The sequence below is a fragment of the Aurantibacter sp. genome (assembly GCF_039941195.1).
GTDB lineage: Bacteria > Bacteroidota > Bacteroidia > Flavobacteriales > Flavobacteriaceae > Aurantibacter_A.
The window spans coordinates 1-50,311 of record NZ_JBDVFA010000028.1; the positions used below are offsets into that span (position 1 = coordinate 1).

The window sequence follows — 50,311 nt, forward strand, 5'->3', positions numbered from 1 at the left end:
GGTCTTGTAACTCCTGGGATTACCTATACTATTAGAGCTACTGGTGCTAACGATTGTTTTGTAGATATCACACAAGTTATCCTTCAACCAGAAATCATTGACAATGTTAATGCTACTGTGGTGGAATTTGCTTGTACTAACGGTAATAACTCCAACAACGCTACCATTACTATAGATGAATCTGCCATTACTGGCGGTTCCAATAACTATACACGTTACGAGTTTATTAACACCACAACTGCAACAACAGTGCAAGATGGTTCAAACCCTGTTTATATTGAAACGAATTATGACGGTGGTAACTATACCATTAATGCATATGATGACATGGGTTGTTTAGGGAGTACTACTGCTGTGATATTACCTTATGTAGAAATTACAAATGCAACCATTACCACAACTGCAGATGTTACTTGTAACCCTGGAGACGATTCTGAAATTCAAGTAGATGTTACTATAACTCCAGCAACTGCAACGCCTAATTTAGAATATGAAGCTAATGGTACCGACAATGCTTATACAGCTACGAACGGTACTGGATTATTCACTGGACTTGGAATTGGTAGCTATATTATTCGTGTTACTAATTTAGATACTAATTGTTATATAGAAACGACCCACACTATAGCTGATCCAAATATTATGGATGTCGTTATCACCAAGTTAACTGATGAAGAATGTCTTAACAATGGTGTTGATGATGGAAGTTTTAGTGTTACCATAAACGATTATGCTGGTACTTATTCGTATCAAGTATTTGACCTAGATGACAATGCTATTGCTGGATTCTCTGGAACTGGTAATACTGGAACACCTTTAATTATTTCAAATTTAATAGGTGGTGGGTATTATGTTCAAATTACCCAAACTGCAGCTCCTTTCTGTGTACAAAATTCTAATGCCATTACTATCTTGGCCCCAGATGCTCCAATTACTGCTACTGTAAATCAAGAAACTAGTGTAAGCTGTTCAAATGATCAAGGTAGTTTGTTAGTAGATCCTGAAGGTGGTGAAGGTCCATATACTATTGTTTTAACTAATACTACTACATCGGATAGTTATACTGAAACAAATGTAGAAGCATTTATTTTTACTGCATTAGCAGCTGGAGATTACACAATTGAAATTTCAGATGATTTCTCATGTATTTATACTGATGTTATTACTTTAATACGACCTGACCCAATAGTTGCAACTATCGCTGCTACAGCCTTAGCATGTTATGATGATAACAATGCTAGTGTAACCGCTACAGTAGGAGCTAGAAATGTTACCCCTATTTACTCATATCAATTAAATACATATGATGATTTATCTGGAACAAATACGCCAATAACTTCTGTTGCTCAAGGAAGCAATATATTTCCAAATCTTGCTGCTGGCTTCTACAGCATAACAGTGACTGATGATGTGGGATGTACTGTGGAAACTACTATTGTAGAAATTGAAAATCCAGTAGAAGTAACAGCACAATTAATTCGTACAAGCCCATTAACTTGTACTACTGGGGTAGAATTTGAACTTTCTGCAACAGGTGGTAGTGGAACATATGAATACAGTGAAGATAATATTACATTCTTCCCAATGACTGGTAATTCTATCAACCTTCCACAAGCTGGTGTATTAGCTGCAGGCACTTATAGTTATTTCGTAAGAGATGCTATAAATACTTGTGAAGCCATACGTTCTAATGAAATTACTGAAGACGAAATTGACCCACTTGTGTTAACTATAGATACTACGTCGGCAAATATTAACTGTTTTGGTGAATCTACTGCAGTTATCTATGCTGATGCAGAAGGTGGATTAGGTAATTATTTATACGAACTTTATGAAAACAGTGTTGATGCAAGCAATCTAATTGAAGGTCCACAAGCTTTAGGTGAGTTTACTGGATTATCTGCTGGTACTTACTGGGTAAATGTAACTAGTGAAGACTGTACAACTGCTCCTCAAGAAGTTATTATTACAGAACCAACGGTACTAACTTATACTGAAGAAGTGCTTAATGTTTCTTGTTTTGGTGAAAATGATGCAAGTATAACCGTTACACTTTCAGGTGGATCAGGTGGTTATCAGTATTCGATTTCGCCAAATTTAAATCAGTTTGACGATGAAAATGTTTTCGATGAACTTGAACCTGGTGATTATACAATTATCGCCCAAGATCAAAATGGTTGTTTTATAGAATTAGAATACACCCTAACAGAGCCTGTAATTCTTGAAATGACTGGGACAACCTTACCCGAAATATGTGTTGGTAACGAAGACGGTTCTGCAAACGTAGTAATTACTGGAGGTACTGCTCCATATAGTACAAGCTTTGGTGATAATAACAACTTTATTCAAGATCAATTTGATTTTACTAATCTAGCGTCAGGTAGTTATATTGTTTATGTACGAGATGCTATGGGTTGTGAAACCAATATCGTAATAACTGTTGACCAAGGCGTTAATTTAAATGCTACAGTAGAACCTGTTTATGAATGTTCGGGTGATGTTCCAAACAATTATGTAAACGTAACCTTAGAAGATGAAACAGTTTTAGGTGATGTGCTTTATGCACTTGACTCTATGGATGCGAATGATATGCAGTTAAATCCAGATTTCAGGGACATATCTCCAGGTACTCATTATATAGCAATTTCACATGCCAATGGTTGTATCGTTACAGTTGATTTTGAAATTACTGCATTTGATCCTTTAACATTGACATTAGAACAAAATAATATCAATGAAATTACCGCAATAGCCGAAGGTGGTTTACCAAACTACACTTATATTTTTGATGGAAAGGATAACGGAGATGACAATACTTTCTACGTTAATAGAACTGATACTTACGTAGTTAGTGTAATTGATGAAAATGGATGTGAAGTTATTGCCAACGTATTTATAGAGTTTATAGACATTGAACTACCGAATTTCTTTACCCCAGATGGCGATGGTTTAAATGATAGATGGATGCCTCAAAATATTGAACAGTATCCTGAAATACTAATTAAAATTTATGATCGTTATGGTAGAGTGGTTGAAGACAATGTCATTGATCGCAACGGATGGGATGGTAAATACAACCAGTCTGAATTACCTTCAGGCGACTATTGGTACGTAATTCAACTCAACGGAGAAACAGACGACCGAGAATTTGTTGGACATTTCACCCTTTACAGATAACACAGACTTAACCTAATATTATGCGCACCAAATTACTAACCTTAATTACAGTCTTCTTAGCCGTTTGTGGACTAAGCGGACAAGAGTTAACATTACCGCAGCTATCGCAATATTTAGCTGATAACCCTTTTGTTATGTCACCATCATACGCTGGTATTGGTGATCACGTAAAAATTCGTATTAACGGACTTACACAATGGGTCGGCATAAAAGACGCACCTGATACACAATCATTAGCAGCAGATATGCGTGTTGGAGAAAAATCTGGTTTAGGCATGATACTATATAATGATAGTAATGGCGAAACAAAACAACAAGGAGCGCGTGTTTCATTTGCACATCATTTAACATTAGATCGTTATGATGATGAATTTTTATCCTTTGGCTTATCATATAATTATAATCAATTTCGAATAGATATTGAAAATTTTGATGCCTTAGACCCAAGTGTTACTGATGATAGAGCAACTACAAATCATAATTTTGATGTGGGAGCATTATATAGAAAAGATAAATTCTATTTTAGTTTAAATGCTTCAAATATTATTAATAAAAATCTAGCAAACTTCAACCCTGTATATGAGCCAAATACATTGAGAAACTATTATGCTTATACTGGTTATAGATATACAAAAAATAAAAATAGTCGTTTAGAAATAGAGCCTTCTTTATTCTTTCAATATTTTGAAAGTGATGGACGTTCGGTAACAGATTTAAATGTTAAATTTCGTTGGTACGACTTTGAAGACTACTATTATGCAGGTGTTACCTACCGTTTCTTAAATGATCAGATTGGAGATCCTTTATATGTGGCACCAATTATAGGTTTAAAAAAGAGTAACTTCTACTTTGGTTATTCGTACCAAATAATACTTAACGAAATACTTGGATATAGTACAGGTACACATGTTATTACTTTAGGTATTGACTTATTCCAAGGACTTAGTAATTGTAGGTGTACATACTAATAATTTTCTCATAAATAAATTACTAGTCTAATTTGCACTTATTATCTATTCTGATAAGATTCAATTAAATTTGCATTCATATAATTTATAATGGGCAAAGTAATAGTAAGCAACATTCGTGTATTTGCACATCATGGTTGTTTAAACGAAGAAAGTATAGTTGGAAGTGAATACACCGTTGATGTACATGTAGATACAGATTTAACCAAACCTTCAATTACAGATGATTTATCCGATACCGTAGACTACGTTCAAATAAATCATATAGTTAAAATTGAAATGCAAACTGCCTCAAAACTACTTGAACATGTGGCTAAAAGAATAGTTGATAGAATAATAAATGAAATTCAAATGGTTGATTTTGTTGAAGTATTCGTCTCTAAAATTAACCCTCCCATTGGTGGTGATGTTGAAAAAGTTACAATTTCATTAAGCGCAAAAAGAAGTTAAATCTTTTTTCAATTACTTAAATAAGGCGCTATATTTGCACCTGAATTTGGCATCGTGGCCGAGTGGCTAGGCACAGCTCTGCAAAAGCTTGTACAGCGGTTCGAATCCGCTCGATGCCTCAACAAAAAGACTTCATAGCAATATGAGGTCTTTTGTATTTTGTATAATTAATTAAAAACTGTAGTTCTTTTAAAGTACCGTGATGGGCAATATCTTTAATACAAAACCGAATATTATATAGCTATTTTGATATAAATATTTCATTATAAATCTCTTATAAGGATACATTTTATTTAACAATCCAAGGACAATAACATATTACTCTTCACGAATATGTTCTATTTTTTCAATACCCTTTTCAATATTAAACTGGTCTTTTGGAAGAAATCCTTTGGTAATTAAAACCAATCCACATATCATTAAAATAATAGCAATACTTTTCTTAATTACTATAATACGTTCTTTAGTAAGCTTTTTCTTTAACCTTTTCGCAAGAAGAATTTTTATTATATCGGTAAGCAAATAAGCCCCAAGCATTGTAGCAAAAAATATAAAAATTCGATTAGGGTCATTATCTAAACTAGGACCAACGATAATAATCACCCCTAACCAAAACACTAAGACGCCAATATTAATAAAGTTGAGTAAAAAACCTTTAACAAATAAACCAATATAATTATTGGTATTTTTCGTTTCTATATTTGTAGTATCTTTTTTAGTGGTCTTTTTTTTAAGTATAGTTGCACCATACACTAGTAAAATTACACCACCAAAAACATAAAGACCAGGTTGATTGCTAAGATTTTCAAGCAATTGAAAACTACTAAAATAGGCTACAAATAAAAAGAGAATATCAGCTAAAATCACGCCTAAGTCAAAGGCTAACGCTGCTCTAAAACCCTTAATTGCACTAGTTTCTAAAAGAACGAAGAACACAGGACCAATCATAAAACTTAGAAAAAAACCTAAGGGTATAGCAGCCTGAATATCATCCCACATGGTTACATTCTTGTTATTTTACCTCCAAAAATTGTTTTTTCTTCCATCTTAGCCGGATTTCCATGAACAAGTACTTCACCGCCAGCTTTAACTGTAGCTTTTACATAGTCTATAGCAAATATTTCTGCTCTCGAACCAGCATTAACATTTATGGTAGAAAATTTTGTCTTAAACTCTTTACCTTCATATACACCTCCAGTGTTAATAGCAATATCCTGTAAATCAGAAGATCCAAAAGTTTGAACCGTACCACCAGTAACAACCTTAACTAATAATTGTTCAACATTGGCTATAATTGAAATTTCACCACCTTCCTGCGCTTTTAATTCCAATAAATCTTGTTGAATATTATCTCCTGAAGTTAAGCGTGCATCTTCATTAACATCAATTGTGACCAATTCTTCAGTATAATAGATATCAATAAATGTTCTATAACCACTAAATATTTTGGTTAATTGCATGCGTACTTTTAGAACACCATCACTATTGGATATAGCAACCTTGTTTAGGTTTTCACCAGTAACTACAGCTTTGTTAGTATCTGACTTAATTAAATTTACTGATAAACCATCGTAGGTTTTAATTTCAGTAAACGCTCCTATTTGATCAAAAGTCTTTTTCTCTTGACCCATGCCAATATTAGCTGACATCAAAAGGGTTAAAAAAAGTAAAATAGGCTTCATTTATTGATTTTGTAATTTTTATATGTTGGAAACATTACATTTTGCATATCACTATACAAAACATGTTCCAAAAATTACTCAGTTATATATTTACCAAGTAATGCAAAATCTAAATGGCGTTTGACCAAGTCCGTGTCTTTTACCATTACTACTACTTCATCACCTAATTGATAGGTATTTTTAGAACGCTCACCGACAAGTGCATATTGTCTTTCATCAAAGATATAATAATCCCCTTTGATATCACGAATTCTCACCATTCCTTCACATTTATTCTCTATAATTTCAACGTAAATACCCCATTCCGTTACTCCACTAATAACACCAACAAACTCTTTATCCTTGTTGTCTTGCATAAATTTAATCTGCATATACTTAGTAGAATCTCTTTCAGCACTTGTTGCTAAATATTCCATATCAGAAGAATGTTTACATCTTTTTTCATAGAGCTCTGCATTAGCACTTTTACCACCATCTAAATAATGTTGTAATAATCTATGCACCATTACATCCGGGTAGCGACGAATAGGTGAAGTAAAATGAGAATAATAATCAAATGCTAATCCATAATGTCCAATATTATCAGTAGTATAAATAGCTTTACTCATACTTCTTATTGCCAAAGTATCGACTAAATTTTGTTCTTTCTTACCTTTTACATCTTCAAGAAGTTTATTTAAGGAAGAACTTACAGATTTTCTATCTTTTAAATCAATCTTATGACCAAAACGAGAGACAATTCCATTTAATGCTATTAATTTATCTTCATTTGGAACGTCATGAATTCGATAAATAAAAGTCTTTTTAGGTTTTTGTTTACCAATAAACTCAGCAACCTTTCTATTGGCTAATAACATAAACTCTTCTATAAGTTTATTTGCATCTTTTGATTCTTTAAAATAAACACCTTCAGGTTCGTTGTTTTCATCTAAATTAAAACGAACTTCTACTTTATCAAAAGAAATAGCTCCATGTTGCATTCTTTTAGAACGCATTTGTTTTGCTAAACGATCTAAAGTTAAAGTTGCTTCAACAATTTCATTTGAAACAGTATACTCTTTTCCTCTAATTGATATTTCTTTAGGTATTTCATTTTTACCAGTTTCTATAATATGTTGTGCTTCTTCATATGCAAAGCGCTCATCAGAATTCGTTACCGTTCTTCCAAACCACTGATTTTTTAATTGGTTTTTATCATCCATTTCAAAAACAGCTGAGAATGTATATTTTTCTTCATTAGGTCTTAATGAACAGGCATTATTAGATAAAACTTCGGGAAGCATTGGTACCACGCGATCTACTAAATAAACTGAAGTTGCTCGTTCATAGGCTTCATCATCTAAAATAGTATCTTCTTTTAAATAATGTGAAACATCTGCAATATGAATACCAATTTCATAATTACCATTTTCTAAAACCTTAAATGACAATGCATCATCAAAATCTTTTGCATCTTTTGGATCTATGGTGAAAGTCAAGGTTTCACGCATATCACGTCTTTTTGCTATTTCTTCAGCAACTATACTTGTATCTATATTGTTAGCAAACTGTTCAACCTCTACAGGAAATTCATAGGGTAAACCATATTCCGCTAAAATTGCATGAATTTCCGTATTATGTTCCCCTGGTTTCCCTAAAACTTCTAAAACTTTAGCTATAGGAGAGTCAGCATCTTCTGGCCAATTTTCAATTTCAACAATAACTTTTTCACCATCTTGTGCTTTTCCAATATTATCCTTTGGAATAAAAAAATCGGTATACATTCTAGAATCTGTAGGACGCACAAACGCAAATGTTTTTTGCATTTCTAAAATACCTACAAACGTTGATTTCTTACGTTCTACTATTTTTGTGATTTCACCTTCTATTTTTTTACTGTTTCTATTATTAAAAATATGTACTTCAACGGTATCCTTATGAAAAGCTCTATTTACTCTATTGGCAGAAATAAAAACGTCGTCGTCTAATTCTTCAACTACTACATATGCATTTCCTCTACTAGTCATATCAACTATACCAGTATGTACGGTTTTAGAAGATGCAATTGCTTTATACTTACCTCGTTCGGTTTCTTCTATTCTTTTTTTCTCTTTTAACTGACCTAATCTTTTAATTAGTTGATTTCTATCTTGAGTATTACTTAAATCTAATTTTGAAGCTATTTGTTTATAATTAAAGCTTTTCGAAGGTTCTTTCTCAAGAACTGTGAATATGCCTTTAGTTATTTCGTTATTTCTATGTTTACTAGCTTTCTTTTTTTTCTTTGACATTAATGGTTTTGTTTGTACGAAAATAACAATTTAAAAATCCAAATTGCTTTTCGTATCGTGTTATCAACACTTATTATAAGTATTCTATTTTTTCTTTTAATAAATTTAAAAAAATGGTGATGATGATGTGGTGTTAATAGCTACAATAACTTTATGTTATTATAGTTGTTTTGCATTATTATTGAACTTTATCTACAATTTTTCAGAATGTACCTTCCTTCATTATCAAATTGTTATATTTCTTATTAACCTATATTAATAACTTATATTAACAACTTTTCTTGATAAGATAACTTGTTAATAATGTTAGTTTAATTGAAAATTTACTGAATAAATGATGGTTAAAAAAGTAGAACTAATTTTTTTGTCGATCGATAATTTTTGTAGACATTAAAATTTGGTAACCACAAAACTTAGAAGTTATTTTTTATGTGGATGTTTTCAACAATTTTAAAAGTACTTATTACAAACAAATTAACAACGCTTGTGGTGTAATTTCAATTTTTTGTTGTGAAAGTACCGAATTTTGTGGTGTAGCGCATCTATTTGTACCTTTGTTTAACAAAACAATATATATAATAATGAAAGTTGCAATAGGAAACGATCACGCCGGCACAGAATATAAATTAGCTATAATTGGTTTATTAAAATCAATGGATATAGAAGTAATTAATCATGGTACTGATGGAACTGATAGTGTTGATTATCCAGATTTTGTTCATCCAGTAGCTAATGATGTCGAAAATAATAAAGTTGATTTTGGAATTATTGTTTGTGGTAGTGGAAACGGTGCATCTATGACAGCTAATAAACATCAGAAAGTAAGATCTGCATTATGTTGGACAAAAGAAATTGTAAAATTAGCAAGAGAGCATAATGATGCTAATATATTAAGTTTGCCTGCTCGTTTTATTGCAATACCTCAGGCATTAGAAATGGTACAAACTTTTTTTAATACAAAATTTGAAGGTGGAAGACACGAACGAAGAATAGAGAAAATTGCTTGTAGTTAATTATACGCTTATTTATTAAAAAAAATCGCGAAACTTCGTTTCACATTTCTCTTTGTTTTATAATCGTAAATTTACTTCATTGAAAAGTATAAAACGATGGGGCATTCTCACCATAATCATTCCCATAATCATGCACATCCAGATTTAAAAGGACGAAGCTTATTTATAGCTATTCTTTTAAATATTTTGATAACCGCATCGCAAGTTATTGGTGGACTAATTTCTGGAAGTTTATCATTATTATCAGATGCATTACATAATTTTAGCGATGTACTTTCATTAATTGTTAGTTATGTTGCAACTATACTTTCCAAAAGGAAAGCTTCTTCTAATAAAACATTTGGTTTTAAAAGAGCAGAAATAATAGCTGCTTTTGTTAACTCTACTGCCTTAATAGTTGTGGCTATTATATTAATAATAGAGGCTATTGAACGCTTTTTAAGCCCACAAGAAGTAGAATCTAGTTTAGTTATTTGGCTTTCGTTATTAGGTATTGTTGCTAATGGATTTAGTGTTTTGTTGTTGAAAAAACACTCCAAAGGAAATATGAATATGAAATCTGCCTACTTACATCTTTTAACAGATATGATGGCTTCTGTTGCTGTTTTAATTGGTGGTATATTAATGAAATATTTTCAATGGTTTTGGGTAGACTCTTTATTAACATTAGCGATAGCATTTTATCTGATTTTTATGGGCTGGAATTTATTAAGAGATTCTACTAAAGTATTAATGCTATTTACACCAGACTCCATAATAGTTCAGAATATTGTAGATGAAATAATGAAAATTGATAAAGTAAAAAATGTGCATCATGTGCATATTTGGCAATTAAATGAAGACGAAGTTCATCTTGAAGCACACATCGATTTTAATGTTGATATAAAACTTTCTGAATTTGATGTTATTTTAGATGAAATAGAAGAGGAATTATTTCATCATCATGGAATAAATCACATAAATATTCAACCAGAATTTGGTAAATGTGATAGTAAACAAATTATAGTTCAAGATTAATGGAGATTTTAGTAAAAACTTTCGAAGAGCTTACAAAACAAGAATTATATGAAATTTTACAGCTTAGGTCTGAGGTTTTTGTTGTAGAACAAGATTGTGTTTATCAAGACTTAGATGGTAAAGACCAGAAAGCGTTACACGTTTTCGCAAAAAAAAACGGCCGCTTCGCGGCCTATTCTAGAATATTTAAACCAGGCGATTATTTTACTGAAGCTAGTATTGGTAGAGTTCTAGTTAAAAAATGTGATAGAAAATATGGTTATGGTCAAAAAATTATGAAAGCCTCAATTAAGGCTATTCAAAACAATTTTAATCAAAAAGACATTCATATTTCTGCTCAATTATATTTAAAAAAATTTTACGAATCGCTGGGTTTTAATCAAGTAGGTGAGGAGTATTTAGAGGATGGAATTCCACATATTGCAATGATTAAAAATTAAAAAAAGCCGCACTAGCGGCTTTTTTAGTTAATGTGCAAAATCATATTCTTATGGTGTTCCTACTTGTTAAGTTTAAATCTTTTAATAAATTATCTGTAAACTTGTAATGACCTCTAGTTGTTATAATTTGAAAACGATGTGATTTTAATCTACTTATAGTATCTAAAAACAACCATTTTGTTTTTAAAAGACTCGTTTTTTGTGATTTAAGGCTAATATCAAAAAAATATTTTCTACCATTTTTCTCAGCAACGATATCGGGTGTGATTTTCATTTTGGTGCCTTTTCTTAAATAGGACTTGGGAGTATCATAACCCTCAAGGTCTGCTTTAATGTTTTCAAACCCAGTAGCTTCTAGGTGATTGATAGAATTTTTAATAATTGTTTGATTTTCTTTCTTTTCTGTTTTAGTCATTTATATAAAATAAGAAAAGGCATTAGAAATCCAAACTTTAATTGTTGATTAACAGGTTTTTAAGATAGTGTGCTATTACTTGTTAAATTGTAAAGAAGCTTTTTATTTTACTCAATATTGTTTGTAAACCAATCAATAAGAGTTTGTTTTGAATTATTTGTACTAGGTAATTGATCCGGCCTATTGTAAAGTCCAAAATTATCGACATGGTAATCAAAATAGGTGAAATGGATGTTTTTTTCCTGAATTAGGGTAATCATATCTTAAACAAAATTCATTCCTCCTTTGTTATTTTCAAAACTAGGAGCACCTGTATCAACTTCACCAATATATATGGGTGAAGTTTCATGGGTATCCCAATTATCTAAGCGATCTAAGATAGATTCTAAAAAGGCCTTATTTCGAAAAAAAAATCGAGCCTTCGGCATTATAAAAATCTAGGCGCATTAAAACGTAGCCGTTTGAAATAATCTTTAATAACAGAGAGCCACAAAAATTAATGTGTAAATTTAAAAAGATTGTAGGATAGAAAATTACGGTTGAGACTTCCCTTTAATTATTGCGTCTACGGATGGTGATTTGTCATTTTTACACGAAGTGGAAAAAATTAATATTGGAATCATGCAAAAAATCAGTTTTATAAGGTGGGGAATTTCACCTAAATAATAAAATAAAACTATTTGAGTCTTTTAATGGAGCTATCAAGGTAACAAACTGTTTAGTCTATTTTATTTTCTTTAAAGAACTACAATTTTGGAAAAAAGTGATGAATGAATCGATTTGTCTATGAAATGTAGGTGAGCTGTAGTTCTTAAGTAAACAAGGAAATAAAACAGACTTATCGGTTTGTAAATGCATTAAACAAATCGCTTGGCAAGACCTTGAGAAATTAAAAAATTGAGTTTTAAAATTAAGTTAACTGGTTTTTCTGCTTTGTTTTTTTCCGAAAAATATAGATATCCTTCTTCACGAGGATGCAATTGCTTTAAATGTATTTTGGGAACTTTATTTTTCTGTTGATTTATGCGTTTTTCTAATATTTTTTCTGAAATATTACGTGTTTTTAAAAACTGAATTAGCTTAAGGCGATTTACAAATGTGATTTTACATGATGTAAATTTGTTCGGCTCATCACTATAAATTGCTGTAATTAAAGAGTAAAAATCAGTCTTTTTTTTCGAGTCAAATAACCAGCCTTTTTTTACTATTGAATTTTTAAAATAGCGCAATTCAAAGGCAAATGTTGGCAACTCTTCATTGGTATAATCTAATTGCGCTTTTTCATCAACAAAATACTTTTTGCCGCTAAACTTATTGGTTAATATTAAATCAACTCCTTTAAGTTGATTCTTTAGACCTCTAATTCTAGTAAAATTGTAGTTTCTCAAATGTTTATGATAATACTTATCTAACAACACAGCAAGACAGCGTTCTTTTTCAACATCTGACACAAAAGTGCTTTTTAGTGTCACGCTTTATAATTTTCCTAGCTTATTTTTAATACTTCATTAATAGGTTTAATAATTTTCGATCTAGTTTATGTCCGTACCAATCTTCATAATTAACATCAGATCTACCGGAATTAAGAATTCCAAATGTACCGTCGAATTCCCATAAAGCATATCCAATGTTATTGATTTTAAGAATACTCATCAAATCCTCAAACCACGCTAGAAAGACATCATGTGGAGTTTTATTATAACAACCACATTCTCCACAGTGTACACCAACTCCTTGCTTTATTAAGTCAATCCAAGGTTTGTACATATCTTCTAACATTGCAACACTTAAATATTGATCACCTACTTGACCTGGCCATTTTGGTATTGGCAGATTTTTAGAATCTTTAAAAACCCAAGGAGCTTTATAATGAGAAATAATACCTGGATTATAGCCTCTACAGCTTTGACCAATATTTAAATCGGTAATCTCTGGAATCACTTCGCTACCAATATTATTACCATCTGCAATTATTAAATGATTTGGATTTCTTATAGTTTCTGAAGCCGCAATAGCCATTTTTCGATATAATTCACCCGGAATAGCCGCTCGTTTAGAAAATTGGTCGTTCATATCTTCTCGAGTGCAGGGTTCATTAAGTAAATCAAAACTAATTTTACCCTCGGAAACATTTTTAAAACGTTTGGCCCAAAATTTCCAATGAAGACAGAAATCATCAAGTGCTTGTTGATCTTCCCATAAATTATAGGGTTCATTAAATCCGGCATTTACGCAAAAACCAGGCGCGCGATGCAAATTTAGGCTGACATGAAGTCCATGCTTATGTGCTAAATACACAACGTTTTCAATTCGATCTGTTGCTTTACGGTCTATCTTTCTTATTTTATTAGGCGTAATATCTCTACTTCTGTCAAATTTTAAATAATATGGATAAGCCATTGGTAAGCGGACAAAATCAAAACCCCAATCTGCCATCCATTTGAAATAGTCTTCATGAAAAGCACGACCTTTACTAGGGTCTGGAGAAAAGAAATTTAGAAAATTGAAGCCTCTCCATCGAGGTAAGGGATTCTTTAAAATGTTGGATTTTAAAACGGAAACTTTAGGAGAAACTAAAATGCCCCCAGCCGCAAGACTAGTTTTTTTTACAAATGACCGGCGGTTTATTTTTACAGAATCACTCATATTTATTCGATTAATTTAAAAGATTGAACGCTACCATTATTAACTCCACCGATATAATGTGTTTCTGTTTTTGTTGTAATTTTCGATAATTTTTTAACATCATAAGGTATATAAAACCCACTCTCTCGAGGAGCAACTGCCGTAAATTCATTTTTGCCATTTCCTGATAGTAGCAAGCCTACACCGGCATCATTTCTCGTGGTTTCAATTTCAGAAACGTACATATTTCCAGCGACAAGAATATCCTTAATCCCATCTTTATTAAAATCATCTATTAGAATATCGTTTATAGATGATATTTGTGCTTCATTAGGTAGTGGTTTCATTTTAAACTTCCCATTACCGAGGTTTTCTATAAAAACGCTTGCAAAAGTATTTGCTTGATAATGTAAAGCTGGATTTAAATTTTCAACACCATAAACTTCAGTTAAGTTCGCTGCGGCAAATTGTGTATACGACGGAAAAGTGCTTTTAATCTCAGGGATTTGTTGTGCTGAACAGGATCTTCCACGTAAAGGAAAGCGTTCACCGAAATTATAATAACTCAAAACAATGTCTTTGTTTCCGTTACCATCAAAATCTTTATAAAAAACTTCAAAAGGCTCATTTATATCTGTTTTGTATTTATAATTTAGGCCTAAATTTCCAGCTACTAAATCAATATCGCCGTCGTTGTCTATGTCATTTGAAGCAATACTATACCACCAGCCTTCTGAATTATCAATGCCCTCTTCTTTGTTTACTTTTTGAAAATTTTTACCATCGAATTTAATTATTGTTATTGGCATCCACTCGCCAACTAAAATTAAATCAATATTATTGTCATTATCTATGTCGGCCCATGTTGCATCTGTTACCATACCAATATTAAGTAGGTCTTTTGCGATGGTTTTGGTCACATCTTTAAAAGAACCGTTTTTGTTCTCTAGAATTCTGCTGTTTGTGGCTTCAGGATATTGCCAAGGGGTGTGTCTTCCGCCAATGAATAGATCTGTATCGCCATCATTATCGAAATCGAAAGGCCGAACACAGGAACCACTTTCATTTACTTCTGTTAATTTTTCTAATTTCGAAAACTTTCCTTTACCATCATTTAAATATAAACGGTCGTTATATTCTTTAGATTTCTCATTCCATTTATTCCCACCACTTACTACATATAAATCTTGATCACCATCGTCTTCAAAATCGAAAAAAGCAGCATCTATGTCTTCAAAAACCTTGTCTTTATTGAATACATCATTTATTTGTGCATTAAATATACCAGATGGTTTTTGAATTATAAGTTGGCCTGGATAACCAGAAGAACCACCGTAATAAAAATCCTCTAAACCATCATCATTTACATCTGCTACAGTAAGGGCAGGACCAAATTGAGACATTTTATGTGGTAGAAGTATCTGTTTCGAAAAATCATCAAATTCGTTCTCAGTATGAGACAATTTAATTAAGTTACTTTTTTCAAATATTGATTTTTTCTTTTCCTTGGCAATAGAGTTCTTTTTAGCCTCGGTGTAATCTAACGTTAGTTCTTGATTGGAAATTAGATTGGTCATTTCAGTGGTTCGTCCGTTTGGCCAAAAAACGGTTAGTTTGTCCACTGTATTTACATGGCCTAAGCCAAAATGCGCAACATTTTCACTAGTAGAATACATACCTCTAACATTTGTATGCTCGTACCATTGTGGAGAATCTTTAACCACAATTTTTACTTTTGTTCCAAACATTGGACGATGGCTAACTTTATCGGTCAATTTAACTCTTAAATAATTTGTGTTATTGATTTCATTGCTGTCGTTTCGGTAGATAAAAGCTTTTTCATTAACATTATTGATAACTAAATCAAGATCTCCATCATTATCTAAATCTGCATAAGCAGAACCATTAGAAAAAGTCGGTTGATTTAGTCCCCACTCATCGGCTATTTTGCTAAAACCTAGATTTCCGTTATTTTTAAAAGCATAATTTGGAAGCTTTTGCGAAGGCACAATTTTAAGGGCATCTTCAAGGTCTAAGATATCCCAAATGCTTATTTCTCCAGCATTTGGGTGGTCTTGAACATATTTATAGGAAACTTCTTCAATGTATTTAGAAAATTTAGAATCAGCATCGGTATTTCGAATATCTCGAAGTAAACCATTGGTTACATGAATGTCTTTTAAACCATCATTATCAAAATCTGCTATTAAATTTGACCAACTCCAATCCGTACTTGAAACACCACTTAATTGGGCGATATCGCTAAAAAAAATGGTGCCGTTTTTTTTGCTTTGATTTAGATGTAACGCATTATACATATATTGATAATGCCCTCCATTGTCTACCACATCCCAAAAATCTTTGGGATTCATACCGCTCATATTGGCTTTTAGACGAAAATTGTCTTCAGCCACCATGTCTAAAACCATCAAATCTTGCCACCCATCATTATTAATATCTGCAGCATCTACACCCATACTAAAAAAGGAAGTATGTCGCATAGAATTTTTCAAGATATCAGAAAAGGTGCCATCACCATTATTCAAATACAAAAAGTCTGGCGCTTCAAAATCGTTAGCGATAAAAATATCAGGCCACCCATCATTATTTAAATCAGTAACTGAAAGACTATTTGGGTAGCCTCCTTTTAATAAACCGGCCTGTATTGTTACATCTAAAAAAGTATCTCCATTGTTTTGATATAGACGTGGTGAAAATTCTGGACCAGGTTTAGTTCCGTATAAGTCGGAAAAATTTCCTGGATTTGGAGGCTGATTTAAAACAAATAGATCCAAGTCTCCGTCTTTGTCATAATCTAAAAATGACGCGTGCCGCGTACGTTGATTGTCGGAAAGGCCATATTTATCAGCACTTTCTTTAAAAATGGGAACACCATTTTTATCGACACCACTATTTATGTATAATTTGTTTTTCCTAAGTTCAGGATTATTGTCATATAACTCTCTACAAATATAAATATCAATTAAGCCATCATTATTTATGTCTGCCATGGCCACACCAGAAGACCATCCTCCATTATTTTTAATTCCTGAACTCCTAGTTACATCTTCAAACTTTAAATTTCCCTTATTTAAATATAATTTATCAGCAACTTGATTGCCGGTAAAAAAAATGTCTTGTAAACCATCATTATTCACATCGCCAACACCAACTCCGGCACCTCCATAAAAATTGGAATAAATTAGAATATTAGCTTTTTTAGTATCAACAATTGAATTTTGAAAATCGACATTTGTTTGGTTACTATCAAGTAATGTAAATAGGGTGTTTTGCTCTTGTGACAAAAGCGTATTTTCTTGAAGAAATACAATCAAAATAAAGCAAAGAAAATTTTTAAGAAGTTTATTCATTTAGCGTAAAAATCTTTCTAAATGTACAAACTTTCCATTTTTCACAAATAAATCTTAAATTTTTATTAATGTTTTTAAGTTAGCGAAAACCTTGTAGTTGTGCCTAGTTTATTGGCGTTTTAATCATTTTAGGGCTAGTATTGATCTTGCAAAAAATTATACTTTTTTTAAGAAATGTTTGCTCATATTCACAAAATATTTAACTTCATTTCTCAAAATCTTAATTTTTTAAGAAATCAACAACTCAATTATTAACTAAACACATTAAAATGAAAACACGAATACTGACAGTATTATGTGCGGTATTCTGTGCCAGCTTTGCTTGGTCTCAGAATACTGTAACTGGACAAATCATTGACTCGGACGGCTTGCCGTTGCCCGGGGTAAATGTCGTCGTTGCAGGAACGGGAACTGGAGCCGTTTCAGACTTCGATGGAAATTATAGTATAGAAACACCTGATGATGCTACTTTAGATTTTTCTTATATAGGTTACTTGGAGCAAAGTTTGCCTGTAAACGGAAATAGAACTATTAATGTTACAATGCAGGAAGACGTAAGTCAACTTGATGAAGTAGTTGTAACGGCACTTGGTATTAGAAGAGAAACCAAGGCTTTGCAATATTCCGTTTCTGAAGTAGGAGGGGATAAACTAACAGAAGCCCGTGAAAACAACTTGGGTAATTCACTTGTAGGGCGCGTTGCCGGGGTTAGTGTTACAAAACCTTCATCTGGTCCAGCAGGTTCTACACGAATTGTAATTCGTGGTAATAAATCTATTGGCGGACAAGGACAACCACTTTATGTTGTAGATGGTGTTCCAATGGATAACTCAGGATTTGGTCAAGCTGGTTTATGGGGTGGAGCAGATCAAGGAGATGGACTAACAAGTATTAACCCAGACGATATAGAATCAATAAGCATATTGAAAGGAGCAAATGCTTCTGCACTTTATGGATCTAGAGGTGGTAACGGAGTTGTGAATATCACAACCAAAAGAGGGACTAAGCGCAAAGGAATTGGAGTATCTTATTCTGCTAATGTTGTTTTTGATGCCTTATATGATCAAAGTGATCTACAAACCAAATATGGTTCGGGCGCATATGTAACAGGGGTTGCAACTAAACCATCTACAGCACAACAAGCTTTTCAATGGGGAAATATTGGTTGGGGACCTGAATTAGATGGTAGCCAAGTTATACAATTTGATGGTGTTGAAAGACCATATTCTTATACGGGTAATAACTTTAGAAAATTCTTTGAAACTGGCCATTCCTATACAAATAGTCTTTCTTTAAGCGGTGGTGGTGAGAACCAAACATTTCGTTTTTCAGTATCAGACTTAAGAAGCACTAGTGTTGTTCCTAACTCAGGTTTTGATAAAACAAATTTATCAATGACGACTAATGCTAAGTTTGGAGAAAAATTAACCTTGAGTGCGAAAGTGCTTTATTCGCATGAAGAAGCAAAGAATAGACCTTCACTTTCGGATTCACCAAATAACGCAATACAAGCAATTTGGAGAATACCAGCAAATGTTGATGTAAATTCGTACAGAGGTGACCCTGACAAATTAGGTGCTATACCTGCAGGAACAAGTGATGCTTTACTTGCTGTTTATGGTCAAGGAGGAGATTCAAAATTTCCAGGACAAGAATTACTTCCTGCCGCAAACAACTGGGGGCAAAACCCTTATTTCGCTACGTACCAATCAGAAAGAAGTGATGTTAGAGATCGTATAATTACTTCAGGATCTTTACGATATGATTTAACAGACTGGCTATATGCTTCTGGAAGAATTGGTATGGATTTTTATACACGAAGAAATACGCAGCTAACACCAGAGGGAATAGGTTACAATCTAGGCGGTAGTAGGCAAGAAGGATCTACTCAGGTTAGAGAAGTTAATATTGATTGGATGTTAGGTGTTGATAAAGAATTTGGAAAATTTAATGTGAATGCCTTTGTTGGTGCCAACCAAATGAGACGTAAGTATGAGCGTATTGATGCAAATGGTACTGGCTTTAATGTTCAGTTTTTTGACGCTATAAACAACTCTGCTCAAAAAAGCTTTGGATATGGTTTTAGTGAGCAAGGTATAAATTCTATGTATGGTTCAGCAGAATTTGGATATAATGGAATTCTATATCTAACAGCAACTGCTCGTAACGATTGGTTTTCTGTACTAAACCCTGAGTTTAATAGTATATTTTACCCGTCAGTTGGGGGAAGTTGGATATTCTCGGACACTTTTGGAACGAAGCCATCTTGGTTAAGTTTTGGTAAGTTCAGAGCTTCTTGGGCGCAATCAGGTATTGTAAACCTTAACCCATATGATACTAACTTAACATATTCTTTGGGAGGCGATGATCATTTAGGATATACACGTGCAGCCTTTTCTTCGGCAGGAGGAACCGCAGGAAATATTCCGAACCCAGCTTTACAACCAGCTTTGTCAACAGAAGTTGAAGCAGGTATCGATTTAAGATTCTTTAATAATCGTTTAGGCCTTGATTTTACGTATTACCAACAAACAACAACAGACGATATTCTTAATGCTACTATTTCAAACGCATCAGGTTTTGGATCGTCTAGTGTTAATGTTGGTGAGATGCAAAATGATGGTATAGAATTCTTGTTAACTGCAACACCTATTCAAGGAGAATTCACTTGGGATGTGGCTTTAAATTTTGCAAAAAACAATAATGAAGTTGTATCATTAATTGAAGGAAGCGAAGAATTGGTAGCTGAAGAGCCTAGAACAAGAAATGTTCGAATCAAACACATTGTTGGCCAGCCTTTTGGAGTCATTACAGGTAGAGTACAACAAACTACTCCTGATGGAATTCCAATTTTTAACGAAGACGGAACTCCACTAGCAAGTGCAGATTATGTGCCAATTGGTAATGGGGTACCTGATTTTACAGGAGGTGTAAATAATACTTTCAATTATAAAGGCTTTAACCTTGACTTTTTGGTTGATTTTAGATCGGGAGGTGAGATTTTCTCAGGTACAAATAACCGATTAACGCAACAAGGGTATCACCAACAATCTTTAATAGGTCGTGCAGGTGAGGCTCCTTTACACATTACGGGTGTTACAAATACCGGCACTGAAGATGCTCCAGTTTATACTCCGGTAGACAGGGATTTAACTCCGGAAGAAGCTCAAATATATTGGAATAGAGTTGGCGGTGAAAGTACTGCGATTTCTGATATGTTTATTTACGACGCTTCTTTTATCAAGTTAAGACAGTTGACTTTAGGCTATAGTTTTCCTAGAAAATTCTTGGAAAAAACATTTATACAAAACCTAAGTGTTTCTCTTGTTGGTAGAAACCTATGGGTAATCGACAAGCATATTGATAATGTTGACCCAGAATCTGCATATTCTACGAATGCAGGAGCACAAGGTTTAGAATATTTTGCAATGCCTCCAACACGCAGTTATGGATTTAACTTTAAAGTAGGATTTTAAAAATGTTAAAAAAAAGAAAGATGAAATATAAAAGAATAATATGGCTTCTTGTCGGTGCAATTTTGACATTCTCCGCTTGCGACACAGAAGAATTACACGATCTAAATATTAACCCACAAGCGGTTAACGAGATAAATATGAATTTCCTGTTTTCAAATGCTGAATTGAGTTTGGCCGATGGGAATGCTGCTAGTAACCGGTATTTAAATTGGCGTACGAATGTAGGCTATGCAGGTTATTGGATGCAACATTTAGCAACCTTAGGAAATAGCTTAAATCAAGCTGGTGATAAGTACTTTGTGAATGTTGAGGCAGATGATGCCCCTTGGGACTATGGATACAGTGATCAGTTGAAAAATTTGGCTGAGGTAATCAAACAAACTGGTCCAGGTGGTTTTGAAGAAGGTAGACGTCCAAACACAAGGCAAGCTGCCAGAATTGTAAGAGCTTTTGTTTATTTAAGATTGACAGACTTTTACGGGAATATTCCATATACAGAAGGCGGCCAAGGTATCGAAGGGATTTTCTTTCCTACTTATGACACTCAAGAATCTATTTATACCGCTCTTTTTCAAGAATTATTAGAGGCAGGTGCAGCAATAAGTACTGCCAATGCTGATGATGGATTTGCAGCTGCAGATATGATTTACCAGGGCGATATTACAAAATGGAAAAAGTGGGCTAATTCTATAACTTTACGAATGGCAATGCGTATTTCTAAAGTAAACCCAGGGTTAGCAGCAGAAAAAGTAAACTTAGCTTTATCTGGCGTAGGTGTATTTTCTAGTAATGATGATATTCCATGGATTCCACATGCTGATGGACCAAGCCAATGGGTTAACCAAAATGGATTATCTAGAGCCTTTATAGGTGGTGATGGCGGACAGTCTAGAGTTATGAGTAAAACACTAATTGATGTTTTAAAAGGTGACGATCCTGGAAGTGTTGCGGATGACGACCCTCGTTTGATGATATACTCTGATGGTGCAAATGGCAGTGTTGACCCATTATTGCAAGAAGGCATGCCCAATGGTTTAGATGCCGGTACGCTTGATGTATATACCGGAACGGTAGGGACTGATCCAAATGCTATTTATTCTAGATTAAATAACTTGTTCTTTAAAACGGATAGTCCATATAAGTTGATGAACTATGCAGAAGTGGAATTTTTACAAGCTGATGCTAAAGAAAGAAACATCGGTAATGTAGGTGGAACCGCTGAAGAGCATTATAATGCTGGAGTTAAAGCTGCAATGCAAATGTTTGAACCTTATGATGCTAGCTTTGTAGTTTCAGATGCAGCAGTAACGAGTTACTTAGCACTATACCCTTATGCTGGTGGAACTGCTGGTTTAGAAATGATTGGGCAACAGGTATGGATTAGTGAATTGTTAAACTGGTGGGATGCTTGGAATTATTGGAGACAATCAGGGTATCCTGTACTTACTCCTGTTAATTACCCAGGGAATATTACTGGCGGTCAAATTCCAACAAGATTGGTATACCCTTCGAAAGAAGTTGCTACCAATAATGAAAACCTTCAATCTGGTGGTACTTCACCAAATACGCATGTAGGTAAAGTTTGGTGGGATGTAGACTAAACAAATTAAATATGATTAATAGAAGGCGGACATTTATAAAATGTCCGCTTTTTTAACAACTATTTTTTGTTAATTGGATGGATACCATTTCCTAGTGTCCCCATATAACTTCCCCAAAGGGGTGATTTTTGAATAGGAACATTAGTGCTTATTCGCTTTATCTGCATTCCTAAAAAGCTTAATAAATCGCCGTTAGAACTATAATTTTGTACATGTACAATGTCTAAGTATCCATCTTTATTTATATCGCTAAGCAATGGCGTAGAAAAAATATTTTTAAAACTAAAAGCGCCATCAATTTTGTTTGCCGTTTTTGATTTAAAATCAATTGCTACAAGTTTATTCTCAATAGTCAGTTTATTATTGTTATCATACCCTCTTTCACAATCAAATTCATTAATGCTAATAATGGCTTCATCAATGTCATCATTATTTAAATCGTAAACTACTGGAGATGAAAACCCTGTACAGCCTAAAGAATTTTCATAAGCTAATTTACCAGTAGCACCATCAATCATAATCTGTTTTGACCCTGTATTATTAGGCCAAATACCCTTACTTACAAATGTGAAAAAATCCGGGATATTATCATTTGTAAAATTACCTACGGCAAAACCATTACTTGATTCAGTATCGGGTATTTTCAATTTCCAAAGCTCCTTTTGAGTTTTGCCATCTATAGCTATAGCTTTACTAGCGTGGCTAATGGCTATAATATCGTAAAACCCATCATTATTTATATCAGCAATTGAAGGTGGTGCAATAAAACCATGTTGTATTTCGGATGCTACAATCTCAGCTTTAGATAATTTATCGTTTATAAAATCAGCAATTGAAACTAAATATAAATTGCCCGAAATGGTCTCTCCACCACTGCCAAAAACTATAAATCCCTCCTTTGTTATAGGTTGCTCAAAGTACACCGGAGACATATATGATTCTTTGCTATCTGGCATTAAGCTAGCAGCTAATATTTCACCAGATTTTGTATCGAAAAGCATTAAAACACCTGGAAATCTATTTTTTTCTGAATTTGGTGCTGCTCGCACATTACCACCATTCACAGTTAATAATTCAGGAAAACCATTGTTATTTTGATCGGGAATTAGGACTGTATTATAGAAGTTAAATTTCGCATATCTTAAAATAGAATCGTTTTCATATTGATAGTTATACTCCCATATCTTTTCGCCAGTGACTCCATTCAAAGCCATCAGCACTCTAGATCTTCCGTTTATAAAGACGTCAGGAACACTATCATTATTTATATCATGAAAGGTGGCTGAACCAAAAACTTGATCATTAGCTTTTTGTTGCCAAAGTAAATCGCCTGTGTTTCCATCCATAGCCAAAACACCTTGGTCAGTAGTTTTGTTTTCTCCTTTTGCAGCTCCCATTATAATATCTAGAACACCATCTTTGTTGAGGTCTATGGCCCTTGGCGAAGATTGTGAACCGATATGATAAAATTCTTTTTGCCAAACAAGCTCACTTTTTTTCTTTTCTTCGCAATTGATGAATAATAAAAAAGCAAGACCACCTAAAAGTTGATATAAAGTAATTTTAAGTTTCATGTATTTTATCATAAAGTGTTTTTCCTATTTTTTCTACGACACCAACAACTAAAGCATTACCCATAAAAAAAGCTCGTTTGGCGACAGAAATGTTCTCCAGTTTCGTATGATTATCTGGGAACATGTTTAAGCGTTCAAGTTCTAATGGAGTAAGTCTGCGTAAACCTTTTGATGTGTTTATAACATGCTTAAATCGAGAGGGACTTTTACCGCCTTCACCAGTAATAATAGTACGCGAAGCTTTATCCAATAAATCTGGGAATTTCATAGACCCTTCGCTATACGTATATTGATAACCACTTTTTGAAGTCCGCACCTCTTTTTTAGCACTTTTATGATACTCCCATTTAGAATAGTCTTCATGAGGTATATAAAATTCATCTTCTATTTCTCCACCTTGTAATACATCACCTAAAGTCATATGTTCACCTTTATATTTCGGATAAGTTTTAGTGGTATAAGCTTTTCCATTAATAAAAACACCCGAATTTTCAAAAGGGGAATTATTGCCATTTATATTGAAATTATTTGATATTTCGACCAAATCGGGTTCAATTTCAATCATTTTTGGTGTTTTTATGTCTTTTTTAACCGAAAATGATTTTGCGATAACTCCCGATTTTAATATCCAGTCCGTTTTATTCGATTCATTTAGCAAATCAAATAAGCGGGTTGATTTATGATATGCTAAGAAAAAGATTCGCCTTCTTCTTTGTGGCATTCCATATTCAGCAGCATTAATTACCCGCCACTCCACAGCATATCCAATTTCATCTAAACTCTTCAGCATTATTGCAAAATCACGACCACGCTGTGTTGATGGGGACTTTAATAAACGATCTACATTCTCTAAAAAAAGATATTTAGGCGGATTTTTTTTCTCTGAAAGAATACGATGAATACTCCACCATAAAACACCCTTTTTACCAATAAGTCCTTTTGAATTTTGTAGTGAAGTAGCTACGGAATAATCTTGGCATGGAAAACCACCTACTAAAATATCGGCATCCGGAATATCAGATGTTGGAACTTCTGAAATATCATGATTACTATGGTTCTTGCTTCCAAAACGAGCCTCGTATACCTTAGAGGCATGTTGAGTTTTTGTAGCCGGTTCCCATTGATTACTCCAAACTATCTTATAGCCCTTTGTACTTTCTAGGCCTAAACGAAAACCGCCAACACCAGCAAAAAGCTCTAAGACTTTCAGTTTTTTCATGATATGCAAAATTAGGAAATTAGAACGGAGTTTTAATTTGTATTATTTCATGAAGTGTAACATATCCTTTTTTTAGCAATTCTAGTATTTTGTTTTATGTACTTTTATGCTATAAAACATCGCTAATGAATGTATCGGTTAAAATTATTGGGTTGCTATTTATTGTATGCTCTTTTATGGCGTGTACAAACCTAAAAAAAGAAGCAGAAACAGCTTTTGAAAAGGAAATAGCAAAAATAAAAGCGGAAGTAGCTCCGGATAAAAGAGTTGCACTTTTTAATGTTGAAGTAGGTAGAAATAATAATGAATACATTTTAAAGGGTGAAAGTAATTTGCCAAATGCCGTGGCTTCTTTAAAGGAAGAATTTGCTTCTAAAAACATTAAATTTATTGATAGCATTCAAATATTACCAGCGGAAAACTTAAATGGGCAAACCCAAGCTGTAATAAATATTTCGGTAGCTAACTTACGTAGTAATCCAAAACATTCAGCGGAATTGGCTACTCAAGCAACTTTAGGAACACCAGTAAAAGTTTTAAAAAAAGAAGGTGGTTGGTATTTAATTCAGACGCCAGACAAATATCTATCATGGGTTGATGATGGAGGTATTACTTTGATGGATTCAACACGTTTTGAAAACTGGAAACAAAGAGATAAAATAATTTATACAAAAACGTATGGAAATTCATATGTTGATGTGAACGAGAATGACCTTGTTTCGGACTTAGTAGCAGGAGACGTTTTAGAATTTGTTAAACTTTCTGAGGAGCATTTTGTAGCTTCTTATCCGGATGGACGTATTGCTATGGTACGATTGAATGAAGCCGAAAACTATTTTGGTTGGATAAACGATTTGAATCCAACCCCCGAAAATTTAGTAACAACATCAAAAACCTTGATGGGGGTACCGTATTTATGGGGAGGGACATCAACAAAAGGTGTTGATTGTAGTGGATTCACTAAAACAATCTACTTTTTAAACGGTATGGTGATACCTAGAGATGCTTCACAACAAGTACACACCGGAAAATCAATAGACTCTGTTCAAAATTTTGAAAATCTAAGAGAAGGGGATTTATTGTTCTTTGGAAGAAAAGCTACAGATTCTACAGCTGAAAAAGTTGTACATGTGGGCATGTGGATAGGTAATAACGAGTTTATACATTCATCAAATATGGTGCGAATAAGTAGCATGGATTCTAATGCCGATAATTTTGATGAATGGAACAGAAACAGATATTTAAGAACAAAAAGAATTTTAAAAGAAGAAGATGATGCGCTAATTAATTTAACACAGACCCCTTTATTTAAAAATTGATAAAAATCCTAATCTAGGAACCTATTTACAATTCAACGGTTTTCCCGGTTTTAAAGGATTCATCCGCAGCTAATACTATCCGCAAACTGTTTACCGCATCTTGCAAATGGCTGCTTACATCTAAATTTTCAACAATAGCCTTCAAAAAGTATTCTTGTTCTAATAAACAAAGACCATCATGATCAGGTTCATCAGAAGTATTTACAATTTCGTCTGATTTTGTAAAATTTCCATCACTATCTAATTCTGCATGATGTAACAATAAACCTCCAGTTTTCGTGTGATCTTCCACATTGTCTGAATCTCCCTTGGCATCATCAGAAATGGAAACACTACCTTTCGGACCGATAACATCTTTTATAAAAAATGCTGTTTCGCTCATCATTGGTCCCCAGCCAGCCTCGTACCATCCTACAGAACCATCTTTAAAACGTACTTGTAACTGACCATAATTGTACATTTTTGAATCAATTTCGTCTGATAGTCTCGCTCCAATAGCACTTACACTTATTGGAACCGATTGCGTCATTAAACACATTACATCTACATAATGTACGCCACAATCAACGATAGGAGACATGCTATTCATCAATTGTTTGTGGGTATACCACATATCACCCGATGCTTGTTGGTTTAGATTCATTCGCATTACTAAAGGTTTGCCTAAAGTTTGAGCTATTTCTACAAATTTTGCCCAAGCAGGGTGTACTCTTAAAATATAGCCAACCACCATTTTTTTGTTTTTGGCTAATGCTAAATCGACTAAATTTTGGGCATCTTCAACAGTTAGTGCCAGTGGTTTTTCTACAAAAACATGAGCGTTGGCATTGAGAGCCTCCTTTATATATTCCGCATGGGTGTCTGGATAGGTGTTAATTGAAACAGCGTCAGGTTTAGTTTCTTGGAGTGCTTTTTTGTAATCAGAAAATGTTGGATAACCTCCGAGTTCTTGAGAAAGATTACCTCGACTTTCTGGTTTTCTGCTTACCAAACCTACTATTTCAAACCCTTTTAATTGATGGTAAGCACGTGCATGAGAAGTACCCATATTACCACAACCTACCACTAAAACCTTCAATTTTTCCATTTTAAGTTACTTTTCAATAATTCAATTTAGCTCATACAATTTAACTAAATTTATAAGCACATTCATACTTGAAAATTAATCAATGAAATCGATAACACCAACCGGAATTCTGAAGTTTGTTAGCTTAATAGCAGTTCTAGCATTTAGTGTGCTTTTTTTATCAGGAAAGAAAATAGAAAATAGCAATGTTATTTCAACGCAAGTTAAAAGACCAAACATTGTTTTTATGATTGCCGACGATTGGTCTTTTCCACATGCCGGAATTTACGGGGATGAAACTGTTCGAACACCCACTTTTGACAAGTTGGCAAATGATGGAGCATTATTTGAAAATGCGTATTGTGCAGCTCCTTCTTGTGCTCCTTCAAGAGCAAGTATTTTACTCAGTAAATATCCACATCAAATGGAAAGCGCAGGGAACCTATGGTCTATTATTCCTAATAAATTTCCTAACTGGGTTTCAATGTTGAAAAATGTTGGTTATCACACAGGAAGAAGTAGAAAAGGTTGGGCTCCTGGAGATTTTAAAGCTGGAGGCTATGAAAATAATCCTGCAGGAAAAGAATATGCAGATTTCGATTCATTTTTAAATGAAAAAAAGAATGGGCAACCATTTGTTTATTGGTTCGGTAGTACTGATCCTCACCGTAAATATGAAACTAATGCTGGAGTTAAAACAGGAATGGATATAAATACTGTGAAAGTACCTGGATTTCTACCAGATGTAGATTGTGTTCGCAATGATATGATGGATTACTATTTTGAAGTGGAGCGCTTTGACCGTGAGTCTGGTGGAATTATTAATAGATTAAAAAAGGAAGGGCAGCTGGAGAATACTATTATTATAATGACTAGTGATAATGGTATGCCCTTTCCTAGAGCCAAAGCCAATTTGTATGATTACGGTACAAGAATGCCTTTGGCAATTTATTGGAAAGGGCATATTGAAGGAGGGAAACGAATCTCTGATTTTGTTAATTTTATTGATTTTGGACCTACCTTTTTAGAAGCAGCTTCAGTTGATGTTCCTAAGGAATTTCAAGGAAGTAGTTTACTTGAACTGTTTTCTTCTAACTCAAAAAAATTTGACCGAAGTACGGTTTTTTTAGAGCGTGAAAGACACGCCAATGTCCGAAAAGGAGATTTAAGTTACCCAGTGCGTGCTGTTAGAACTAAGGATTATCTCTATATTAAAAATTTTGAACCAAATCGATGGCCAGGTGGCGACCCAGACACGCACGTTTCAGTTGGGCAATATGGTGATGTTGATAATTCTATTTCAAAATATATAATTCTTAATATGGAAGGAAAACCAACGGATAAGGATTATTTTAAATTGGCATTTAATAAAAGACCTTCCGAAGAATTATATGTTTTAGCCAAGGACCCCTATAATTTAAAAAATGAAGCGAAAAATGAAGCATATAAAAATGTTTTAGAAACTATGAGAAATTCGCTTCAAGATTGGATGATAGAAACAAATGATTTACGTGCTAAAGAACCACAAACAGATTACTGGGATAAGGTTCTATATACCCCAGATTATCAATATTATAATTTTAATCTTGAAGAACGTTTAAAGGCATATAAAATGCTTAAAAACAAAAGCGGAAAATTTAAAGAATCCCCTTGTTTGTAGGCTAATTAGTATCTAAAGAAAAAGCAATAATTTGGTTTCCTTTTTCTGTTCCTAACTTTTCACCGCCACACGCAATGGCTATATATTGTTTGCCTTTAACTTCGTACATAGCAGGAGTTGCAAACGCAGCTGCAGGAAGTTTGTATTCCCAAAGAACAGCACCACTATGTTTATCGAAAACCCTAAAAAAACCATCTCTAGTGGCGCCAATAAATAACAATCCATTTTCAGTAACTACGGGTCCCCCATAATTTTCTGTTCCAGTGCCAATACCTTGCCCTTCCAATTCTGGAGTATTGCCAAAAGGTTTAGACCAAATATACTCGCCTGAGTTTAAATCAATAGCATGTAAAGTACCCCAAGGTGGTGAAATTGCAGGTAACCCGTTGCTATCTAAAAACTTATTATACCCTGCATGTTTATAAGGTAAAGCATGCGATGTTGGCGGATAGTCGGTTGCAGCTACTTCTTGTTTGTCGGCTTCATTAAATAAAAACTTTAGCAAGGCATCTTTTTCATCCTTTTTTATTTGAGGAAAACCCGTCATCATGCCTTTGCCTTGAGCAATAATTGTTGATATTTCATCTTTTTTCAATCGGTTTTTTATCCCAATTAAAGACGGAAAGCCACTTGCAGCTAAACCTTCGCGATTTTCTTGATGACAGGTAACACAATATTTAAAATAGGTACGTTCACCCAAAGGACGGTCAGGAGCAATACTGTCGTTTTTATTCATTTGTAAAACCCATGCCATTTCATTGGAATTCACGTAGATAATCCCATCATTTGGGTCTGCAGCAGTACCACCCCATTCAGCAGCACCATCGTATCCGGGTAATAAAAAAACTGGATCTAATGCTGGCGGAGCATTGATACGAGCATCCGATTTTTTTAAAATCTGTAGCAACGAATCTTTATTTTTAGCAAACGGACTAATATCATTTTCAGTGATTTCAGTTGACTGCCGAGCAAAAGGCTTTGGTTTTACTGGAAATGGTTGTGTTGGCCAAGCGCTTTCACCATTTAATGTAGAAGCAGGCATTGGTATTTCCTTAATATCAAATAAGGGCTCGCCGTTTGCTCTATTAAATAAATAAACAAAACCTTGTTTGGTAACTTGTGCTACTGCAGGAATTTTTTCTCCATCGCGTTCTATCATTAAAAGGTTCGGTGGGGCAGGAGGGTCTCGATCCCATAAATCGTGATGCGTGAATTGAAAATGCCATATATATTCTCCAGTTTCAGCCTTTAAGGCCAATAGAGAATTAGAATATAAATTACTGCCTTTTCTAATCCCGCCATAAAAATCAGGAGCAGCTGAACCAGTTGGCACATAAATAATTCCCGATTTTTCGTCAACAGCCATACCAGACCAGTTGTTTGCGGCGCCCGTCATCTCCCGTTCAACTTCGCTTTTAAACTCCCAAGTTTCTGAACCTTTTTCTCCAGCATCAGGAATTGTTTTAAACACCCATTCAACATTGCCAGAAATAACATTAAATGCCATAATATTTCCAGGTGGTGCACCAACATCTTCTGATACTCGTAATGGCATTACAATTAGATCTTTATAAATAGTTCCTGGAGTATTCGATATAACAAATTTGTCTTTTGAGGATTCCGACATTCCAGAACGTAAATCTATTTTACCATTGTTTCCAAAACTAGTAATAGGGTTACCTGTAAGAGCATTTAAGGCAAAAAGATGTGGGCCACGGGTACAAAAAATACGTTTGTCATTTTCTTTTTCCCAATACGAAAGTCCACGAGAGGTAGAATGCCATACCTGTACAGAATCTCCAAATTGCCAAATTTCTGAACCCGTTTCTGCATTTAAAGCTACGACCCTTAGTGCAGCTGTAACTCCATATAAAATACTATCAACTACAAGTGGATTCATTTGCATTTGACCCCAATCTTTGGCTTTATATGACCAAGCGACTTTCAAATCCTTTACATTTTCTTTATTAATTTGAGAAAGGGTAGAATAATGACTACGCCCTGAGTCGCCTAAATAATTGGACCAAGTTGTATACGCTTTTTCGTTTTCCTCTTTTTTTTGAGATGATTCACAGGATAATAAAAAACAACAACAAAGTAAAAAACCAAAATAATGGAATCGAAAAGCTTTTAAAGACATTTTTAATTTTGAAGATTACCTTTTAAAAGTAATCAAAAAAAAGGCTGATCCAAAGCGTGTAAATTAATGACATTTTCACTTTCGAATTTCACGATCACCTGTATGATCAACACCTTTTTTACGCTCTAATTCGATCATAGCCTTAGGCCTGAAATTTGTAATCAACGCACGGCGATTATCTGCTGTAGTGTTCCCACGACTATAATGTAAAGTACCACCTTGGTGAAAAACACATGAACCAGGATTTAATTCAATAAAAACAGAATTTTCTTCATCACCATCACACTGTAAAGCACCTTTGTTTCCTGTTTGCCGATGCGGTAAAATATCAGACAAATGCGATTTTGGTGTGTACCACATGCATCCATTTTCTTTATAAGCCGGATCTATAGCCACCCAACAACTAGCAGCTCTTTTATCTGGCATATCAATCCAATATGCGGCATCTTGATGCCATGGGGTAATGGTATCAGTAAATGGAGCTTTATTAATTAGCATGTCAAAATCTAACTCTATATCATCACCCATTAATTCTTGAGCAATAGCGAGTGACTTTAAATGAAGCGCTTTTTCTTTTAATTCGGGCACTAATTTACTAGGTACCATAATCTGAGTAATCTTCTCTTTTTCACCACTGCTTCCCGAAAGATCGGAACGATACTGTGACGCATTAATACTATTGTCTAGAAAAGAGTTGTATAGACTACTGTAATATTCAACTTCAGTTGCAGTAATTAAACTTTGAACAACTAAGTATCCTTCAGTTTTGAAAAAAGCTTTTTGTTCTTGAGTAAGTAGACCCATTCCAATTTTGTTCTGTTAATTAAAATTATTAAATAATTTCAAAAGACAGAATTAATTTAAAGTTAACTATTCATCAAGAAGTTGTAAGTATTCACCTTCTGACCAACCTAAAGGGGCTGTTATAGAATGATTACTTATTGCTTTTCCTTTTACCATTGGTTTTGTGCCATCTGCATCTTTCCACATCACATTTTTAACCTGTAAACCCTTGACGTCATCAACAATTATAGGAAATCGGGAATCTGGGTTTTCGGTGCCAATAGTTAGATTGTCGATGGAAATACCTTCTGCATGTCTAATAAAAAAAGCATTACTAGGCAAATTACCATAGGTAATAGCATGTGGATATCCTTTTTCATCTTCTTCAACGGTTCTACTAAAATCGCCCATTTGAAGTCCTCCCTTTGAGAAAAGCTGAATATTATTTAATGAAACGTTCTTGATAGGATAGCCTTCTAACCCAGTAATTGATGACCCCCAAGTACCTGCGTCATAGGCAACTACATTGCTAATAGAAATGTTTTTTACTTCCCCAATATTGTTGACAACTGCTCCTGGCGTATGCGGTCTTGCTCTATTTCCTAAACGAATATAGATAGGGGATTCCGTACCTTGAATAGTTAAATTATTTACGGTAAACCCTTCCAATGTTCCGCCATCAACGATCATTAATGAAAGACCAGAAACACCAATTCTAGGGGTATCCCAAATTGGCTTGCCTATTTCTTTTGAAGGTTTAACTACGCAATTACTTATGGTTACATTTTTAAATCCACCAGTGGTTTCGGTTCCTGCTTTTATAGCATTACAAAAACTACTTACAACACAGTTTGTAATAACAATATCTTCGCAAGCAGCGGCTCCTGTACTTTTTAAAACAATACCATCATCATCAGAATCAATTATACTGTTTGACAGCACAACACGGCGACACCCATCAATATCGATACCATCATTGTTTCGACTACCATGGCTGTAGACATATGTGTTTGTAATAAATAGATCTTCACAATCTAAATAGTGTTGATTCCAAATAGCAGCATTTAACATGCGTAAACCATCAATCTTTATATTTTTGCAAGAGATTAAAAGAATATTTCTAGGCCTTCCATCAACATCACCTGCATAAGGGTTTGGCATAGGTGTATGCAATGGACCTTGACCATCAATAGTCCCATTCCCTGTTAAAGCTATATTTTCTTGGCCTTCTGCATAAATTAGTGCATTAAACCCTCCTAATTGATCTTTATGCGAACGGTATTTTGGCATTGGTTGTAATGGAAAGTCCGCAACATTAGTACTCGATAATAATACCGCATTATGTTCAAAATGTAGCTCAACATTACTTTTTAAAAGGATGGTCCCAGATTTAAAAATTCCTGAGGGAATTATGACTGTACCGCCTCCATTAGAAACACAAGCATCAATGGCTTTTTGTATAAATTTTGTATTTAGAGTTTTACCATCGCCGATAGCACCAAAATCGGTTATTGAATACCTGCTGTTTTCAGGAAGACAATCGACCGATGCATAGGCGTTGTTGTATACAATGGAAAGAAAAAAAATAAAAAGGCTGAAGCGGAAAATTTTCATATATAATCTTTAATTTATTACTGAAAAGTACAGTTATTTATACGAAGGACAAAGTAATTTTTAGCACTACATTATTTCGACACAATTAAGTATATTAGGGTGTTAATTAGCTTATAGCCATTTTATGAAAAATCGATTCATTTCTTATTTTAAAATTGTCATTCTCGTAATTTTATTTACTAGTATTAAAGCTTTTTCTCAAAAAAATCAAATTAACGAAGGAGAATGGGTTTCTATGTTTAATGGAGAAAACCTTGATGGATGGACCACAAAAATTCAACATTACGAGGTAGGAGATAATTATGGAGATACTTTTCGGGCTGAAGAAAACATGATTAAAGTACGTTATGATAAGTATGAAGGAGATTTTAACGATCGTTATGGTCATTTATATTTCGACCAGCCTTATTCGTATTTTCATTTGTCGCTTGAATATAGAATTGTAGGTGAATTACATCCAGGATCTGCAAGTTATACAATTAAAAATAGCGGTCTAATGTTTCATTCGCAAGATCCTAGAACGATGCTTAAAGAACAAGATTGGCCCATTTCTGTAGAAATGCAATTTTTAGCGGGTGTCGAAGAAGGAAAAGAACGCCCAACAGGGAATATGTGTTCTCCTGGAACGGATATAGTTTATGAAGGAAAAATTGATGAAAGACATTGTGTCCCATCTAATTCTAAAACTTATTTTGGTGATCAATGGGTAAAAGCAGAATTGATAGTTTATGGCGACTCTTTAGTGAAACATATTATAAATGGTCACGAGGTTTTAAGCTATACACAACCGCAAATAGGAGGTGGGGTAGCTAATCGATATGACCCAGCAATTAAAATTGATGGCAAATTGTTATCAGAAGGTTTTATTGCTTTACAAAGTGAGTCTCAGCCCATAGATTTTAAAAATATTAAAATTAAAAACCTTAAAGGCTGCAAGGATCCTAAAGCAAAGAATTTTAAAGCGTATTATGTGAAGTCGGATAAAAAAAGCTGCACTTATTAGATGGTTTTGAAAAACCATCCAAGATAAGAATCTACATTTCATAGAGTTCTAAAGGAAGTCCGTCTGGATCTTCAAAAAAAGTGAAGCGCTTATTCGTTATTTCATCTATACGTATTTCTTCAGTAATTACCCCTTTGTTTTCAATTTCTTGTATTGCCTTTTCAATATTATCAACTTCAAAGGCTAAATGCCGCAAACCCCTTGCTTCAGGCCTTGACACTCGTTTTGGAGGATTTGGAAAGGAGAACAACTCTATGCAATATTTACCATTTAGAGTAAGATCTAATTTATAAGAATTTCGTTCTTCGCGGTAGACTTCATTGGATATGGTAAAGCCTAAAATTTTAGTATAGAATTTTTTCGACTTGTTGTAATCTGAACATATAATGGCAATGTGATGAATTTTATTTAACAACATAATTAATTTATAAATCCTCCGGATATTTGCCTGCTGTCGTCCATCCACCATCTACAGGTATGGTTTGTCCATTAATATGAGATGCCTCATCTGAAAGTAAAAACAAGCATGTTTTCGCTATATCTTCAGGGGTTCCGACCCTGCCATTAGGGTTTAATTTCCCCCACATTCCTGGATAATCGGGTTGCTCATTGGCTGTACGCTCTGTTAAGGTTGCTCCTGGGGCTACCACATTTAAATTTATATGATGCTCACCCAATTCGTAGGCCAAATTTACGGCCATCATTCGTAATGCGGCTTTAGTCATCGCATATGGTGTTAAGTTCTTATACGCCCTAATACCTACTTGCGATGAAATAAGAACAACTTTACCACCAGTTCCTTGTTTAATCATTTCTTGTGCTGCACGTTGAACTAAAAAATAGGCTCCGTGTAAATTTAATTGAAGTGATTTTTGAAAATCTTCGGGACTTGTTTCTAAAAAACTTCCAAAAATAGTAATGGCAGCGTTAGGTATTACAAAATCGATTCTTCCCAATTTTTCTATAGTAAAATCAACCATTTTATTGATATTGGTAAGATTACCAGAGTCACCAGAAAAATAGTGACAATTGTCGTTATATAAAACGTTTAACTTTTCAGTAGCCGATTTGGCCTTATGTTCATCCAAATCGTTTAAAACTACACTTGCACCTGCTTTAAGTAATAGCTCCACGATGGCATAGCCTATTCCTTCACCGGCACCTGTAATAATTGCGACCTTATTTTTTATTCCAGTGTATTGCATTAAAAGTAATTTATTGTAGTGCCCTTAACTTTAGTTTTATGAATGAAAAGGCCACCACTATGTGGGTATTCTTGCAACTCTTTTTCGCTTAAACCACTTCGAGCAGTTGTAATATATAGGGTTTTTAAGTTTTCTCCTCCAAAACAACAGGAGGTTACATGTGGCGCGTCTACTTCTATTTTTTCTAGAACCTTTCCAGTTTTTGGATTCCATCGGCGAACATAATTTCCTCCCCAATGCGCTACCCAAAGCATATCCTCTTCATCAATACACATGCCGTCTGGACTACCAAACTCTTCTGGAACATTAATAACAATTCTTTGATTAGAAATAGTACTATTTTTCGAAATGAAATTAAAAGCCTGAACCTTGAATGTTGGGCTATCGATATAATAAAACGTTTTCTTATTACTTGTCCATGCCAATCCATTGGAAACAGAAGTATTTGGAATTTGTATATCAGATTCAAAATTTGATGAAACACGATAAAAATTACCAGCTTTTGCCCCACAGTTTTTATCCATAGTGCCCAGCCAAAAGTTACCATTAGGGCCAACTTTACCATCATTAAAACGCATATTCGAATTCGAATTTTCGAGAATGTCATGTTTTGTTAATTCTTCAGTTGTTGTATTAAATGAGGCCAATCCTTTTTCCATAGCCAAAAGAAGTAGACCGCTTTTTTGTGGTACAGCAGCACCAATCATTTCATCAAACACCCAATGGTATGTTTTTTTTGTTGATGGATTAAATTGATGGAGTTTATACCCTTCAATGTCTACCCAATAGAGTAGTTGATTTTGATAATCCCATACCGGTCCTTCGCCTAAAATAGATTTAAAATCGAAAAGTAAATTTGCTTTTTGTGATAAAACTTCTGCCATTAAAACTCAATATAAGTTGAAGTAGGAAGTTACGGATTTTTTGTTTCTACTTATATAAGTGGTAGTTGAAAATAAGGAGTATTCCAGTTTAGGTTATTTCGGCTTTGCAACTAATTGTCTGTGAAGTGAAATATTATAAGAAAAGTCTTTCTGTTTAAAAATTAGATTTTAAAATTCGGCTTGGTAAAAGTTATGTAGGCATGCTAACATTGCTATAAAACAATGAATGCCCATAAACCAGTGAACGGTTTTGTTTCCTACTTTATTTTCCCACCAGACAATATTTATCCAGCCACCACCGGGCTCCATAACCCAATTCCAATTCTTTATAAAACCAATAAGACATAATCCAAAAAGAGCTGCAGCTATTAATAATCCATAATGTGGATTTAATTCTAAAGACGTGCTGATTTTATTAAATAGCTCAGTCATAATAAAAGAAAGAATTATTTTAAAATACCTTGATACTTTGTATGGTCTGCTAAAAGTGAAGTGGCTACTAATATTGCTTGATCATTTTGCAGATAATAATCATAAAGTCCATCTCTGTAGAAGTATCGCTTTACAATTTCATCTTCAAGCTTTTTCTGTATCTCTTTTTTATGCGCACCAAGAGCAGTTATTTTTCCCTGCTGTATTTGAGCTAAAAGTTTACTGTAATCATCTTTTAATGAGTTGCCAAATATGGCTTCATCCTTGGCCAAAGCTTCTTTTAAAGTTTTTTCGGTATCGGTTTCAAAAGAGAAACTACTGGCATTTACAAAATTTTTAAAACCCGTATAATCTGTATCTGAAAACTTAAAATTAGCAACATCTTCAAGCTGATTTTCATAATAATATTTAGTAGCATAATCGAATACGACCAAATTGTGCATAAGCGCTTTTGTCATATCATTTGCCTTAACAGCTTCAATCTCTAAATCAGGCAAAACACCACCACCATCTTGTACGTTTCGACCATTTTTGGTTTTGAAATTTTTGAAAGTAGTATTCTTTACAGCATGGCCTTCTTCATCACGATTCCAATAATCCAAAGATTGAATGCATCTTCCAGACGGCGTATAATAGCGTGAGATAGTCACTTTAAGCTGTGTGCCATAAGTTAGTTTCATAGGCCGTTGAACTAGCCCTTTACCAAAACTGCGCGCACCTAAAACTACTGCTCTATCCAAATCTTGTAAACTTCCTGATACTATTTCACTAGCTGAAGCGCTACTGCCATCGATTAGCACAACAACTGGAATTTCAGTATCTATTGCTTTATTTTTTGTCTTGTATTGTTGATTGAACTTTTTAACTTTTGACTTAGTAGTTACTATTAATTCACCTTTTGGAACAAAAAGATTGGTAACATTAATTGCCTCGGATAATAACCCACCTGGGTTACCTCTTAAATCTAAAATAATTTTTTCGGCACCTTGTCCTTTTAAATCTAACAACGCAGCTTTTGTTTGAGAAGATGCTTTTGAATTAAATTTTGATAAAACAATATAGCCAGTTTTCTCATCGGCCATTTTATAATAGGGAACAGCATCAATTTCAATTGAACCCCTAGTTACTGTAGTAGTTTGTGTTTTACCTTGTCTTTTATAAGTTACATCAACTGTAGTATTGTTGGCACCTTTTAATAGTTCACTTGCATTATCATCAAAGTCTGAAACTTCAATATCGCCTATTTTTATAACTTCATCACCTGCTTTTAGTCCTGCCTTGTCGGCAGGTGAATCTCTATAAGGCTCAATAATCAATAGACGATCATCAAACGAACGAACTACAGCGCCAATTCCAGAATACTCTCCAGTATTATTAATTCGGTAAGTTTCGACATCTTGTTCATTTAAAAACTTAGTATAAGGATCTAAATCGTTCAACATGTTTTTAATTGCTGTATCCATCAACTCGCCAGGGTTGGTTTCATCAACATAGTTCATATTAAGCTCTTTAAATAGCGTCGTAAATATTTCAATTTGCTTCGCTATTTCAAAAAAGTCGCTTTTAATGAACCCACTCCCCATCACTAGAAAAGAAAGTGCAATTAGTGGTATAAATACTCTTTTTTTGACCAACTTATTCATCCGTAGTTTGCTTAATAAATTTTAGAAGGATTGCTTGAATATTTTGTTCTACAACATGATAATCAGGCATTTCTTTCCCAAGGTATAAAAACAGGAACGCAAAGTTGCCCTTACTATTGTTAAAAAGATGAGGTTTGTTAAGTCGATAGCCTTCTCGAAGTAATCTTTTAATTCTATTTCGCTTAACTGCACTTTTAAAGTTCTTTTTTGGAACCGTAAACCCTACTTGAAAACGAATGTCTTCAATATGGTCTGTTTGTAAAAATATAAGCTTGACGCTTTTTATTTTAACAGATTTACCTTCTAAAAATAACTGGTCAATTAACTTACGGCTCTTTAGCTTCTCTTTTCTAGGAAAAGAAAAATTTTTCTTTTCTGATTGTTCTAAAGATGCAGAAGTTTCAGAAGCATCCATTTACAAATCGTGTTAATTATTCTGATTGCCAAACATTATTTTCTGCATTTATATCGGCCATTAGCTGTGATGGGTCGATTACAATTGCCTTAATATCCGTTTGAGGTTTGTTAATTTCAAAAGAATACGATGGGTTTGCCCAAGGCCAATCGGGTAGCACCGTACGCTCAAACTGTGGATACGGATTGGTTTTTTCTCCTCGCATCATTCGTAGGGGTGCATAGAAAGTTTCTTGCGAACCATCTTTATAAACCACTAAAACATCAATGGGCATTGGCATTTGGCCAATTCTGGACATATTTACTTTGGTTTTTGCTCCATCTGCAAGTACATCACTAATAGCATAATCAATTGTGTTTGTGGTCTGTGTCCAATCGGTTAAGTACCAATCTAATTCAATTCCAGAAACTTTTTCTGCCGATCTTTTAATGTCATTAGGTATTGGATGTTTAAACTTAAAGTCTTCAAAATATTTTTGAATGGACTTCATTAATTTATCTTGACCAATAATATAACCTAATTGTGATAGAAAAATAGATCCTTTACTGTAGGCTGCTATGCTATACGGCATGTTTTCATTGTAGCGATCGGAATGTGTAGTTTGAGGTTGTTCTTTTCCAGTTTTTATTAAATAGTAATACCCTTTATAAGAGCTTTCAAAAGGATTGTCTTTATTCTGCTCCCTTATTTCATTGCTACATAATGATGATATAAAAGTGGTAAAACCTTCATCCATCCATTCGTACTTGGATTCATTTGTTGCTAAAACATGCTGAAACCATGAATGTGCAAGTTCATGAATCATAGTACCAATTACACTACCTGGTTTATCACCTCCAGTGATTAGTGTAGCCATAGCATATTCCATACCTCCATCACCACCTTGTATAACGGAGTATTGGTCATAGGGATATTTGCCAATGTTTTTACTAAAGAAATTCATTGCCTTTTCAGTAAGTGGCTGAACAGCTTTCCATGTTTTTTGGAATTTTTCATCATCCTTGTAGAGAAAATGCAATGTGGGCCCATCATTCATTTGCACTGTGTCATGAACGTATTCAGGATCTGCTGCCCACATAAAGTCATGCACCTTAGGCGCTTTAAAATGCCATGTTAATGTCTTACCCTTTTGTTTTTTTATTTTACTACCCGGAGTTTCATATCCATGACCTATTTCTTGAGGATTTTGTAAATATCCTGTTCCGCCTACAGTATAAGTTTTATCTAACGTAAGTTTTACATCAAAATCACCCCAAACTCCATGAAATTCTCTAGCGATGTATGGATCAGCATGCCAACCTTCAAAATCGTATTCTGCTAATTTAGGATACCATTGACTCATTGATAAGGCAACACCATCTTTGTTGTTGCGGCCTGCTCTTCGAATTTGAACTGGAATTTGACCATTAAAAGTCATATCAAATGTTGTTTTCCCTCCAGGAGGTATAGGTTTAGCCAATTCAACAACAAGAATGGTTTCCTCTTCATTAAAAGAAACTTTAACCCCATCTTGTGTTAAGGACTGCACGTGTAAATAACCAATTTCATTTTCCGTTAAGGTAGCTATTCTACTCTTTTTATCTTCCGTTACCATTCTTCCATCAGGATCAGCGATGTTTTGAAGACGCATGTCCATCTCGCTACCAGGTTGAAAAGCATTGAAAAACAAATGATAATACACACGAGTTAATTCATCATTAGAATTGTTGGTGTAAACCAATTTTTGAGTTCCTGTGTATTGATAGTTCTTAACATCTATATCTACATCCATTACATAGTCTACCTCTTGTTGCCAATAGCTATTATTTTGGGCATATCCGCCAATGCAAAAAGCAAATGAAATGATAGAAAGTACTGAAAATTTTAATTTATTATACTGCATGTTTTTTTATATTCTTATTTTTCCTTCTGAAACTCCTTTCGCCATTATTAAAGCGTTGTAAGCATTTACCATTTTACCTGATTTTGACACTTCATTCATTTTACCCGTCTTAGAAGTGTCTCCGCCAAGGATTAAATTTGTCTCTGGGGCAAGTCCAGATTCTAGGATAATTTGTTTTACTTCAGAAGCACTTAATTTAGGATATTGAGAACGAATTAATGCGGCTACACCTGCAACCGCTGGCGAAGCCATAGAAGTACCCCCTTGGAAATCATATTCGTTATTGGGCATTGTAGAATAAATTTGATCGCCAGGAGCGAAAACATCAACATTAATTGAGCCATAGTTAGAAAAAGTAGCTAACATTTCCGAACCGTACTTAGGAGCTAATGCACCTACAGTTATTACATTATCAGAAATTTCTGGACCATTGTTAACAGCGTCATTTGGAAAGTTAGGCTCATTAGGGTCGTCTAAATTTACACCATCATTTCCTGCTGCATGAACAAAAAGAACATCTTTAGAAGCAGCATATTTAATAGCATCATACACCCATTGAGCATTTGGTGAGAAGCCTTTTCCAAAACTACCATTAATAATTTTAGCACCATTATCAACTGCATAACGAATTCCTAAAGCAATATCTTTATCATATTCATCTCCATTTGGTACGGCACGAATGCTCATTATTTCAACATTATTTGCAACTCCATTGGCCCCTTTACCGTTGTTTCGTTCTGCACCAATAATACCAGCCACATGGGTTCCATGACTTTCATCTTTTGATTTGTTTTGAGGATTTCCATTTCCATAGTTGGTATCAGTAATGTCGTATGGATTATCACCTACAACTGTTCTTCCATCAAAATCTACATTGTAATTGTAATTCGCTTGATCCGTAAAATGGATTATCGCTTCCTCGACTAGTTTCATAAAGCCAGCAGGACTATCGGCATGTGAGTATGCTTGAGTGAGGATAGCTTTGTTCTGTTGCATTGCTTCATCTTTAGCTTCAATCGCAGACATTTCCTTTTTAGTGTATTCACTTTTTCCAAGCTCTTTTTTTACAGCTTCATCAGCATTTTTAACGGCTTGTAAAAATTGTTCATATTGTTGTTTGCTTTCTATGGCTTTAGCATATTTCGCTTCAACTTCAGCTTTTGCTTTAGCTTGCATTGCTGCATCGCCAATTTTTAGCTTAACTATTCTCGTTGCTTCAAGTTGCTCATTATATGACTCACCTAAAAAGTTATAACCATGAATGTCATCTATATAGCCGTTTTTGTCATTGTCTATACCATCGCCAGCGCGTTCGCCCTTGTTGGTCCAAAGTACATCGTCTAAATCTTCATGTTTTAAATCCATTCCAGAATCTAAAACTGCAACAATTACTTTTTGCCCTTTTTTATTACCTATAATTTCATTGTAAGCCTTATCTACACTCATACCCGGAATAGTATCGCTAACTAAATCTAAATGACCCCAATTTTTTTTCTCGGAATCTGTTAGATCAGAAATTTTCATTGGAGTTTTATCAATACTCTCAATAGGAGTAGTAATCAATGTTGTTGCGCCGCAACCATAAAAAAGAGTTGCTACAAAAAGCCCAAGGGCAGATTTGTAAATAGTACTTGTCATTAAATGATGTTTTTGTTAGTGTATTTTTTTATAATATGCTCCAGGATTAAGGGCTTGAAATGTTTCAAAACAACCTCTATCGGCCATTGTTACATAACAAGTTTTTCCATCAGGACCTCCAAAGGTAATGTTTGAAGGCTTCTTTCCTTTCAATTGTACTTCTTTTAAGATTTTTTTAGCAGGAGAGACTATGATGACTTTTCCCTTATCGTAACGTGTTATATATAAATTTCCTTCGGCATCACATCGCATTCCATCCATCCCAAAATCAGTAAAAGACAGAAATTTTTCTTTATTGCTAATTGTGCCATCATCATTGATATTGTATTCCCAGATATTGCGTTGAATAGATTCGTTGATATAAAGTTTTTTACCATCTGGACTTACTTCAATGCCGTTAACTGTGCCTAAGTTCTGTGCCAATAAAACTATTTCTTTTGATTTATTTACCATCCATACTTTACCAGTGCTTTCTGCCCAGTTCGGGTCGCTGAGGTAAATAGTGCCATTAGGGGCTATGGCTAAATCATTTGGCTGACTCATATCATTATTATGTGCCCATATTGTAACTTCTTTAGTGCCATTTTCTACATATAACACATTATGTCCTTTATAGTCAGCGATGAACATATTGTCATTTTGGTCGAATCGTATTCCATTACCAATACTACCTTCTGGTAGATGTACATAAACACTACCAATACCATTAGAATCAACGATTCCAATGGTGCCTTCTTCTTTAAAATTAACCGCAAAGAGCTCACCCTTGGCATTTACCGCAGGACCTTCAATACCTTTAGTAAATGAAAATTCGGTAGTAAAATGGTTACTTTTAATGTTTTGCGCTTTACATGAAATTATAAAACATAAAGACAACAAACCAAATGGTATTTTAATTAAAAAGCTCATGGAATGTAAATATTTTATCAAGCCTAGGTCCTTTTTCAGTAGCCTGCAAGGTACAAATTTCATTATGAGCATCGTGTTCGAAAAATAGATAGTAGTTGTCTTTTATTGCCAGATTGAGAAATTGTTCTTTTTCTGGCATGGTCAGTAATGGACGCGTATCATAACTGGTTAAATAAGGAACAGGAATATGACCGACAGTTGGGACCAAATCGGCAGCAAAAACTAAAGTCTTGCCTTTGTAATTAATATGTGGGAGCATTTGTTTTTCTGTATGGCCATCTGCAAACAAAATATCAAAGCCTAATTCTGAATTTTGCAAGAACATTGTTTCACCTCTGTTAATGAATTTAAGTTGACCACTTTCTTCCATAGGTAAAAGGTTTTCTTTTAAAAAAGAAGCTTTTTCTCGAGGATTGGGTTGTGTAGCCCATTGCCAATGACTTTTATCGGTCCAAAAAGTTGCATTTTTAAATGCAGGTTCATATCCTGTTTTGTTGCTGTTCCATTGAATACTACCGCCACAATGATCAAAATGTAAGTGGGTCATAAAAACATCGGTAATATCATTACGATGGAACCCTTTTTCTTTTAAAGAAGTTTCTAAGGAATAATCACCCCATTGGTAATAATATTTGAAAAATTTGTCAGATTGTTTCGACCCCAATCCATTATCAATTAGAATTAGCTTGTTACCATCTTCTATTAATAAACATCTGGTGGCAATATTAATCATATTATTAGAATCAGCAGGATTCGTCCTGTTCCAAATTGTTTTAGGAACAACGCCGAACATGGCTCCACCATCTAATTTAAAATTACCAGCCTCTATACTATATAATTGCATTTTGTAAAAATAGAAATTCGATTTTAGAAACACACTGTAATGTATTGGTAATTAAAATTAGCTATGGTTGGTAAATGGTTATTTGATTTAGGTCTATTTCAAAAATGACTAGGGTTAACTAGAAGTAATATTGAATTTGTATTAAAAAATGAAAATCAGATAAAAGATGACTTCATTAGTACAGTTAAGACTTAGAGAAAAAATTCAATTTAAATATGTTTTATTTTTCAAGCATTAATTTACGACTTCAGCTCAGAAGAAGATATTACAATTGATAGAAATTCTTGAAATAAGCAATTGTCAAATGCAAAATAAAAGGTATTTTTCAAAAAAATAAGTAAATGGTAGAATTAGCCGGAATAATAATTTTAGGAATTATTGCCCAATGGGTGGCTTGGCGATTTAAATTGCCTGCTATTTTGCCGCTTATTTTAATAGGTCTGTTTGTTGGCCCTATTTCTACGTTATATACCGAAGGAGGCCAAAAAATTATTGAACCCATTTGGAATGGAGATAAAGGACTTTTCCCAGGTGAAGGATTATATTATTTTGTTTCGCTTGCTATAAGTATAATTCTGTTTGAAGGTGGCCTTACACTTAAGCGCTCAGAAATACGAAACGTAGGTCCGGTTATTACAAAACTTATTACGCTTGGTAGTTTGGTTACTTTTATTTGTGCTGGAGTGGCAACCCATTTTATATTTGGTCTTAGTTGGCAAATTTCATTTTTATTTTCAGCATTAATAATTGTTACTGGTCCAACAGTTATTACCCCAATTCTCAGGAATATTCCTTTAAAGAATGATATTTCGGCAGTTTTGAAGTGGGAAGGAATATTAATAGACCCTATTGGAGCTTTGGCTGCAGTATTAGTTTATGAGTTTATTAGTGTAGGGGAAGGTCAAGCGTATACCTTAACCGCTATTATTGAGTTTGGTAAAATCTTACTTTTCGGATTTACATTCGGATTTACCTTTGCGCATGCTCTTGCTTTTGCAATTAAGAAAAACTTTATTCCTCATTATTTATTAAATGTGGTTTCACTTTCAGTAGTATTATTGGTTTTTGTGCAATCAGATTTATTCGCACATGAATCTGGTTTATTAGCAGTAGTAGTAATGGGAATGGTACTTGGTAATATGGATTTGCCGAATTTAAAGGAACTTTTATATTTTAAAGAATCGCTAAGTGTATTATTGATTTCAATACTTTTCATTTTACTATCTGCAAATATTAATATTGCCGATCTTGAACTTATCTACAACTGGAAAACCGCTTTGCTTTTCTGTGTTATTGTGTTTTTCATTAGGCCTTTGGGAGTATTTTTAAGTGCAGCTGGGTCTAATCTTAAATTTAATGAGAAACTTTTTATAGGCTGGGTTGGCCCACGTGGTATTGTAGCTGCTGGTATTGCTTCCCTTTTTGGATCTAAATTGATAGCTAGAGGCGAAACAGGTGCAGAATATATTACACCCCTTGTTTTTATGATTGTTTTAGGGACCGTTTTATTAAATGCTACTACTGCACGGTTATTTGCTAAAATGGTTGGAGTTTTCTTAAATAAGTCGGAAGGTATTGTAATTATTGGTGCGTCTAAAGTATCTCGATTAATTGGGGAGTATTTGAAAAATAATGATCGGCATGTTGTACTGATTGATAATAACCAAACCAACATAAATAAAGCAAAGAAGTTAGGTCTTGAAGCTTTTTCTGCAAATATTTATTCCGATTCTTTGGCTGATAATATAGAACTTAATGATGTAGGATATTTAATGGCATTAACAGGGAACTCAGATATAAATAAGTACGCGGTAAATAAGTTTGGAAATCAATTTGGTGAAAATGGTTCTTTTAGATTGGTGAATGCGGATGAAATGATTGACCCTGAAAACAATCCGAAAGAAGGCCTGTTTTCGCATACAGATGATTTTGTGAGGCTAACTGAAACAGCACGAAGCTATCCTGCTATTCATGAAATTGAAATTAAAGACCAAGAACATTATGATGGGCTTATAGAAATTACAAAGGCCGATGGAAATATCGTACCAATGTTCTTAAAAACAAAAGAAGGGGAATTAAAAATAATTTCATCCTTTAGTAAAGAGTTTGATGATATTGAAGAAGGATACCAATTAGTTTATTTGGGCAAAATGTTAGATGTTGATACTACAGTTGAGGCTTCTGAAAAGGCATAAATGGCATTATTTACTGATTATTAAAACCCACGGATTGTGATTTGGAGCAGTAAACATTGATTTCGAAACTTTCGACAAAGGCAATGTCTTCCCCGTTTTAGGGTCTACCCATTGATAATTTAATACTAACGGTATATTTTTAATTTCAATAGCACCACCATTGTTCAAATAAGAAATATATAATTCTCCTTCTTTGGCTAAAAGGGGTTTATTATTGGATAAATCCCAGCGTTTTTGAATATCAGTTAAGTTATAGTCACTTAAAATTTTACCAACCATGCCTACATAAATGGACCCTTCTAATTCCATAGCTTCTTTCCAAGAAGTTGCTTGGTCTGTCCAAGATTCCCAGCCCTTTTCTGTCGCTGAAATTTTCCATTGCCAAAGGGTTGCTGCTCCATAAACTACGCCCATTGTTCCACCATGCATTAGTTGCATCCATGCTTCTTCACCTTGCCACCATCCTAAGCCTTTTTTACCATCTCGCATTCCCTCATAGGTAGGCTCTCCATTTGCAGCTCCTTTAATGGGTAAATAGTTGTACATACGTTCTACTTTATGATAGAGGTGTGCACCATCATGTCCAGTTTGAGCCCATTGAAAGTCTAACCATTCTTTATCATGATATGTTTTATTATTGTGGAAACAATGTTCACGCTCACCATTTGCCCAATCAGCTAAATAATCATCACAGGGATTGTAATGGATGCCCGTGGGTTGTGCATAACAGTCCCATTCCTCTATCATTTCTCCACTTTCTAGAACGCCTGGATCTTTTCCATTGTGATCGCCCCCTAATAACCAAATTGCTGGACTACTACCATATCTAGCCAATAAATATTTACAATAACGCTCGTACTCATCTGGTGCAATTGTTTTTCCTAAAACTTCAAGACCTTTCCACCCAAAACCATGAAATACGGGTTGATGTACTGGAACAATTTCATGTGCAATTAGTGTTTCAATGATTCCATCATAGTATTTAAAATAATCTATATTAATTTCATTTAAATGTCCATTGGACAAATCTTCAAAAGCTCTTTTAAATCCTAATTCTGTATTGCGTTTATTGGGTCCTTCAGCTTTCATATCTGGTTGTAATGTCATTAATAAAACAGTGTTGTAGCCTTTTGCTTGTCTTTCTTTAGCATAGTATTCCACTTGCTCTAATGTGGCGCGAAAAGGTATTGCCCAAGGAGTATCACCTACCATTAAAAAAGGTTCATTTGAATTATGAACAATGTTTCTATGGCCTTTTGACATTTTTAGAAGTCCTTTTTTTATCAGTTTATTGGAGCTAGTATTTTCAATTGAACGAAAGCTTCCCTTTTGATTATTTAGACCTTTGTCTCTTGAATTCGAAGCATAAGATTTCCAAGTCCATGATCCTTTGCTGTCATTTGGAGCGAACCGTACTTTCCACTTGTTTCCTCCATCCCAAAAAGCTGGCCTCTTAAATTCATCATTTTCTTCATTGATAAAAATGGCCCAAACGTCTACATCTGTATAAGGATTTTTATATGTCTCTTTTGCCGATAAGGTTATTTCAAGGGTATTCCACTGTGGAATATTTCCGGTAGATTGCGCCGATAAAAAGAAAGAATATAGTAATAGAAAAATAGAAGTTAAGAGAGCCTTCATTTTGAATTGATTTTATCAATGAAGGTACTAAAAATGAAGTAATTTAAAAGACCATTGTTTTCCAAACACTTATAGAAATATCCTCGGTATGTATTTCATAATTAGACCCTGCAACTAACCTATAAAAATGAATGGCAGATTCTCTTCTAATTTTATCTGCTAAAAGGGATTCGTCAATATCTCCACTTTCTTGCCGCCATGTAAAAATAGAATTTTGTTCAATCTGAATGATGCGATGTTTAGCAACGAATTGGGCAATGTAGGTGGTCATTCTGGGAGTACTTTTTTATATTAACTATGTTGGTTCAAAAAAATTGTATGAACTATACAAAAAGTAGGAAAATTTTTACAACAAAATAAACGAATTGTAAAATTTCGTTATTTTAGTTAATCATTTAATTTTAAAACAGCCATAAAAGCTTCTTGTGGAACTTCAACATTACCAACTTGACGCATACGTTTTTTACCCTTTTTCTGCTTTTCTAAAAGCTTTCGTTTTCTAGAAATATCACCACCATAACATTTGGCAGTTACATCTTTTCGTAATGCTTTGGTGGTTTCTCTAGAGATTATTTTGGCACCAATAGCGGCCTGAATAGGAATATCAAACTGTTGTCTTGGTATTAATTCCTTTAATTTTTCGCACATTTTTTTACCTATATGTACAGCATTATCTGCGTGAATTAAAGCAGATAAGGCATCAACAGGTTGTGCATTTAATAAAATATCTACACGAACCAATTTGGAAACGCGCATGCCAATTGGCGCATAATCAAAAGATGCATATCCTTTGGAAACAGTTTTAAGTCGATCATAAAAATCGAAAACAATTTCAGCCAATGGCATATCAAAACTAAGCTCTACACGTTCGGTAGTGAGATAGGTCTGATTCGTTATTTGCCCCCTCTTTTCTATACATAACGACATAACATTACCTACAAAATCTGATTTAGTAATAATGGTCGCTTTGATATACGGTTCTTCTACACGGTCAATACTAGATGGGTCAGGAAGGTCTGTAGGATTATTGACAATAACTGCCGTTTCTGGATCTTTACGAGTAAATGCGTGATAGCTAACATTAGGCACGGTAGTTATTACAGTCATATTAAACTCTCGTTCCAAACGTTCTTGAATAATCTCCATATGTAACATTCCTAAGAATCCACAACGGAAACCAAAACCAAGAGCCGCACTACTTTCTGGGGCAAAAACTAAAGATGCGTCATTTAATTGCAACTTCTCCATGGAAGAACGCAAATCTTCAAATTCATCGGTGTCTACGGGATAAATTCCAGCAAAAACCATGGGCTTTACATCTTCAAAACCTTCAATGGCATTTTTAGTAGGGTTGGCAGAATCGGTAATGGTATCACCAACCTTTACTTCGCGTGCATCTTTAATGCCCGTTATTAAATAACCAACATCACCCGCCTTTACGCTTTGTTTTACTATCTGATTTAATTTTAAAGTGCCAATTTCATCAGCAAAATAACTTTTGTCAGTTGCTACGAATTTTATTTTTTGTCCTTTTTTAATTTCACCATTAATAACTCTAAAATAAGTTTCTACTCCTCTAAACGGATTGTAAACAGAATCAAAAACTAATGCCTGTAATGGTTCATCAATATTGCCCTCAGGAGCAGGAATACGATTAATTACAGCTTCTAAAATATCACCAACTCCAAAACCGGTTTTACCACTAGCATGTATAACTTCTTCTGGTTTGCACCCTAAAAG

39 protein-coding genes and 1 tRNA gene are annotated in these 50,311 nt (G+C 34.1%); 13 read left to right on the forward strand and 27 right to left on the reverse strand.

All coding sequences use genetic code 11. The features are described from left to right. The 4 genes from ABJF52_RS05190 to ABJF52_RS05205 form a co-directional block, all read left to right on the forward strand. A partial coding sequence (locus ABJF52_RS05190) for a T9SS type B sorting domain-containing protein (RefSeq protein ID WP_348147285.1) occupies window positions 1-3,177 on the forward strand: 3,177 nt, incomplete at its 5' end. A gap of 20 nt (window positions 3,178-3,197) precedes the next feature. Further along, entirely contained in the window at window positions 3,198-4,145 is a 948-nt protein-coding gene (locus ABJF52_RS05195; protein WP_348147287.1) for a type IX secretion system membrane protein PorP/SprF, read from the forward strand. Window positions 4,146-4,235: 90 nt separating this feature from the next. Then, window positions 4,236-4,595: a dihydroneopterin aldolase gene (folB, locus tag ABJF52_RS05200; protein ID WP_348147290.1), complete on the forward strand. Its 360-nt coding sequence runs from the start codon at window positions 4,236-4,238 to the stop codon at window positions 4,593-4,595. A gap of 48 nt (window positions 4,596-4,643) precedes the next feature. Further along, window positions 4,644-4,714 (forward strand) — tRNA-Cys (locus ABJF52_RS05205). Window positions 4,715-4,913: 199 nt separating this feature from the next. On the opposite strand, the gene ABJF52_RS05210 is transcribed toward ABJF52_RS05205, so the two are convergent. The 3 genes from ABJF52_RS05210 to rnr form a co-directional block, all read right to left on the reverse strand. Further along, the gene (locus ABJF52_RS05210) at window positions 4,914-5,594 is read right to left on the reverse strand and encodes a LysE family transporter (RefSeq protein ID WP_348147293.1); all 681 of its coding nucleotides are present in this window, start codon (window positions 5,592-5,594) and stop codon (window positions 4,914-4,916) included. Window positions 5,595-5,596: 2 nt separating this feature from the next. Beyond that, the gene (locus ABJF52_RS05215; protein ID WP_348147296.1) at window positions 5,597-6,244 is read right to left on the reverse strand and encodes a head GIN domain-containing protein; all 648 of its coding nucleotides are present in this window, start codon (window positions 6,242-6,244) and stop codon (window positions 5,597-5,599) included. Window positions 6,245-6,351: 107 nt separating this feature from the next. Next, window positions 6,352-8,547 (reverse strand): ribonuclease R, encoded by a 2,196-nt coding sequence (rnr, locus tag ABJF52_RS05220; RefSeq protein ID WP_348147299.1) that lies wholly within the window; start codon window positions 8,545-8,547, stop codon window positions 6,352-6,354. A gap of 581 nt (window positions 8,548-9,128) precedes the next feature. Here rnr and rpiB point away from each other — a divergent pair. The 3 genes from rpiB to ABJF52_RS05235 all read left to right on the forward strand — a co-directional run bounded on the left by rpiB (window position 9,129) and on the right by ABJF52_RS05235 (window position 11,017). Beyond that, on the forward strand, window positions 9,129-9,560 hold the full coding sequence (gene rpiB, locus ABJF52_RS05225) for a ribose 5-phosphate isomerase B (protein WP_348147302.1): 432 nt from the start codon (window positions 9,129-9,131) through the stop codon (window positions 9,558-9,560). A 96-nt stretch (window positions 9,561-9,656) separates the two neighbouring features. Further along, entirely contained in the window at window positions 9,657-10,577 is a 921-nt protein-coding gene (locus tag ABJF52_RS05230; protein ID WP_348147305.1) for a cation diffusion facilitator family transporter, read from the forward strand. Next, complete coding sequence (locus tag ABJF52_RS05235; protein ID WP_348147308.1) at window positions 10,577-11,017, forward strand: GNAT family N-acetyltransferase; 441 nt, start codon at window positions 10,577-10,579, stop codon at window positions 11,015-11,017. The genes ABJF52_RS05230 and ABJF52_RS05235 overlap by 1 nt, the downstream gene beginning before the upstream one ends. Before the next feature lie 40 nt (window positions 11,018-11,057). Here the strand turns inward: ABJF52_RS05235 and ABJF52_RS05240 are convergent, their stop codons facing one another. The 5 genes from ABJF52_RS05240 to ABJF52_RS05260 form a co-directional block, all read right to left on the reverse strand. After that, window positions 11,058-11,432, reverse strand: coding sequence for a hypothetical protein (locus ABJF52_RS05240; protein ID WP_348147311.1), 375 nt, complete (start codon window positions 11,430-11,432; stop codon window positions 11,058-11,060). A 263-nt stretch (window positions 11,433-11,695) separates the two neighbouring features. After that, complete coding sequence (locus ABJF52_RS05245) at window positions 11,696-11,860, reverse strand: hypothetical protein (protein WP_348147314.1); 165 nt, start codon at window positions 11,858-11,860, stop codon at window positions 11,696-11,698. A gap of 429 nt (window positions 11,861-12,289) precedes the next feature. Then, a complete protein-coding gene (locus tag ABJF52_RS05250; RefSeq protein WP_348147317.1) occupies window positions 12,290-12,904 on the reverse strand; it encodes a hypothetical protein in 615 nt (204 codons plus the stop codon). 25 nt (window positions 12,905-12,929) lie between these two features. Then, the gene (locus ABJF52_RS05255) at window positions 12,930-14,078 is read right to left on the reverse strand and encodes a cellulase family glycosylhydrolase (RefSeq protein ID WP_348147320.1); all 1,149 of its coding nucleotides are present in this window, start codon (window positions 14,076-14,078) and stop codon (window positions 12,930-12,932) included. Between the two features lie 2 nt (window positions 14,079-14,080). Beyond that, complete coding sequence (locus ABJF52_RS05260) at window positions 14,081-17,428, reverse strand: VCBS repeat-containing protein (RefSeq protein WP_348147323.1); 3,348 nt, start codon at window positions 17,426-17,428, stop codon at window positions 14,081-14,083. Between the two features lie 269 nt (window positions 17,429-17,697). Between ABJF52_RS05260 and ABJF52_RS05265 the strand changes: the two genes are divergently transcribed. Both ABJF52_RS05265 and ABJF52_RS05270 read left to right on the forward strand, forming a co-directional pair. Continuing rightward, the gene (locus ABJF52_RS05265; protein ID WP_348147326.1) at window positions 17,698-20,904 is read left to right on the forward strand and encodes a SusC/RagA family TonB-linked outer membrane protein; all 3,207 of its coding nucleotides are present in this window, start codon (window positions 17,698-17,700) and stop codon (window positions 20,902-20,904) included. 20 nt (window positions 20,905-20,924) lie between these two features. Beyond that, window positions 20,925-22,505: a SusD/RagB family nutrient-binding outer membrane lipoprotein gene (locus tag ABJF52_RS05270; protein ID WP_348147329.1), complete on the forward strand. Its 1,581-nt coding sequence runs from the start codon at window positions 20,925-20,927 to the stop codon at window positions 22,503-22,505. Window positions 22,506-22,564: 59 nt separating this feature from the next. Here ABJF52_RS05270 and ABJF52_RS05275 read toward each other — a convergent pair whose 3' ends face one another. Both ABJF52_RS05275 and dcm read right to left on the reverse strand, forming a co-directional pair. Beyond that, a complete protein-coding gene (locus ABJF52_RS05275; protein ID WP_348147332.1) occupies window positions 22,565-24,079 on the reverse strand; it encodes a PQQ-binding-like beta-propeller repeat protein in 1,515 nt (504 codons plus the stop codon). Next, complete coding sequence (dcm, locus tag ABJF52_RS05280) at window positions 24,069-25,298, reverse strand: DNA (cytosine-5-)-methyltransferase (RefSeq protein WP_348147335.1); 1,230 nt, start codon at window positions 25,296-25,298, stop codon at window positions 24,069-24,071. Before dcm ends, ABJF52_RS05275 begins: the two co-directional genes overlap by 11 nt. Window positions 25,299-25,423: 125 nt before the next feature. Here dcm and ABJF52_RS05285 point away from each other — a divergent pair, with 125 nt between their 5' ends. Next, window positions 25,424-26,617: an SH3 domain-containing C40 family peptidase gene (locus ABJF52_RS05285; protein WP_348147338.1), complete on the forward strand. Its 1,194-nt coding sequence runs from the start codon at window positions 25,424-25,426 to the stop codon at window positions 26,615-26,617. Window positions 26,618-26,642: 25 nt separating this feature from the next. Here the strand turns inward: ABJF52_RS05285 and ABJF52_RS05290 are convergent, their stop codons facing one another. Then, complete coding sequence (locus tag ABJF52_RS05290; protein WP_348147341.1) at window positions 26,643-27,704, reverse strand: Gfo/Idh/MocA family oxidoreductase; 1,062 nt, start codon at window positions 27,702-27,704, stop codon at window positions 26,643-26,645. Window positions 27,705-27,786: 82 nt separating this feature from the next. Between ABJF52_RS05290 and ABJF52_RS05295 the strand changes: the two genes are divergently transcribed. Beyond that, complete coding sequence (locus ABJF52_RS05295) at window positions 27,787-29,343, forward strand: sulfatase (protein ID WP_348147343.1); 1,557 nt, start codon at window positions 27,787-27,789, stop codon at window positions 29,341-29,343. 1 nt (window position 29,344) lies between these two features. On the opposite strand, the gene ABJF52_RS05300 is transcribed toward ABJF52_RS05295, so the two are convergent. The 3 genes from ABJF52_RS05300 to ABJF52_RS05310 form a co-directional block, all read right to left on the reverse strand. Continuing rightward, on the reverse strand, window positions 29,345-31,483 hold the full coding sequence (locus tag ABJF52_RS05300; protein ID WP_348147346.1) for a PQQ-binding-like beta-propeller repeat protein: 2,139 nt from the start codon (window positions 31,481-31,483) through the stop codon (window positions 29,345-29,347). A 75-nt stretch (window positions 31,484-31,558) separates the two neighbouring features. Beyond that, complete coding sequence (locus ABJF52_RS05305) at window positions 31,559-32,287, reverse strand: phytanoyl-CoA dioxygenase family protein (RefSeq protein ID WP_348147349.1); 729 nt, start codon at window positions 32,285-32,287, stop codon at window positions 31,559-31,561. A gap of 66 nt (window positions 32,288-32,353) precedes the next feature. Continuing rightward, complete coding sequence (locus ABJF52_RS05310; protein WP_348147352.1) at window positions 32,354-33,880, reverse strand: glycosyl hydrolase family 28 protein; 1,527 nt, start codon at window positions 33,878-33,880, stop codon at window positions 32,354-32,356. A gap of 124 nt (window positions 33,881-34,004) precedes the next feature. On the opposite strand from ABJF52_RS05310, the gene ABJF52_RS05315 reads away from it, so the two are divergent. Further along, on the forward strand, window positions 34,005-34,883 hold the full coding sequence (locus tag ABJF52_RS05315; RefSeq protein ID WP_348147354.1) for a DUF1080 domain-containing protein: 879 nt from the start codon (window positions 34,005-34,007) through the stop codon (window positions 34,881-34,883). A gap of 31 nt (window positions 34,884-34,914) precedes the next feature. Here the strand turns inward: ABJF52_RS05315 and ABJF52_RS05320 are convergent, their stop codons facing one another. The 10 genes from ABJF52_RS05320 to ABJF52_RS05365 form a co-directional block, all read right to left on the reverse strand. Then, the gene (locus ABJF52_RS05320; protein ID WP_348147394.1) at window positions 34,915-35,304 is read right to left on the reverse strand and encodes a VOC family protein; all 390 of its coding nucleotides are present in this window, start codon (window positions 35,302-35,304) and stop codon (window positions 34,915-34,917) included. A gap of 4 nt (window positions 35,305-35,308) precedes the next feature. Continuing rightward, window positions 35,309-36,088 (reverse strand): SDR family oxidoreductase, encoded by a 780-nt coding sequence (locus ABJF52_RS05325; RefSeq protein ID WP_348147357.1) that lies wholly within the window; start codon window positions 36,086-36,088, stop codon window positions 35,309-35,311. After that, complete coding sequence (locus ABJF52_RS05330) at window positions 36,088-36,972, reverse strand: SMP-30/gluconolactonase/LRE family protein (protein WP_348147360.1); 885 nt, start codon at window positions 36,970-36,972, stop codon at window positions 36,088-36,090. The genes ABJF52_RS05325 and ABJF52_RS05330 overlap by 1 nt, the downstream gene beginning before the upstream one ends. Before the next feature lie 168 nt (window positions 36,973-37,140). Next, window positions 37,141-37,404 carry an Imm17 family immunity protein gene (locus ABJF52_RS05335; RefSeq protein WP_348147362.1) on the reverse strand — a complete coding sequence of 88 codons (264 nt, stop codon included), beginning with the start codon at window positions 37,402-37,404 and terminating at the stop codon, window positions 37,141-37,143. Between the two features lie 14 nt (window positions 37,405-37,418). Then, the gene (locus tag ABJF52_RS05340) at window positions 37,419-39,047 is read right to left on the reverse strand and encodes a S41 family peptidase (protein ID WP_348147365.1); all 1,629 of its coding nucleotides are present in this window, start codon (window positions 39,045-39,047) and stop codon (window positions 37,419-37,421) included. Next, a complete protein-coding gene (gene rnpA / locus ABJF52_RS05345) occupies window positions 39,040-39,462 on the reverse strand; it encodes a ribonuclease P protein component (protein WP_348147368.1) in 423 nt (140 codons plus the stop codon). The genes ABJF52_RS05340 and rnpA overlap by 8 nt, the downstream gene beginning before the upstream one ends. Before the next feature lie 16 nt (window positions 39,463-39,478). After that, window positions 39,479-41,344 (reverse strand): M1 family metallopeptidase, encoded by a 1,866-nt coding sequence (locus tag ABJF52_RS05350; RefSeq protein WP_348147371.1) that lies wholly within the window; start codon window positions 41,342-41,344, stop codon window positions 39,479-39,481. Between the two features lie 6 nt (window positions 41,345-41,350). Next, window positions 41,351-42,982, reverse strand: coding sequence for a S8 family serine peptidase (locus ABJF52_RS05355; RefSeq protein ID WP_348147374.1), 1,632 nt, complete (start codon window positions 42,980-42,982; stop codon window positions 41,351-41,353). A gap of 15 nt (window positions 42,983-42,997) precedes the next feature. Next, window positions 42,998-43,891 carry an SMP-30/gluconolactonase/LRE family protein gene (locus tag ABJF52_RS05360; protein ID WP_348147377.1) on the reverse strand — a complete coding sequence of 298 codons (894 nt, stop codon included), beginning with the start codon at window positions 43,889-43,891 and terminating at the stop codon, window positions 42,998-43,000. Continuing rightward, window positions 43,875-44,735, reverse strand: a complete 861-nt coding sequence (locus ABJF52_RS05365; RefSeq protein ID WP_348147380.1) for an MBL fold metallo-hydrolase — start codon at window positions 44,733-44,735, stop codon at window positions 43,875-43,877. Before ABJF52_RS05365 ends, ABJF52_RS05360 begins: the two co-directional genes overlap by 17 nt. Before the next feature lie 341 nt (window positions 44,736-45,076). Between ABJF52_RS05365 and ABJF52_RS05370 the strand changes: the two genes are divergently transcribed. Next, window positions 45,077-46,930, forward strand: coding sequence for a sodium:proton antiporter (locus ABJF52_RS05370; RefSeq protein WP_348147383.1), 1,854 nt, complete (start codon window positions 45,077-45,079; stop codon window positions 46,928-46,930). Window positions 46,931-46,936: 6 nt separating this feature from the next. Here ABJF52_RS05370 and ABJF52_RS05375 read toward each other — a convergent pair whose 3' ends face one another. From ABJF52_RS05375 to lepA, 3 genes are all read right to left on the reverse strand, one after another. Continuing rightward, entirely contained in the window at window positions 46,937-48,571 is a 1,635-nt protein-coding gene (locus tag ABJF52_RS05375; protein WP_348147385.1) for a DUF4038 domain-containing protein, read from the reverse strand. Window positions 48,572-48,614: 43 nt separating this feature from the next. Further along, window positions 48,615-48,842: a GTP-binding protein LepA gene (locus ABJF52_RS05380; protein ID WP_348147388.1), complete on the reverse strand. Its 228-nt coding sequence runs from the start codon at window positions 48,840-48,842 to the stop codon at window positions 48,615-48,617. Window positions 48,843-48,958: 116 nt separating this feature from the next. Next, on the reverse strand, window positions 48,959-50,311 hold a 1,353-nt coding region (gene lepA / locus ABJF52_RS05385; RefSeq protein ID WP_348147391.1), incomplete at its 5' end, for a translation elongation factor 4.

What these genes read in the sequence shown, in the direction of transcription:
- ABJF52_RS05195 (WP_348147287.1), top strand. Translation starts at nt 3,198, where the DNA reads ATGCGCACCAAATTACTAACCTTAATTACAGTCTTCTTAGCCGTTTGT.
- folB (WP_348147290.1), top strand. Translation starts at nt 4,236, where the DNA reads ATGGGCAAAGTAATAGTAAGCAACATTCGTGTATTTGCACATCATGGT.
- ABJF52_RS05210 (WP_348147293.1), bottom strand. Translation starts at nt 5,594, where the DNA reads ATGTGGGATGATATTCAGGCTGCTATACCCTTAGGTTTTTTTCTAAGT.
- ABJF52_RS05215 (WP_348147296.1), bottom strand. Translation starts at nt 6,244, where the DNA reads ATGTCAGCTAATATTGGCATGGGTCAAGAGAAAAAGACTTTTGATCAA.
- rnr (WP_348147299.1), bottom strand. Translation starts at nt 8,547, where the DNA reads ATGTCAAAGAAAAAAAAGAAAGCTAGTAAACATAGAAATAACGAAATA.
- rpiB (WP_348147302.1), top strand. Translation starts at nt 9,129, where the DNA reads ATGAAAGTTGCAATAGGAAACGATCACGCCGGCACAGAATATAAATTA.
- ABJF52_RS05230 (WP_348147305.1), top strand. Translation starts at nt 9,657, where the DNA reads ATGGGGCATTCTCACCATAATCATTCCCATAATCATGCACATCCAGAT.
- ABJF52_RS05235 (WP_348147308.1), top strand. Translation starts at nt 10,577, where the DNA reads ATGGAGATTTTAGTAAAAACTTTCGAAGAGCTTACAAAACAAGAATTA.
- ABJF52_RS05240 (WP_348147311.1), bottom strand. Translation starts at nt 11,432, where the DNA reads ATGACTAAAACAGAAAAGAAAGAAAATCAAACAATTATTAAAAATTCT.
- ABJF52_RS05245 (WP_348147314.1), bottom strand. Translation starts at nt 11,860, where the DNA reads ATGCCGAAGGCTCGATTTTTTTTTCGAAATAAGGCCTTTTTAGAATCT.
- ABJF52_RS05255 (WP_348147320.1), bottom strand. Translation starts at nt 14,078, where the DNA reads ATGAGTGATTCTGTAAAAATAAACCGCCGGTCATTTGTAAAAAAAACT.
- ABJF52_RS05260 (WP_348147323.1), bottom strand. Translation starts at nt 17,428, where the DNA reads ATGAATAAACTTCTTAAAAATTTTCTTTGCTTTATTTTGATTGTATTT.
- ABJF52_RS05265 (WP_348147326.1), top strand. Translation starts at nt 17,698, where the DNA reads ATGAAAACACGAATACTGACAGTATTATGTGCGGTATTCTGTGCCAGC.
- ABJF52_RS05270 (WP_348147329.1), top strand. Translation starts at nt 20,925, where the DNA reads ATGAAATATAAAAGAATAATATGGCTTCTTGTCGGTGCAATTTTGACA.
- ABJF52_RS05275 (WP_348147332.1), bottom strand. Translation starts at nt 24,079, where the DNA reads ATGAAACTTAAAATTACTTTATATCAACTTTTAGGTGGTCTTGCTTTT.
- dcm (WP_348147335.1), bottom strand. Translation starts at nt 25,298, where the DNA reads ATGAAAAAACTGAAAGTCTTAGAGCTTTTTGCTGGTGTTGGCGGTTTT.
- ABJF52_RS05285 (WP_348147338.1), top strand. Translation starts at nt 25,424, where the DNA reads ATGAATGTATCGGTTAAAATTATTGGGTTGCTATTTATTGTATGCTCT.
- ABJF52_RS05290 (WP_348147341.1), bottom strand. Translation starts at nt 27,704, where the DNA reads ATGGAAAAATTGAAGGTTTTAGTGGTAGGTTGTGGTAATATGGGTACT.
- ABJF52_RS05295 (WP_348147343.1), top strand. Translation starts at nt 27,787, where the DNA reads ATGAAATCGATAACACCAACCGGAATTCTGAAGTTTGTTAGCTTAATA.
- ABJF52_RS05300 (WP_348147346.1), bottom strand. Translation starts at nt 31,483, where the DNA reads ATGTCTTTAAAAGCTTTTCGATTCCATTATTTTGGTTTTTTACTTTGT.
- ABJF52_RS05305 (WP_348147349.1), bottom strand. Translation starts at nt 32,287, where the DNA reads ATGGGTCTACTTACTCAAGAACAAAAAGCTTTTTTCAAAACTGAAGGA.
- ABJF52_RS05310 (WP_348147352.1), bottom strand. Translation starts at nt 33,880, where the DNA reads ATGAAAATTTTCCGCTTCAGCCTTTTTATTTTTTTTCTTTCCATTGTA.
- ABJF52_RS05315 (WP_348147354.1), top strand. Translation starts at nt 34,005, where the DNA reads ATGAAAAATCGATTCATTTCTTATTTTAAAATTGTCATTCTCGTAATT.
- ABJF52_RS05325 (WP_348147357.1), bottom strand. Translation starts at nt 36,088, where the DNA reads ATGCAATACACTGGAATAAAAAATAAGGTCGCAATTATTACAGGTGCC.
- ABJF52_RS05330 (WP_348147360.1), bottom strand. Translation starts at nt 36,972, where the DNA reads ATGGCAGAAGTTTTATCACAAAAAGCAAATTTACTTTTCGATTTTAAA.
- ABJF52_RS05335 (WP_348147362.1), bottom strand. Translation starts at nt 37,404, where the DNA reads ATGACTGAGCTATTTAATAAAATCAGCACGTCTTTAGAATTAAATCCA.
- ABJF52_RS05340 (WP_348147365.1), bottom strand. Translation starts at nt 39,047, where the DNA reads ATGAATAAGTTGGTCAAAAAAAGAGTATTTATACCACTAATTGCACTT.
- rnpA (WP_348147368.1), bottom strand. Translation starts at nt 39,462, where the DNA reads ATGGATGCTTCTGAAACTTCTGCATCTTTAGAACAATCAGAAAAGAAA.
- ABJF52_RS05350 (WP_348147371.1), bottom strand. Translation starts at nt 41,344, where the DNA reads ATGCAGTATAATAAATTAAAATTTTCAGTACTTTCTATCATTTCATTT.
- ABJF52_RS05355 (WP_348147374.1), bottom strand. Translation starts at nt 42,982, where the DNA reads ATGACAAGTACTATTTACAAATCTGCCCTTGGGCTTTTTGTAGCAACT.
- ABJF52_RS05360 (WP_348147377.1), bottom strand. Translation starts at nt 43,891, where the DNA reads ATGAGCTTTTTAATTAAAATACCATTTGGTTTGTTGTCTTTATGTTTT.
- ABJF52_RS05365 (WP_348147380.1), bottom strand. Translation starts at nt 44,735, where the DNA reads ATGCAATTATATAGTATAGAGGCTGGTAATTTTAAATTAGATGGTGGA.
- ABJF52_RS05370 (WP_348147383.1), top strand. Translation starts at nt 45,077, where the DNA reads ATGGTAGAATTAGCCGGAATAATAATTTTAGGAATTATTGCCCAATGG.
- ABJF52_RS05375 (WP_348147385.1), bottom strand. Translation starts at nt 48,571, where the DNA reads ATGAAGGCTCTCTTAACTTCTATTTTTCTATTACTATATTCTTTCTTT.
- ABJF52_RS05380 (WP_348147388.1), bottom strand. Translation starts at nt 48,842, where the DNA reads ATGACCACCTACATTGCCCAATTCGTTGCTAAACATCGCATCATTCAG.